Origin of the sequence: Xanthomonas sp. LMG 12461 (genome assembly GCF_009192935.1) — a bacterium.
Taxonomy (GTDB): Bacteria; Pseudomonadota; Gammaproteobacteria; order Xanthomonadales; family Xanthomonadaceae; genus Xanthomonas_A; species Xanthomonas_A sontii.
This window is the reverse complement of sequence record NZ_NQYT01000015.1, coordinates 56,722-112,777: the sequence shown is the minus strand read 5'-3', so window position 1 is coordinate 112,777 and position 56,056 is coordinate 56,722. Positions and strand designations below refer to the sequence as shown.

The 56,056-nt window shown below is 70.3% G+C and carries 52 protein-coding genes and 2 tRNA genes (2 of these 54 running past the window's edge); 22 read left to right on the top strand and 32 right to left on the bottom strand.

All coding sequences use genetic code 11. The features are described 5' to 3' along the window. A protein-coding gene (locus CEK68_RS04305; protein ID WP_017914776.1) for an HD domain-containing phosphohydrolase crosses the window boundary here: on the top strand, positions 1–786 show its 3' portion. The gene continues 258 nt to the left of window position 1, outside the view; the window shows 786 of its 1,044 coding nt (coding positions 259–1,044); its start codon lies off the left edge, out of view; its stop codon occupies positions 784–786. 227 nt (positions 787–1,013) lie between these two features. Here the strand turns inward: CEK68_RS04305 and rlmKL are convergent, their stop codons facing one another. The 5 genes from rlmKL to CEK68_RS04280 form a co-directional block, all read right to left on the bottom strand. Further along, positions 1,014–3,188, bottom strand: coding sequence for a bifunctional 23S rRNA (guanine(2069)-N(7))-methyltransferase RlmK/23S rRNA (guanine(2445)-N(2))-methyltransferase RlmL (gene rlmKL, locus CEK68_RS04300; RefSeq protein WP_152238625.1), 2,175 nt, complete (start codon positions 3,186–3,188; stop codon positions 1,014–1,016). Between the two features lie 412 nt (positions 3,189–3,600). Further along, a complete protein-coding gene (locus tag CEK68_RS04295; RefSeq protein WP_152238624.1) occupies positions 3,601–5,214 on the bottom strand; it encodes an ABC-F family ATP-binding cassette domain-containing protein in 1,614 nt (537 codons plus the stop codon). Between the two features lie 171 nt (positions 5,215–5,385). Next, positions 5,386–5,889: an N-acetyltransferase gene (locus CEK68_RS04290; protein ID WP_193314105.1), complete on the bottom strand. Its 504-nt coding sequence runs from the start codon at positions 5,887–5,889 to the stop codon at positions 5,386–5,388. 14 nt (positions 5,890–5,903) lie between these two features. Continuing rightward, positions 5,904–6,431, bottom strand: a complete 528-nt coding sequence (locus CEK68_RS04285; protein ID WP_017916756.1) for an alpha/beta fold hydrolase — start codon at positions 6,429–6,431, stop codon at positions 5,904–5,906. Beyond that, positions 6,428–6,919, bottom strand: coding sequence for an MOSC domain-containing protein (locus tag CEK68_RS04280; RefSeq protein ID WP_152181775.1), 492 nt, complete (start codon positions 6,917–6,919; stop codon positions 6,428–6,430). Before CEK68_RS04280 ends, CEK68_RS04285 begins: the two co-directional genes overlap by 4 nt. A gap of 22 nt (positions 6,920–6,941) precedes the next feature. Between CEK68_RS04280 and CEK68_RS04275 the strand changes: the two genes are divergently transcribed. Then, a complete protein-coding gene (locus tag CEK68_RS04275) occupies positions 6,942–7,517 on the top strand; it encodes an N-acetylmuramoyl-L-alanine amidase (RefSeq protein WP_152238622.1) in 576 nt (191 codons plus the stop codon). A 166-nt stretch (positions 7,518–7,683) separates the two neighbouring features. On the opposite strand, the gene CEK68_RS04270 is transcribed toward CEK68_RS04275, so the two are convergent. The 4 genes from CEK68_RS04270 to CEK68_RS04255 form a co-directional block, all read right to left on the bottom strand. Next, positions 7,684–8,619, bottom strand: coding sequence for a DUF1684 domain-containing protein (locus CEK68_RS04270; RefSeq protein ID WP_193314104.1), 936 nt, complete (start codon positions 8,617–8,619; stop codon positions 7,684–7,686). A 57-nt stretch (positions 8,620–8,676) separates the two neighbouring features. Beyond that, a complete protein-coding gene (locus CEK68_RS04265) occupies positions 8,677–9,558 on the bottom strand; it encodes a sulfurtransferase (RefSeq protein ID WP_152238621.1) in 882 nt (293 codons plus the stop codon). Further along, entirely contained in the window at positions 9,555–10,355 is an 801-nt protein-coding gene (locus CEK68_RS04260) for a DUF1289 domain-containing protein (protein ID WP_152238620.1), read from the bottom strand. Before CEK68_RS04260 ends, CEK68_RS04265 begins: the two co-directional genes overlap by 4 nt. Before the next feature lie 113 nt (positions 10,356–10,468). Continuing rightward, positions 10,469–11,170 (bottom strand): FKBP-type peptidyl-prolyl cis-trans isomerase, encoded by a 702-nt coding sequence (locus tag CEK68_RS04255; RefSeq protein ID WP_017908716.1) that lies wholly within the window; start codon positions 11,168–11,170, stop codon positions 10,469–10,471. A gap of 160 nt (positions 11,171–11,330) precedes the next feature. Here CEK68_RS04255 and CEK68_RS04250 point away from each other — a divergent pair, with 160 nt between their 5' ends. The 3 genes from CEK68_RS04250 to nth are packed head-to-tail and all read left to right on the top strand — an operon-like array spanning position 11,331 to position 13,203. Then, on the top strand, positions 11,331–12,113 hold the full coding sequence (locus CEK68_RS04250) for an enoyl-CoA hydratase-related protein (RefSeq protein ID WP_026144327.1): 783 nt from the start codon (positions 11,331–11,333) through the stop codon (positions 12,111–12,113). 11 nt (positions 12,114–12,124) lie between these two features. Beyond that, positions 12,125–12,517 carry a hypothetical protein gene (locus tag CEK68_RS04245; protein ID WP_152238619.1) on the top strand — a complete coding sequence of 131 codons (393 nt, stop codon included), beginning with the start codon at positions 12,125–12,127 and terminating at the stop codon, positions 12,515–12,517. Further along, a complete protein-coding gene (nth, locus tag CEK68_RS04240; protein ID WP_152238618.1) occupies positions 12,514–13,203 on the top strand; it encodes an endonuclease III in 690 nt (229 codons plus the stop codon). The genes CEK68_RS04245 and nth overlap by 4 nt, the downstream gene beginning before the upstream one ends. A gap of 287 nt (positions 13,204–13,490) precedes the next feature. Here nth and CEK68_RS04235 read toward each other — a convergent pair whose 3' ends face one another. After that, entirely contained in the window at positions 13,491–14,741 is a 1,251-nt protein-coding gene (locus tag CEK68_RS04235) for a porin (RefSeq protein ID WP_017910158.1), read from the bottom strand. Positions 14,742–14,999: 258 nt separating this feature from the next. On the opposite strand from CEK68_RS04235, the gene pstS (CEK68_RS04230) reads away from it, so the two are divergent. The 12 genes from pstS (CEK68_RS04230) to CEK68_RS04175 all read left to right on the top strand — a co-directional run bounded on the left by pstS (CEK68_RS04230) (position 15,000) and on the right by CEK68_RS04175 (position 24,879). Continuing rightward, on the top strand, positions 15,000–16,013 hold the full coding sequence (gene pstS, locus CEK68_RS04230) for a phosphate ABC transporter substrate-binding protein PstS (RefSeq protein WP_017910159.1): 1,014 nt from the start codon (positions 15,000–15,002) through the stop codon (positions 16,011–16,013). Positions 16,014–16,297: 284 nt separating this feature from the next. Beyond that, on the top strand, positions 16,298–17,395 hold the full coding sequence (gene pstS / locus CEK68_RS04225; RefSeq protein ID WP_148828066.1) for a phosphate ABC transporter substrate-binding protein PstS: 1,098 nt from the start codon (positions 16,298–16,300) through the stop codon (positions 17,393–17,395). A gap of 213 nt (positions 17,396–17,608) precedes the next feature. After that, a complete protein-coding gene (pstC, locus tag CEK68_RS04220; protein ID WP_026143658.1) occupies positions 17,609–18,583 on the top strand; it encodes a phosphate ABC transporter permease subunit PstC in 975 nt (324 codons plus the stop codon). A 1-nt stretch (position 18,584) separates the two neighbouring features. After that, a complete protein-coding gene (gene pstA, locus CEK68_RS04215) occupies positions 18,585–19,451 on the top strand; it encodes a phosphate ABC transporter permease PstA (protein WP_017910162.1) in 867 nt (288 codons plus the stop codon). Between the two features lie 19 nt (positions 19,452–19,470). Then, positions 19,471–20,298, top strand: coding sequence for a phosphate ABC transporter ATP-binding protein PstB (pstB, locus tag CEK68_RS04210; RefSeq protein ID WP_010343978.1), 828 nt, complete (start codon positions 19,471–19,473; stop codon positions 20,296–20,298). 130 nt (positions 20,299–20,428) lie between these two features. Then, a complete protein-coding gene (gene phoU, locus CEK68_RS04205; protein ID WP_017914020.1) occupies positions 20,429–21,139 on the top strand; it encodes a phosphate signaling complex protein PhoU in 711 nt (236 codons plus the stop codon). A gap of 180 nt (positions 21,140–21,319) precedes the next feature. Further along, on the top strand, positions 21,320–21,721 hold the full coding sequence (locus CEK68_RS04200; RefSeq protein ID WP_148828065.1) for a hypothetical protein: 402 nt from the start codon (positions 21,320–21,322) through the stop codon (positions 21,719–21,721). After that, positions 21,708–22,574 carry a DUF692 domain-containing protein gene (locus CEK68_RS04195; RefSeq protein ID WP_148828064.1) on the top strand — a complete coding sequence of 289 codons (867 nt, stop codon included), beginning with the start codon at positions 21,708–21,710 and terminating at the stop codon, positions 22,572–22,574. The genes CEK68_RS04200 and CEK68_RS04195 overlap by 14 nt, the downstream gene beginning before the upstream one ends. After that, on the top strand, positions 22,571–23,317 hold the full coding sequence (locus CEK68_RS04190; RefSeq protein WP_152236397.1) for a putative DNA-binding domain-containing protein: 747 nt from the start codon (positions 22,571–22,573) through the stop codon (positions 23,315–23,317). The genes CEK68_RS04195 and CEK68_RS04190 overlap by 4 nt, the downstream gene beginning before the upstream one ends. A 41-nt stretch (positions 23,318–23,358) precedes the next feature. Next, a complete protein-coding gene (gene rnt / locus CEK68_RS04185) occupies positions 23,359–24,012 on the top strand; it encodes a ribonuclease T (RefSeq protein WP_017911007.1) in 654 nt (217 codons plus the stop codon). Positions 24,013–24,057: 45 nt separating this feature from the next. Continuing rightward, complete coding sequence (locus tag CEK68_RS04180; RefSeq protein WP_152236396.1) at positions 24,058–24,390, top strand: low molecular weight protein tyrosine phosphatase family protein; 333 nt, start codon at positions 24,058–24,060, stop codon at positions 24,388–24,390. A 60-nt stretch (positions 24,391–24,450) separates the two neighbouring features. Continuing rightward, the gene (locus CEK68_RS04175; protein ID WP_152238617.1) at positions 24,451–24,879 is read left to right on the top strand and encodes a hypothetical protein; all 429 of its coding nucleotides are present in this window, start codon (positions 24,451–24,453) and stop codon (positions 24,877–24,879) included. A 66-nt stretch (positions 24,880–24,945) separates the two neighbouring features. Here the strand turns inward: CEK68_RS04175 and CEK68_RS04170 are convergent, their stop codons facing one another. The 5 genes from CEK68_RS04170 to CEK68_RS04150 all read right to left on the bottom strand — a co-directional run bounded on the left by CEK68_RS04170 (position 24,946) and on the right by CEK68_RS04150 (position 33,511). Then, complete coding sequence (locus CEK68_RS04170; protein WP_226977750.1) at positions 24,946–27,858, bottom strand: ligand-binding sensor domain-containing diguanylate cyclase; 2,913 nt, start codon at positions 27,856–27,858, stop codon at positions 24,946–24,948. 1,345 nt (positions 27,859–29,203) lie between these two features. After that, entirely contained in the window at positions 29,204–29,950 is a 747-nt protein-coding gene (gene rlmB / locus CEK68_RS04165) for a 23S rRNA (guanosine(2251)-2'-O)-methyltransferase RlmB (protein ID WP_017913459.1), read from the bottom strand. A 340-nt stretch (positions 29,951–30,290) separates the two neighbouring features. Then, complete coding sequence (locus tag CEK68_RS04160) at positions 30,291–30,758, bottom strand: GFA family protein (protein ID WP_152182462.1); 468 nt, start codon at positions 30,756–30,758, stop codon at positions 30,291–30,293. Positions 30,759–30,860: 102 nt separating this feature from the next. After that, on the bottom strand, positions 30,861–33,287 hold the full coding sequence (rnr, locus tag CEK68_RS04155) for a ribonuclease R (protein ID WP_152238615.1): 2,427 nt from the start codon (positions 33,285–33,287) through the stop codon (positions 30,861–30,863). Positions 33,288–33,426: 139 nt separating this feature from the next. Next, a tRNA-Leu gene (locus tag CEK68_RS04150) sits at positions 33,427–33,511 on the bottom strand. Positions 33,512–33,864: 353 nt separating this feature from the next. Between CEK68_RS04150 and CEK68_RS04145 the strand changes: the two genes are divergently transcribed. After that, on the top strand, positions 33,865–34,314 hold the full coding sequence (locus CEK68_RS04145) for a VirK family protein (protein ID WP_043092440.1): 450 nt from the start codon (positions 33,865–33,867) through the stop codon (positions 34,312–34,314). 96 nt (positions 34,315–34,410) lie between these two features. Further along, a tRNA-Leu gene (locus CEK68_RS04140) sits at positions 34,411–34,495 on the top strand. 74 nt (positions 34,496–34,569) lie between these two features. On the opposite strand, the gene CEK68_RS04135 is transcribed toward CEK68_RS04140, so the two are convergent. Further along, positions 34,570–34,767, bottom strand: coding sequence for a hypothetical protein (locus CEK68_RS04135; RefSeq protein ID WP_010343993.1), 198 nt, complete (start codon positions 34,765–34,767; stop codon positions 34,570–34,572). A gap of 251 nt (positions 34,768–35,018) precedes the next feature. Between CEK68_RS04135 and CEK68_RS04130 the strand changes: the two genes are divergently transcribed. Continuing rightward, on the top strand, positions 35,019–35,366 hold the full coding sequence (locus CEK68_RS04130; RefSeq protein WP_017910998.1) for a helix-turn-helix transcriptional regulator: 348 nt from the start codon (positions 35,019–35,021) through the stop codon (positions 35,364–35,366). Positions 35,367–35,545: 179 nt separating this feature from the next. On the opposite strand, the gene CEK68_RS04125 is transcribed toward CEK68_RS04130, so the two are convergent. From CEK68_RS04125 to CEK68_RS04105, 5 genes are all read right to left on the bottom strand, one after another. Then, a complete protein-coding gene (locus CEK68_RS04125; RefSeq protein ID WP_043092442.1) occupies positions 35,546–37,078 on the bottom strand; it encodes a GDSL-type esterase/lipase family protein in 1,533 nt (510 codons plus the stop codon). Between the two features lie 234 nt (positions 37,079–37,312). Further along, positions 37,313–38,890 carry a DHA2 family efflux MFS transporter permease subunit gene (locus CEK68_RS04120; protein WP_026144761.1) on the bottom strand — a complete coding sequence of 526 codons (1,578 nt, stop codon included), beginning with the start codon at positions 38,888–38,890 and terminating at the stop codon, positions 37,313–37,315. A gap of 8 nt (positions 38,891–38,898) precedes the next feature. Continuing rightward, complete coding sequence (locus CEK68_RS04115; RefSeq protein ID WP_017913465.1) at positions 38,899–40,080, bottom strand: efflux RND transporter periplasmic adaptor subunit; 1,182 nt, start codon at positions 40,078–40,080, stop codon at positions 38,899–38,901. 10 nt (positions 40,081–40,090) lie between these two features. Further along, positions 40,091–41,578: an efflux transporter outer membrane subunit gene (locus CEK68_RS04110; protein WP_043092444.1), complete on the bottom strand. Its 1,488-nt coding sequence runs from the start codon at positions 41,576–41,578 to the stop codon at positions 40,091–40,093. 10 nt (positions 41,579–41,588) lie between these two features. After that, positions 41,589–42,038 (bottom strand): MarR family transcriptional regulator, encoded by a 450-nt coding sequence (locus CEK68_RS04105; RefSeq protein ID WP_026144760.1) that lies wholly within the window; start codon positions 42,036–42,038, stop codon positions 41,589–41,591. Between the two features lie 222 nt (positions 42,039–42,260). On the opposite strand from CEK68_RS04105, the gene CEK68_RS04100 reads away from it, so the two are divergent. Then, complete coding sequence (locus tag CEK68_RS04100; protein ID WP_191091457.1) at positions 42,261–43,064, top strand: helix-turn-helix transcriptional regulator; 804 nt, start codon at positions 42,261–42,263, stop codon at positions 43,062–43,064. Between the two features lie 57 nt (positions 43,065–43,121). Next, entirely contained in the window at positions 43,122–45,365 is a 2,244-nt protein-coding gene (gene parC, locus CEK68_RS04095; protein WP_152238614.1) for a DNA topoisomerase IV subunit A, read from the top strand. Between the two features lie 331 nt (positions 45,366–45,696). Here parC and CEK68_RS04090 read toward each other — a convergent pair whose 3' ends face one another. The 11 genes from CEK68_RS04090 to bfr all read right to left on the bottom strand — a co-directional run. Further along, the gene (locus CEK68_RS04090; RefSeq protein ID WP_152237643.1) at positions 45,697–46,368 is read right to left on the bottom strand and encodes a TetR/AcrR family transcriptional regulator; all 672 of its coding nucleotides are present in this window, start codon (positions 46,366–46,368) and stop codon (positions 45,697–45,699) included. Positions 46,369–46,533: 165 nt separating this feature from the next. Then, on the bottom strand, positions 46,534–47,976 hold the full coding sequence (locus CEK68_RS04085) for an aldehyde dehydrogenase family protein (RefSeq protein WP_193314101.1): 1,443 nt from the start codon (positions 47,974–47,976) through the stop codon (positions 46,534–46,536). 125 nt (positions 47,977–48,101) lie between these two features. Next, complete coding sequence (locus tag CEK68_RS04080; protein ID WP_152238613.1) at positions 48,102–49,253, bottom strand: MFS transporter; 1,152 nt, start codon at positions 49,251–49,253, stop codon at positions 48,102–48,104. Positions 49,254–49,337: 84 nt separating this feature from the next. Then, positions 49,338–49,976: a hypothetical protein gene (locus CEK68_RS04075; RefSeq protein WP_152238612.1), complete on the bottom strand. Its 639-nt coding sequence runs from the start codon at positions 49,974–49,976 to the stop codon at positions 49,338–49,340. Positions 49,977–49,979: 3 nt separating this feature from the next. Beyond that, positions 49,980–51,428, bottom strand: coding sequence for an aminotransferase class III-fold pyridoxal phosphate-dependent enzyme (locus CEK68_RS04070; RefSeq protein ID WP_043092458.1), 1,449 nt, complete (start codon positions 51,426–51,428; stop codon positions 49,980–49,982). Between the two features lie 49 nt (positions 51,429–51,477). After that, positions 51,478–52,119: a class II aldolase/adducin family protein gene (locus tag CEK68_RS04065; RefSeq protein ID WP_152238611.1), complete on the bottom strand. Its 642-nt coding sequence runs from the start codon at positions 52,117–52,119 to the stop codon at positions 51,478–51,480. Continuing rightward, complete coding sequence (locus CEK68_RS04060; protein ID WP_152238610.1) at positions 52,106–53,749, bottom strand: FGGY-family carbohydrate kinase; 1,644 nt, start codon at positions 53,747–53,749, stop codon at positions 52,106–52,108. The genes CEK68_RS04065 and CEK68_RS04060 overlap by 14 nt, the downstream gene beginning before the upstream one ends. A gap of 3 nt (positions 53,750–53,752) precedes the next feature. Then, on the bottom strand, positions 53,753–54,646 hold the full coding sequence (locus CEK68_RS04055) for a TorF family putative porin (protein ID WP_152238644.1): 894 nt from the start codon (positions 54,644–54,646) through the stop codon (positions 53,753–53,755). A gap of 117 nt (positions 54,647–54,763) precedes the next feature. Beyond that, positions 54,764–55,207 carry a DUF2147 domain-containing protein gene (locus tag CEK68_RS04050; RefSeq protein WP_193314100.1) on the bottom strand — a complete coding sequence of 148 codons (444 nt, stop codon included), beginning with the start codon at positions 55,205–55,207 and terminating at the stop codon, positions 54,764–54,766. 56 nt (positions 55,208–55,263) lie between these two features. Next, complete coding sequence (locus tag CEK68_RS04045; RefSeq protein ID WP_152238609.1) at positions 55,264–55,608, bottom strand: hypothetical protein; 345 nt, start codon at positions 55,606–55,608, stop codon at positions 55,264–55,266. 164 nt (positions 55,609–55,772) lie between these two features. Then, positions 55,773–56,056 carry the 3' portion of a bacterioferritin gene (gene bfr / locus CEK68_RS04040; protein ID WP_026143459.1) on the bottom strand. Its footprint extends 208 nt past the window's final position, so 284 of the gene's 492 nt are visible here — the last part of the coding sequence; the start codon falls outside the window, past its right edge; it ends in the stop codon at positions 55,773–55,775.

Here is a 56,056-nt window from a genome sequence, read left to right as displayed (position 1 = left end):
AAGGACACCGACGAGAGCATCGGGTTCGACGCCGGCGGCGTGGACTACATCACCAAGCCCTACTCGCCGAGCATCCTGCGCGCGCGGGTGCGCACCCACCTGTCGCTGGTCAGCGCCACCAGCCTGGCCGACAGCCATCGCGACGCGATCCAGATGCTGGGCATGGCCGGCCACTACAGCGACTCGGACACCGGCACGCATATCTGGCGCATGGCCGCCTACGCCCGCGCGCTCGCGCTGGCCGCCGGCTGGTCGTGCGAGGACGCCGATCTGCTGGAACAGGCCGCGCCGATGCACGACACCGGCAAGATCGGCATCCCCGATGCGGTGCTGAAGAAGCCCGGGCCGCTGGACGCCGACGAGTGGCAGGTCATGAAGCGGCACCCGCGGATCGGCTACGACATCCTCAGCCGCAGCAGCGCACCGCTGTTCCGACTCGCCGCCGAGGTCTCCCTGTACCACCACGAGCACTGGGACGGCGGCGGTTACCCGGCCGGCGTTTCAGGCACGCAGATTCCCGAATCGGCACGGATCGTGGCGCTGGCCGACGTGTTCGATGCGCTCACCTCACCGCGCCCGTACAAGGACGCATGGCCGCTGGAACAGGCGATGGCGCTGTTCCGCGACAAGGCCGGCAGCCAGTTCGAGCCACGTCTGGTCGAGTTGTTCGAGGCGATCCTGCCGCAGATCCTGCAGATCCAGGCGTACTGGAACGAGCGCGAGACCGAGGATGACCCGCCGCCACGCGGCAAGGCGCAGGCCGCGCTGGGGCATCACGGCAGTTGATACAAGCCCCTCTCCCCCCGGGAGAGAGGGTTGGGGTGAGGGGACGGCGCGAAGCGACGCGCAGAGATCGAGGACACGCGGCGTCGCCCGTCCCCTCACCCGCGCCTTCGGTGCCCCTTCTCCCGGATGGAGAAGCAACAGCGCACTACGCTCCGCGACGGGCGTGACCGGTCACGCCCATCGCGGCTGAAGCCGCTCCTGCAGAAAGACACACGAGGCACCGCTTCTCAGCGCCGCTGCAGACGCCAGGCGCGGTGGATGCGCGGGTTGCGCTCGAAATCCACGTCGATGGTCTGCGCGCTGATCTCCTCGCACACCGCGAATTCGGCCAGCGCGTTCTCGTCCAGCTTGAAGCGGCGGAAGTTGTTGGAGAAGTACAGCACGCCCTCGGGCATCAGTCGCGCCACCGCCGCGCGCAACAGCCGCACGTGCTCGCGCTGGATGTCGAAATCCTCGGCGCGCGCGGAATTGGAGAAGGTCGGCGGGTCGCAGAAGATCACGTCGTAGCGGTTCTTCTCCGCCTCCAGCCAGCTCAGCGCGTCGGCCTGCACCAGCCGGTGCTGGGCGCCGCCCTTGCCGTTGAACGCGAGGTTGTCGGCGCACCACTGCAGATAGGTGCCGGACAGGTCCACGCTGGTGGTGGAATCGGCGCCGGCCACCGCCGCCTGCACGCTGGCCACGCCGGTATAGCAGAACAGGTTGAGGAAACGCTTGCCGCGCGCCTGCTGCGCCATCACCCCGCGCAGCGGGCGGTGGTCGAGAAACAGCCCGGTATCCAGGTAGTCGAACAGATTCACCCGCAGCAGCGCGTCGTGCTCGCGCACCACCAGGAACTCGCCGCGCTGCTCGAAGCGACCGTACTTGCTGCCGCCCTTGCCGCGTTCGCGGGTCTTCAGCGCCACCTGCTCGGCCGGCACCGCGAACACCTCGCGCGCGGCCGCCAGCAGTTCGTTGCGGCGGCGGCGCACGTCCACGTCGGGAATGCTGTCCGGCGCCGCGTATTCCTGCACGTGCAGGAACGTGCGCGCCTGGCCGCCGTCCTCCTGGTACACGTCGATCGCCGCCGCGTACTCGGGCAGGTCGGCGTCGTAGGCGCGATAGCAGCCGATCCGCTCGCGCGCGCGCCAGGTCTTGAACTTGCGCAGGTTCTTGCGCAGGCGGTTGGCGACCATCTGCGCACCGTCGCTGAGCGCGCGCGGCTCCTCGCTGGCGCCGGCGCGCGGCGCGACCGCGATCGGGTCGCAGACGATCAACGGGCACTCCAGCGCGCCGTTGAACATCTGGTACTTCTTGGCCGCGCGCAGGCCGGTGGCGTAGGCCAGTTCGTCGCTGCCGCACAGCAGGCTGGCGCGCCACTGCGGCACCGCGCGCTTGAGCGCATCGCCCAGGCGCCGGTACAGCGCCGCGTCGGCGGCCAGGCGCTCGTCGTAGGGGGGATTGCACACCACCGTGCCCAACGCCTGCGCCGGCGCGGGCAACGCCGCGACGTCGTGCGCGGCGAAGGCGATCGCCTCGACCACGCCGGCCGCCAGCGCGTTCTCGCGCGCTGCGCGCAGCGCATGCGGGTCGATGTCGCTGCCGTACAGCACCGGCCGCAACGCGGCGCGACCGACCTGGGCGCGCTGCCGCGCCTCGGCCAGCAGCGAACGCCAGGACGCCACGTCGAACCCCAGCCAGCGACTCGGCGCGGCATCGGCATCGGTGTCGCCGCGCTGCTGCGCCGCCAGTTCGCCGCGCAGCAGGCCCGGCGCGACATCGGCGGCCATCAGCGCGCCTTCGATCAGCAGTGTGCCGCTGCCGCACATCGGATCCAGCAGCCCGCCACCCTGCGCATACAAGGCCGGCCACTGCCCGCGCAGCAGCACCGCCGCAGCCAGGTTCTCCTTCAGCGGCGCCTCGTTCTGCGCCTGGCGCCAGCCGCGCCGGTGCAGCGAGCCGCCGCCCAGGTCCACCGACAGCGTCGCGCGCCCCTTGCGCAGCGACAGGTTCAGGCGCAGGTCCGGGTGCTCCACGTCCACCGACGGTCGCTCCAGGCCCTCGCCGCGCAGCGTGTCCACCACCGCATCCTTGACCCGCTGGGCGGCGAAGCGCGCATGGGTGATGCCGGTGCCGGACACATGCGCGTCCACCGCCAGGGTGTGCTGCGGCGCCAGATGGCTGCGCCACGGCAGCGCGGCCACGCCGGCGTACAGTGCCGCCTCGTCGGGGCAGTCGAAGGACTGCAACGGCCACAGCACCCGGCTGGCCAGGCGCGACCACAGCACCGCGCGCTGCGCGTCCTGCAGGCTGCCTTCGGCATTGACCCCGGCGACGGTGGCGGTGGCCTGCGCCACGCCGAGCGCGAGCAGTTCATCGACGAGCAGGTATTCCAGGCCCTTGGCGCAGGAGACGAAGAATTTCACGGAAGGCGGACCAGGACGGACGGGAGGGAGGCACGGCGGACGCCGCGCGCGTGGCGCATCGCAGCGCCGGATCCGGCGTTACCGCGGCCGCGGCCGCGGATCGAGGGATGGGCACGCGCACGCACCGCACCGGAACGGCGCGCAGAATACCACAGGGTCCGTGCGCCCCTGCCTGCTGCGCGGTGCCCTGGCGCAGGGTGCGCCGCGGCCGCCACTGGCCTCGTGTGACGGGCACAGCGACGTCGCCCGCCGGCGTTCGCTTCGCGACCCCCCCGCGCCGTGGCAGATGAAGCTGGCGCTGCAGACGCGCCCTCCTGCCGCCTTGGTGCGCGACGCATCGCGCAATGCGAGGCCACGAATCCGGCGCCGGGCATGCCCGGCGGCAGACCCCGTCGACGGCAGCGTACGCCGCTCACCACGGCGTCAGCCGCCACGCTTCGGGATCGGCCTGCAAGCGCTGCTGCAGGCGCAGTGTGTCCAGGAACTCCGCATCGTGCGAGACCACCAGCAGCGCGCCGGGGTACTGCAGCAGCACCGCGCGCAAGGCGTCGCGGGCTTCGCGGTCCAGGTGGTTGTCCGGCTCGTCCAGCAACAGCAGTTCGGCCGGCGGCGTGCGGTAGAAGGCGCAGGCCAGCGCAGTCTTCAGCCGCTCGCCGCCGCTGAGCTGGCCGCAGGGCACGCCGATGCGCTGCGCGTCCAGGCCGAGCAAGGCCAGCCGCGTGCGCAGGTCGGCGAGTGCGATGCCGGGCGCGGCGGCCTGCACCTGCGCCAGCGCGGTGGCGTCCGGGTCCAGCGCCGCCAACGACTGGTCCAGGTAGGCGCTGGCGGCGCGTACCCGGCAGCTGCCGGACAGCGCCGCCACCTGCCCGGCCAGCAGCCGCAGCAGGGTGGATTTGCCGCTGCCGTTGGCCCCGACCACGCCGATGCGTGCACCACCCTGCACCACCAGATCCAGCGGCTGCCGCGTCGCCGGCGCGAACGGCAGCCGCAGCGCCTGTAGTTCAACCAGGCGCCGGCTGACCGCATCGGCCGGCGGCGGCGCGAACAGCGCCACCGGTGCGTCGGGCTGTACCTGACGCGCAGCCTCGGCGATGCGCTCCAGGCTGCGTGCCTGCGTGGCCTGATGATCGCGCACCCGCTTGCCGGCACTGTCCTGGCTGCGCTGCTTCTGCCGGCCGAGCAGGATCGGCGCCTGGTTGGCCGTGCCGGCCTGCTGCCGCCCGCGCGCACTGCGCCGCTGCTGTCGATCGTGCTGCGCCTGCCAGGCAGCGTTGTCGCGCGCGTGCTGCAGCTTGTGCTGCGCCAGTTCGGCCTGCGCGGCCTCGCGCTCGCGCGCCCGGCACTGCAGGTAGAACGCGTAGTCGCCGCCGTAGTCGCGCAGCCCGCCTGGCGACAGTTCCAGCGTGCGCTGCATGTCCTGCAGCAGCAGCGCATCGTGGCTGATCACCAGCAGGCCGCCCGGCCAGCGCTGCAGCGCCTCGCGCAGGCGCTGCCGCTGCGCCGCGTCCAGGTGCAGGGTCGGCTCGTCCAGGATCAGCGCATCGGCCTCGGCCAGCCAGGCGCCGACCAACGCCACCCGCATCGCCTCGCCGCCGCTGAGCGTGGCCGCCAGGCGGTGCGGCTCCAGCGCGCCCAGGTCGTGCGCGTGCAGTTGCGCCTGCAGGCGCTGGGCGATGTCCCAGCGTTCGCCCAGCGCGTCGAAATCCGCCACGTCGGCACTGCCGGCCTCGATCCGTGCCAGCGCCCGCAACGCCGTGCCCACGCCGGCCAGGTCGGCGACGGTAGCGTGCGGCGCCGGCGCGATCTGCTGCGGCACGTAATGCAGGCGGCCGTGGCGCACGCAGCGTCCGGCGCTGGGCGTCAGTTCGCCGGCAAGCAGGCGCGCGAACACGCTCTTGCCGACGCCGTTGCGGCCGACCAGGCCGGTGCGGCGCGCATCGAGCGCGAAGTGCAGATCGGAGAACAGGATCCTGCCGTCGGGCAGGACATGGGTCGCGCTGTCCAGCGCAAGCAGCGGATGCGTCATGGGAACCTCCATGGATGCCGGTCGTGCCCGCCGATGGCTCGGCAGGTGGGACGAAGGCCGTCGCGAAGACGGCGGCATCAATGGCGCATCGGCGTGGATCCTCGATCGGAGTGGACGCGGGACGATGCTAACGCAACGCGGCCGCGACGGGCCACGGCGCGGCGCGCTGGCTCAGGCCGCGGACAGGAACGCCGGGTGGTAGGCCACCTCGCCCATCGGCGGCAGGCGCTCGCCGAAGGCCAACGCCTGGAAGGCCTCCACCGGCGCACCCGGCAGCGTCAGCCCGGGTTCCGGATGGAAGCCGAAGCGCGCGTAGTAGACCGGGTCGCCCAGCACCACGCAGCCGGCCGCACCCAGCGCCCGCAACTGCGCCAGCGCCTCGCGCACCAGGCGCGTGCCCAGGCCCTGGCGCTGGTGGCCCGGCCCCACCGACAGCGGTCCCAGCCCGTACCAGCCGCGGCTGCCGTCGGACAGGCTCACTGGCGACACCGCGACGTGGCCGACGATGTAGCCCTCGTGCTCGATCACCAGCGACAGGGTCAGCGCGCCGTCCGCGCGCAGCCGTTCGATGATGTCCTGCTCGTCGTGGCGGCTGTGCGCGACGCGGAAGAAGGCGACCAGGGTCAGCGCCTCGATCGCCGCCGCGTCGGCCGGCCGCTCGGCGCGCAACAGCATGTCGTCGGCTGCGCTCACAGGCGCTCCAGCAGCTCGGCGAAGGCCTGCGCCGAGGTCGCCACGTGCTCGCCCAGGCGGTGCGTGTCGTCGACCAGCAGCAGCCGCGCGGCACGCGCCTGCGCCCAGGCGATCACTTCACTGGCGGGAATCAGTTCGTCGCGCCAGGCATGCACCACCGAGGTCGGCACCGGTGCCGCATCCAGCGCCGGCATGTGCCCCATCCGCGTCGGCGGCACCATCAGGAACAGGCCGCGCACCGGCACGTGCAGCGACACCTGCGCGGCGATGTAGGCGCCGAGGCTGGAACCGGCCAGCACCAGCGGCCCGCGCTGCGCCGCCGCCTGCGCCAGCTCCAGCAGGCGCTGCAGGCGCGTCGGCACGTCGCCCAGCGGGCTGATGTCGCGGCGCGCATCCAGGTCGGTGTAGTCCGGGCGCGAATGGCTCCAGCCCAGGCGTTCTGCCACCTCGGCCAGTGCGGTCACCTTGATCGCGTCCGGCCCGCTCTCGAAGCCGTGCGAGAGGATGCAGTGGCCGCGGCTCACAGCGCCACCACCGCATCGCCCAGCCGCAGCGTGCCGCCGTGCACGATGCGTGCGCACAGGCCACCGTGGCCACGCATGGCGTTGTAGCCGCCGGGCCCCAGCGCCTGCTCCATGCGCGAGCACGGGTCGCACGGCGCGATGCCTTCCAGCTCGACCTCGCCGATCCGGAAACGGCGCCCCTTCAGCGCGATCAGCGGAATGCCCGACACCACCACGTTGCGCCGCAGGGTCGCCGGCGCCACCGCCGCATGGCCGGCCAGCGCGGCGATCGCCGGCAGGTGTTCGGCCTGGATCAGGGTCACGCCGCGCTTGCCGTTGCGGCCGGCGTAGCGGTCGCCGTGCAGGCCGCCCTCGGTCTGCGCCTCAGCGGCGTCGACCTCGTGCATCGGCACGTCGCGCGCCGGGCGCAGGCCGATCCATTCCACGCGTCCGGCGCGCGGCAGTGTGGCCAGCAGGGTCGCCAGCGGGCTTTCGGAATTCAGGGTCATCGGCGAATGCTAGCATCCGCGCATGTCGCCCACCTCGCCGTTGCCGATCCACGATGCGCCCCTGCCCTACGTCGGCCTGCTGCAGGAGCGCGCGCCGGACAGCATCACGCTGGCGGTGATCCACTGCACCGAGTTGCCGGACCTGGCCAGCGCGCGCCTGTACGGCGAACGCGTGCTGTATCCGTCGGGCACCGGCAACAGCGGCCATTTCTACATCGACCGCGACGGCAGCGTGCATCGCTATGTGCCGCTGCAGCGCGTTGCGCACCACGTGCGCGGCTACAACCAGCAATCGCTGGGCATCGAACTGGTCAACCGCGGGCGCTATCCGCTGTGGCTGGATTCGCGCCACCAGGCGATGCGCGAGGACTACCCCCCGGCGCAGATCCAGGCGCTGATCCGCTTGCTGCAGCAGTTGCGCGCGGAGTTGCCGCAGCTGCGCCACATCGCCGGACACGACGCGCTGGACCGCAGCCTGGAACCGGCCAGCGACGATCCGACGCGGCAGGTGCAGCGCAAGCTGGATCCGGGCCCGCGCTTTCCCTGGCCGCAGGTGCTGGAGGCGGTGGCGCTGGCGCCGTATGCGCCGCCTGTGTGACCGCCTTGGAGGCGATGGATTGGAACGGCTGATTCGGGCCGCGATGGAGTACCAGACAGGGTCGTATTCGCACGCTCCCGCAGGAGCGGCTTCAGCCGCGACCCGGCTTCACCGGGAACGGCCCGGTCGCGGCCGAAGCCGCTCCTGCGCGATTTTCCACGCGCGCTCAGTGCGCGCCGACGTAGTTCTTCTCGCCGGCGGTCACCGCCACGTCCAGGCGATTGCCGACCGGCGCCAGCGGGCACACCACGTGCGGGGTGAACGCGCATGGCGGGTTCTGCGCCAGGTTGAAATCCAGCACGATGCGGTCGCCCTGCGGCGCCGGCACGAACAGATAACGGGCGCCGCCATAGCTCTCGCGGCCGCTGGTGCGGTCGGAGAACGGCAGGAACAGGCGCTGGCTGGCACCGTCGCGCAGGATCTGCAGCTTGTAGCGCCGCCCCCGCAGCACGAACTCGGCGCTGCCGACCAGGGCCAGCGGCTGCGGCGTGCCGATCGAGGTGAGCAGCACCATCGCCTGCGGCGCCGGCACCGGATACCAGTCGGCCACCACCCGCCACTGCGGATCGATCGGGAAGTAGTCGATGCCGCGGAAGCGCGCGCGCGCCGGCGCCTGCGGATCGCGGAAGCGCCAGCCGAACAGGTTGCCGGTGCGCACCACGTAGAACTCCTGCGCCCCCAGCGCAAGGCGGGTCTGGGTGTCGTGCGCCGCGTCGGTCTCCAGGCGGCCACCGGCGAACGGCTGGCCGTTCACCTGCACCGCCGCGTCCGCCGCGGGCTGGAACTGCACGCCCTCCTGCGGATCCACCTGCAGCATGCCCAGATGCGCCGGGCCGGCCGGCAACTGCACGTCGTTGTCGGGTGCGCTGCCGACCCGGTGCAGGCCACTGTGCAGACGCCCGGAGCCGGTGAAACTCAACCAGCCCGACGGCGCGCGCAATGTCGCCAGGCGCTGCGCACGATTGCGCTCCACCGCCTCGCGATAATGCGTGGCAGATTGCGCGCGTGGCGAGGCGTCGGCGCCATCGGCCGACGCGCGGCGGTCGCCGCAGGCGGCCAGGCCCAGCAGCATCGCCAGCCCGCAGGCCTCACGCCAGCGCATGGTGCCGCCCCTGTCGCGTGCCATCGTGCATGCGTTCCGTGTGGACCGGCGCCGGCCCTAGCCGATGGCGCGCGGCCGTGCCGGATCGGCGATCCAGCCGCTCCAGGAGCCGGCGTACACGCGCGCACCGTGCAGGCCGGCATGCTCCAGCGCCAGCAGCAGATGGCAGGCGGTGACGCCCGATCCGCACATCAACACCACCTCGCGCGGATCGCGTCCCTGCAGCAGCGGCTGCAGTTCCGCGCGCAGTTCCTGCGCCGGGCGCAGGCGGCCGTCGCGCAGGTTCTGCGCCAGCGGCCGGTTGAGCGCGCCGGGCACATGCCCGGGCAGCGGGTCGATCGGCTCCACCTCGCCACGGAAGCGTTCGCCGGGGCGCGCATCCAGCAACCAGCCCGGCGCCTCGTGCAGGCGTGCGGCGACCTCCTCAGCGGAGACGATGCGCGTCGCATCGAACGCCTGCGGATACGGCGGCAGCGGCGACGGCGCGGAGGCCGCGTCGGTTTCCGGCAGGCCGAGCCGGCGCCATTCGGCCAGGCCGCCGTCGAGCACGGCGACACGGCGATGGCCGAGCAGGCCCAGCATCCACCACAGGCGGGCAGCGGCCATGCTGCCGTCGCCGGCGTCGTACACCACCACCTGGTGCTGCGGGCCGATGCCCCACTGCCCCAGAGTGCGCGCGAACGCCGCGTCGTCCGGCAACGGATGCCGGCCCAGGCCGGGACGGCCGAGATCGGACAGATCCGCGTTCAGATCGGCGTAGACCGCGCCGGGCAGGTGCGATTGCGCATAGGCCGCGCGCGCGGCCGCCGCCGCGGCGGGATCGAGCAGCGCCGCCGGCACGAACCGCGCATCGACCAGGCGCAGCGCGGGATCGTCGAGCGCGGCGGCCAGCGTCGGCGCCTCGACCAGGGTGTGCCATGCGGGGGACGTTGCGGTCATGCGGCTTGCTCCAGTCGGCGGCGCAGGTTGAGCAGGATCGCCGCGGTCGCGCCCCAGATCCGCTGGCCGGGCCAGCCGTACTCCAGCACGACGCGCGGGCGTCCACGGTAATCGGTCTCGATGCTGCGCAGGTTGTCCGGCGCCATCAGGTAGGCCAAGGGCACTTCGAACACCTCCGCCACCTCGCCCGGATGCGGCTGCGGCACGAAGCGCGGATCGATCGCCGCGACCACCGGCATCACCCGGAAGCCGCTGATGGTGACGAACGGATCCAGGTAGCCCAATGGCTCGGCCTGCGACGCCGCCAGTGCGATCTCCTCCTCGCTCTCGCGCAGCGCAGCGGCCACCGCATCGGCGTCGCTGGCCTCGATGCGGCCACCGGGAAAACTGACCTGGCCGCCGTGGTGACGCAGGCTGTCGGTGCGCCGGGTCAACAGCACATGGGTGCCGTCGGCGCGCGGCACCAGGCCGGCCAGCACCGCCGCTTCCACCGGCGCGCCGTCCGGCAGCAGATCCTGCAGTTCGTGGTGGTTCCAGCCCGGCCCCGCCGGCGGCTGCTGCAGCGGGTGCAGTGCGCGCAGCAGGTGCGCGCGTTCGGCCAGGCGCTGCCCCGGAGACGGCGACCAGCCGCGGCCCGGCAGCACCTCGTCCATGTAGCGGCGGCGTTCGGCGTCGCTCATGACGCGCCAGCGTGCGATCTCGTCGCCGCTGCGCAGGCAGCCGGCGCAATAGCCCTGCGCATCGAGACGGCAGAGACCGATGCAGGGCGTGAGCAGGGCATGCGGAACGGGATCCATCGGATTCGACACCTTGCCAGCCTAGCGCGATTCGTCGGCGCCGTCGTTGCCTGCCCAAAAAAATTGCGCCGGCATCGCTGCCGGCGCAATCGTCGTGCACTGAACCAGCGTGCTTACTTGACGCTGACCAGCTTGATCTCGAACTGCACCGCCACGTTCGGCGGGAACGGCGTACGCGGGTCGGCACCGTAGGCCTTGTCCGGCGGCAGGGTCACTTCCCACTTGGAGCCGGCCGGCATCTGCAGCAGCGTGTCGCGCATGGCCTGCATCTCGACTTCGCTGACCTTGATCGCCGGGATCTGCTGCGCCGGACGCGCCTGCGCCGGACGCTGGCCGAACGGGTACGGACCGGCCACTTCCAGCTGCACGGTGCTGGCCTGGGTCGGCTTGGCACCCTTGCCGGCCTCGATCACGCGGTACTGCACGCCGCTGGGCAGCACCTGCACGCCAGGCTTGGCCTTGTTCTGGGCCATGAACTGGTCGCTCTTGGTCTTGTTCTCGGCAGCGGCCTTCTCGTAGTCGGCCTTGGCCTGCTGGGCGCGGGCCTGCTCGCGCTTCTGGAACGCTTCCACCGCCGGCTTCAGCTGGTCGGCGCTGACCGCCGGCTGCTTCTTGGCGTAGGCGTCCTGCAAGCCTTTCACCACCGCATTGATATCGAGCTGCTCGCCGCGGCCGGTGAGTTCGGCAAGGTTGTTGCCGTAGTCGTAGCCGAAGTAATAGCTCAGCTTGCCCTTCTCGGACGAGGTGTCCTGGGCGAACGCATTGCCGCTCAGGGCGAGGGCCGCGACAGCGACCGCAATAGAACGCAACTTCATCAAACAATTCTCCAGGGTGGTGGCACAGGGCGGCCCGTGCCGCCTGAGATGACGCGTTAGGATAGCCGCCGCGGCGCGTAACCGCTACCGACGACGCTGCTCTGACTGGTGCGGCCCGTACAGAGTTCCCATTACCTTTTTTTAACAACCAGGAATGCACATGTCCGGCACGCCGGTCCTCGCCGATACCCAGGGTGCGATCCGCATCCTCACCGTGAATCGAGCCGACAAGCTCAACGCCTTGAATCGCCAGGTTTTGCAGGCGCTGGATGCGGCCTTCGCCGCGGCCGCGGACGACCCGCAGATCCGCGTGGTGGTGCTGACCGGCGCCGGCGAGAAAGCCTTCGTGGCCGGCGCCGACATCGCCGAGATGAACGAACTGACACCGGTGCAGGGCCGCGATTTCTCGCAACTGGGCCAGCGCCTGATGCGCCGGATCGAGCGCATGCCCAAGCCGGTGCTGGCGATGGTCAACGGTTTCGCCCTCGGCGGCGGGCTGGAACTGGCGATGGCCTGCCACCTGCGCGTGGCCGCCGAAGGCGCGCGCCTGGGCCAGCCGGAGATCAATCTCGGGCTGATTCCCGGCTTCGGCGGCACCCAGCGCCTGCTGCGGCTGGTCGGCCGCGCCGCGGCGCTGGAACTGTGCCTGCTCGGCGCGCCGATCGACGCGGCGCGCGCACTGCAATTGGGCCTGGTCAATCGCGTGGTCGCCGCCGGCGAACTGCAGGCGACCACGCTGCAGTTGGCGCAGCAACTGGCCGATGCCGCGCCACTGGCGCTGCGCGGCATCCTCGACGCGATCCAGATCGGCGGTGAAAGCGCGATCGAACAGGGGCTGGAATACGAGACCGCGCAGTTCGGCCTGCTGTTCTCCAGCGAGGACATGCGCGAAGGCACCCGCGCCTTCCTGGAGCGGCGCCCGCCGCAGTTCCGCAACCGCTGAGCCCGCACACGATGTCGCACGCCCCCGCTCCCGCCACGCCGCTGCAGTTGCTGCGCTGGATCCTGGACGACGATCTGGATGCCGCGATCGACGGCGGCCTGATGGACTACCGCGGCACCGATCCGGAGGACGATCGCCTGGATCCGGCGCATCCGCAGTTGCGCGCGCAGGTGCTGGCCGCGCAGCAGCGCCTGCGCGATGCGTGGGACGCACGTGCGCGCTACCGGGCGCGCAGCGCGCGACTGGAGCGACGTGTCCATGCGCGCCAGGCGCGACGTGCGGCAGCGACACCGATCGCCTCGACGTCGACCACGGCCACACCGAGCGCGCCGGCCCTGCCGGCGGCCGCCGCGGCGATCCTGGCCCGCGCCAAGGCCAAGGCCGCGCAGCGAGGCGGCCAATGAGCGCGACCACGAGCACGGGCGCAAGCACGCCTGCACGGCGCGGACGCCTGCTGAGCAAGGACGAGATCCACGAGCTGTTCTCGCGCCTGTCCGAACTCAACCCCAGCCCGACCACCGAGCTGGAATACGACAGCCCGTTCGAACTGCTGATCGCGGTGATCCTCTCGGCGCAGGCCACCGACGTCGGCGTCAACAAGGCCACGCGGCGCCTGTATCCGGTGGCGAACACGCCGGCCGCGATCCTGGCGCTGGGCGAGGACGGCCTGAAGCGCTACATCTCCACCATCGGCCTGTTCAACGCCAAGGCCAAGAACGTCATCGCCACCTGCCGCATCCTGGTCGAGCAGCACGGCGGCGAGGTGCCGCGCTCGCGCGCTGCGCTGGAAGCGCTGCCCGGGGTCGGCCGCAAGACCGCCAACGTGGTGCTCAACACCGCCTTCGGCGAACCGACCATGGCGGTGGACACGCACATCTTCCGCGTCGCCAACCGCACCGGGCTGGCCCCGGGCAAGGACGTGCGCGCAGTCGAAGATTCGCTGCTCAAGCGCGTGCCGCCGCAGTTCCTGCACGACGCGCACCACTGGCTGATCCTGCACGGCCGCTACGTGTGCAAGGCGCGCAAGCCCGACTGTCCGCAGTGCGCGATCCGCGACCTGTGCCGGTACAGGGACAAGACGCCGGGTTGAGCGGCGTGCCGCGGCGCTGGCCGGTACAGCGCCGGGGATGTCGGCTTGGGCAACTTGCGCGGCGCATGTCGTCCGCCGCTGCGCCCGTCGCGGTTGAAACCGCTTCTACAGTTCTCCACGAGAGGCCACCTGGCCGCTGTAGCAGCGACTATCGTCCACGGTCGTCGACGCGAACCGTGAAAGGCGCCCCGGCCCGCGCCCCATCGCGCGCCTCGGCGATCGCGCCGCAAAAAAGAAAGGCGGCGCAATGCGCCGCCTTTCGTCCCACGTGCGGGAATCTCCGCGAATCAGAACGACAGGTCGCCCCAGACGCCGAATTCCTTGGTTTCCACGTCGGTCTTCTTGCTGGCGTTGTCCTGGTGCGTGTACTTGTACACGGTGGCCAGCTTCAGGTTCTTCAGCACCGGGAACTCGACGCCGACGTTCCAGTACTTGTCGGCCAGGGTCGGGTCGATGGTCTTGCTCAGGTCGGTCTTGTCGTAGCGGGCGAAGGCGTTGATGCCGCCGTCGGTCAGCGCCACGCTGCCCCACACCGACCAGCCACTGGACTTGTCGGTGGCCGGGGTCAGCACGTTGTTGAGGTTCTTGGCCTGGAAGTACTCGCCGCCCAGACGGAAGTTGGAATCGGCGTAGGCGACCATCGCGTCGGCGCGGGTGTAGTCGTGCTGCGCGTCGAGGATGTCGGTTTCCTTGCCCAGCTTGCCCGAGTAGGCGCCGACGGCGATGGCCAGGTTCTGCATCGGCATGTAGGCGACGCGGCCTTCCACGTCCATGCCCTTGCCGCGGGTCGGGTTCTTGTAGCCGGCGCCGTTGACCACCGACATCGCGTAGTTGACCTGCGAGCCCAGGTCGCCGAAGGCGTGCAGGCCCCAGTCGGAGGAGTTGGCGTACTTCAGGCGGTCGGTCAGGGTGTTCTCGACGTAGCGGTAGCCGTAGAACTTCTCGACGAACGGCACCCACGGCATGTCGGCGGCACCGATGCGCAGGGCGAAGGCGTCGTCGAACTTGCCCTGCACGTAGGCCTTCTTCACGAACAGCTGGGTGTTGGACAGCGCCGAGCTGTACTGGAAGTCGGTGGTCAGGTTGGCCGACCAGATCTCGTTGAAGCTGTGGTCGACGGTCAGGTAGAAGCGCTTGACGTCCAGACCGGTGCCGCTGGCGGCGGTCTTGGCGCCGCCGCTGGTGCGGTCGATGTTGGTCAGGTCGAAGAACATGCGGCCGCCGATCTTGTTGTCGTTGACCAGCTTGGCGAGCTTGTCGACCTTGGCGGCGCTGGCCTGCGCCGTTTCGGTCGCCTGGGCCTGCACGACATTCACTTCCGACTGCGCGTCGGACTGCGCCTGCAGGGCTTCCGACTGCGCCTGCAGCTGCTGGACCTGGGTCTGCAGCGCTTCGATCTGGGCCTGCAGCTGCTGCAGCTGGGCAGCGCTGACGGCGGGCGGGTTGCTGCTGGCCTTGGCCTTCGCCGCGAACGCCTGCGGCGCCGACGCGAGGCCGAGGCTGGCGAGGATCGCCGTGGCGAGAAGATGGGAACGCATTAGAATCTCTCCGATGGGTGGTGGCAGGGTGGTATGGGTGCGGTGCGGCCCCAGTGCGATGGCCCGACCATTTGTAAAGATTCCGTCAAAGACATGACGGTTTTGAGTCAGCTTCGTTTCGAAACGAAGGCAGCCCCGTCCGGAAAGGCTGTCACCGGACTGACATCTGATTTTCTTCAGACGTTCATGAAAAAGTCTTGGAATGCAGCCGATGCCGGCCGGGGTGCCGGCATTCCACCTATTTCAGGAGTTCTCCCGATGCGTTCCCTCAAGCTCCGACTGCTGGCAGCCGCCGCGGTCGCTACGTTTTCGCTCGCGGCGCAAGCCACCGATGTCACTGGCGCAGGCTCCAGCTTCGTCTACCCGGTGCTGTCGAAGTGGTCGGCTGCCTATGCTGAGAAAAGCGGCAACCGCGTCAACTACCAGTCGATCGGTTCCGGCGGCGGCATCGCGCAGATCCAGGCGGCCACGGTCGATTTCGGCGCCTCCGACAAGCCGCTGAGCGGCGCGGATCTGGAAAAGTTCGGCCTGGGCCAGTTCCCGGTCGTGATCGGCGGCATCGTGCCGGTGTTCAACGTGGCGGGCGTGGCCCCGGGTGCGATGAAGCTCGACGGCACCGTGCTGGCCAACATCTTCCTCGGCAAGATCACCAAGTGGAACGACCCGGCGATCGCCGCGCTGAACCCGGGTCTGACCCTGCCCGACCTGAAGATCACCATCGTGCACCGCTCCGACGGTTCGGGCACCAGCTTCAACTTCACCAACTACCTGTCCAAGGTCAGCCCGGAGTGGAAGAGCAAGGTCGGTGAAGGCACCGCCGTGCAGTGGCCGGCCGGCATCGGCGGCAAGGGCAACGAGGGCGTGGCCGCCTACGTCAAGCAGATCCGCGGCGGCATCGGCTATGTCGAGTACGCCTACGCGCTGCAGAACAAGCTCAGCTACGCCGGCATGAAGAACGCCGCCGGCCGTTTCGTGATGCCGGACGACAAGACCTTCTCCGCTGCCGCCGCCACCGCGGACTGGAAGTCGGCCAAGGACTTCAACCTGATCATGACCAACGCGCCGGGCCAGGACGCGTGGCCGATCACCGCCACCACCTGGGCCATCATGTACAAGAAGGCCAAGAAGCCGGCGTCGTCGAAGGCCGCGCTGGACTTCTTCAAGTGGTCGTTCGAGCAGGGCCAGCCGCAGGCCAAGGCGCTGGACTACGTGCCGCTGCCGGAGCCGCTGGTCAAGCAGATCGAAGCCTACTGGGCGCAGAACATGAAGTAAGCCGGCGTCTCGCCCGTCCGGCGCTCGCGCGCCGGCACGGCGATGTCCCGAAGGCGCGGACCGCAGGGTCCGCGTCTTTTTTTGTCCCCGCTGGCGGAGCCGTGCGCAGGCCCAGCGGGGGCACGCCGCCCTGCCCTGCCACGGTTCCGGAAGGCGGCGCGAGCGCCGCATCCGGTGATGGCGTCCGCCAACCAGTCCGCAAGTCATCTCGCTGTAACAAAAATATCATTTCATAGCGAGCATCCGCCGGATGTCCCGGCGCTCTTCGCTACGGAGTGACCCCCATGAAACTGCAGCCGGCGCGCATTGCCGTCCTGTCCCTCGCCCTGGCCTTCGCCGTCACCGCCTGCCAGCCCGGCAACGGCGACAAGCAGGGCGCCGCCGATGCGGCAGGTGGGACGCCCGCTGCCGCGCCGGCCGCCGGCGCCAAGACCGCGGCGGAGATTTCCGGCGCCGGTGCCTCCTTCATCTACCCGCTGATCTCCAAGTGGTCGGCCGACTACAACGCGGCCACCGGCAACAAGATCAACTACCAGTCGATCGGTTCCGGCGGCGGCATCGCCCAGATCAAGGCCGGCACGGTCGATTTCGGCTCTTCCGACAAGCCGCTGGACAGCGCCGAGCTGGCCGCGGCCGGTCTCGGCCAGTTCCCCTCGGCGATTGGGGGGGTGGTGCCGGTGGTCAACCTGGACGGCATGGACGCGGGCAAGCTGCGGCTGACCGGCCCGGTGCTGGCGGACATCTTCCTGGGCAAGATCAGCAAGTGGAACGACCCGGCGCTGACCGCGCTGAACCCGGGCGTGACCCTGCCCGACACCAAGATCAACCTGGTGCACCGCTCCGACGGCTCGGGCACCAGCTTCAACTTCACCAACTACCTGTCCAAGGTCAGCCCGGAGTGGAAGGGCAAGGTCGGCGAAGGCACCTCGGTGCAGTGGCCGGGCGGCGTCGGCGGCAAGGGCAACGAAGGCGTGGCCTCGTACGTGCAGCAGATCAAGGGCTCGATCGGCTACGTCGAACTGGCCTACGCGCTGCAGAACAAGATGCCGTACGCGTCGATGCAGAACGCCGCCGGCAACTGGGTGCAGCCCAATGCCGAGAGCTTCGCCGCGGCCGCCGCGTCGGCCGACTGGGCCAACGCCAAGGACTTCAACCTGGTCATCACCAACGCCTCGGGCGCGCAGGCGTGGCCGATCACCGCCACCAACTTCATGCTGATGCACAAGCAGGCCAAGGACCCGGCGCGCAGCAAGGCGACCCTGGACTTCTTCAAGTGGGCCTTCGAGAAGGGCCAGCCGCAGGCCGACGCCCTGCACTACGTGCCGCTGCCGCCGGAACTGGTGCAGCAGATCGAGTCCTACTGGAGCAAGGAATTCAAGTAAGCGCCACCGCGGTGCGCACTGCGCGCAGCGCGGCGGCAACCGGCGACCGGCGGTGCAGTCCAGGCGCCGCCGGTCGCCGTCTCGGCAACTTGTGATCCGGACTTTCGGGTTCCCGCCTGTGCGGGAGCGATGCAACCACCCACCGCGCGCGGTCATCCCCGCCGCGGCCACGATCGGAGCGCGCAGGCGCGTGCTCCGGCGACGACCGAGCCCATGAACAGCACTGTCCTTCCCGAAGCGATGTCGGCGCCACGCGGACGCGACCTGCGTGACGCCCGCGCCGACCGATTGTTCCGCTGGATCCTCACCGCCACCGTCGTTTTGGTACTCGTCGCCCTGGGCAGCGCTGCGCTGTCGATGCTGTGGGGCGGCCGTCATGCCCTGCAGCTGCAGGGCATGAGCTTCTTCTACTCCAGCGAGTGGAACCCGGTCGAGAACAAGTACGGCGCACTGGCGCCGATCTACGGCACCCTGGTGACTGCGTTGATCGCGATGCTGATCGCGGTGCCGGTGAGCTTCGGCATCGCCTTCTTCCTGACCGAAGTGGCGCCACGCTGGCTACGCGGCCCGGTCGGGACCGCGATCGAACTGCTGGCCGGCATCCCGTCGATCATCTACGGCATGTGGGGCCTGTTCGTGCTGATCCCGATCATGTCCGAGTACGTCACACCCTGGCTCAACGACCACCTCGGCACGTTGCCGGTGATCGGCCCGATCTTCCAGGGCCCCCCGATCGGCATCGGCCTGCTCACCGCCGGCTTCGTGCTGGCGATCATGGTGATTCCCTTCATCTCTTCGGTGATGCGCGAAGTGTTCCTGACCGTGCCGACCCGTCTCAAGGAGTCGGCCTACGCGCTCGGCTCCACGCGCTGGGAGGTGAGCTGGGACATCGTGCTGCCCTACACCCGCTCGGCGGTGATCGGCGGCATCTTCCTGGGCCTGGGCCGCGCGCTCGGCGAGACCATGGCGGTGGCCTTCGTGGTCGGCAACACGGTGCGCCTGTCGCCCTCGCTGCTGGAGCCGGGCACCACCATCGCCGCGCTGATCGCCAACGACTTCGGCGAAGCCACCGGCGATTACCGCTCGGCACTGCTGCTGCTGGGCTTCGTCCTGTTCCTGGTGACCTTCGTCGTGCTGGCGATCGCCCGCCTGATGCTGGCGCAACTGTCGCGCAAGGAGGGCAACTGAGATGGCCGCCGACATCGCACACCGCCTGTACAACCGCCGCCGCGTGGTCAACTTCGTGGCGCTCACCCTGTCCTGCCTGACCGCGCTGTTCGGGCTGGTGTTCCTGGCCTGGATCCTGTGGACCCTGCTGGCCAAGGGCATCTCCGGCATCAACCTGGACCTGTTCACGCGCATGACCCCGCCGCCCGGCGAGGACGGCGGCCTGGCCAACGCGTTCTTCGGCAGCGCGGTGATGTGCGGCCTGGCGCTGCTGATCGGCACGCCGCTGGGCGTGGCCGCCGGCACCTGGCTGGCCGAGTACGGCAACGCGCGCAAGACCGGTCAGGTGGTGCGCTTCGTCAACGACATCCTGCTGTCGGCGCCGTCGATCGTGCTCGGCCTGTTCGTCTACACCCTGTACGTGATGCAGACCGGCGGCAATTTCTCGGCGCTGGCCGGCGCGCTGTCGCTGGCCTTCATCGTGCTGCCGGTGGTGGTCCGCACCACCGACGAGATGCTGCGGCTGGTGCCGGCGCAGATGCGCGAGGCCGCGCTGTCGCTGGGCATCCCGCAATGGAAGGTGACCATCCAGGTGCTGTACCGCAGCGCCTCGGCCGGCATCGTCACCGGCGTGATGCTGGCGCTGGCGCGCATCAGCGGCGAGACCGCACCGCTGCTGTTCACCTCCTTCGGCAACCTGTACTGGAACAACAACATCCTCAAGCCGATGGCCAGCGTGCCGGTGGTGATGAACAACTTCGCCGGCAGCCCCTACCCGACCTGGCAGCAACTGGCCTGGTCCGGCGCGCTGGTGCTCACCGTCTTCGTCCTGCTGGTCAGCCTCGGCGCGCGCGCCCTGCTGGTGCGCAACAAGATCTCCAACGATTGATTCCCCTATGGACCCGGCCATGAACGATCACCACAACGCCGCCCCGATGCACCGCATCGCCATGCCCAACGGGCACACCGCGCTGGCGCCGTCGCCGGTCAAGATCGCCGCGCGCGGCTTGGACTTCTACTACGACAAGTACCACGCGCTGAAGGGCATCAACCTGGAAGTGCCGGAGAAGCGCGTCACCGCACTGATCGGCCCCTCCGGCTGCGGCAAGTCCACCCTGCTGCGCATCTTCAACCGGATCTATGCGCTGTACCCGAAGCTGGAAGCGCGCGGCGAGGTGCTGCTGGACGGCGAGAACATCCTCTCGCCGAAGTACCCGATGAACCGGCTGCGCAGCAAGGTCGGCATGGTGTTCCAGAAGCCGGTGCCGTTCCCGATGACCATCTTCGAGAACGTCGCCTACGGCATCCGCCACCACGAGAAGCTGTCCAAGGCCGACATGGCCGACCGCGTCGAGCAGGCGCTGCGCCAGGGCGCGCTGTGGGACGAGGTCAAGGACAAGCTCGGGCAGAGCGCGCTGGGCCTGTCCGGCGGCCAGCAGCAGCGCCTGTGCATCGCCCGCGCGGTGGCGCTGCGTCCGGACGTGCTGCTGCTCGACGAGCCGACCTCGGCGCTGGACCCGATCTCGACCAGCCGCATCGAGCAGCTGGTGGAAGAGCTGAAGAACGACTACACCATCGTCATCGTCACCCACAACATGCAACAGGCCGCGCGCGTGTCCGACTACACCGCCTTCATGTACCTGGGCGACCTGATCGAGCACGACCGCACCGAAATCATCTTCTCGCAGCCGAACAAGCAGCAGACCGAAGACTACATCACCGGCCGTTTCGGCTGAGCCGCTGCAGCCGCCGCTGCCTCGTCGGAGCGGCCGCGCCCGCCGCCCCACGGGCGGGCGCCCGGCGACGCCAGCACCGCACCGCCAGGCATGGCCGCGGCGACACCAACGCACCTATTGGACCTACGACATGAACACTCAGCCCAACGAGCACATCGTGAAGAGCTACGACGAAGAACAGCATCGCCTCGCCGCCGAGATCGTGCGCATGGGCGAAACCGCGGTGGCGCAGTTGGAAGCGGCGCTGGACGTGGTCGAACGCCGCGACGACAACGCCGCGCTGCGCATCGTCGTCAACGACGAAGCGATCGACGCGCTCGAGCACTCCATCAGCCACGACGTCATGCGCCTGGCGCTGCGCGGACCGATGGCGCGCGACCTGCGCGAGATCCTGGCCGGCCTGCGCATTCCCGCCGACGTCGAACGCATCGGCGACTACGCCGCCAACGTCGCCAAGCGCTCGATCGCGCTGAACATGTCCCCGCCGATGCCGCAGACCCTGGGCCTGCGCCAGCTCGGCAAGCTCGCCGCCGAACAGGTGCGCGCGGCGCTGGCCGCCTACCAGAACAACGACGCCGACGCCGCGCTGCTGGTGCGCCAGGGCGACGCGCAGCTCGATGCGCAGTACACCGCGCTGTTCCGCGAGCTGCTGACCTACATGATGGAAGACCCGCGCAACATCACCCCGTGCACGCATCTGCTGTTCATGGCCAAGAACCTGGAGCGGATCGGCGACCACGCCACCAACATCGCCGAGAACGTGTGGTTCCTGGTGCACGGCGACGAGCCGCTGCCGCCGCGCGACAAGCGCGACGAGACCAGCTCCACCAGCGGCATCTGATCCCCGGCGTGCGGACCGGCCATGCGCCGTTCCGCCGCCGCTGGCGTCCCCGGGCTCCGTGCGCAACGGAGCCTTTTTTGTCGCCACGCACCGCCGCATGCAACGCGGTGCGGCAGCGGGTAGGCTTGGCGCACTGCCGGACATCCCGACCGGCACCCGTCCATCGCCAGGAGCCTGCGCATGTCCACGTCGTCCCGTCCGTCCTCTGCCCTCGCCGGTGCGGTCCTGCTTGGCGGGATCGGCCTGTCCGCCTCCGCGCTGGCCATGACCGACCTCGCCCAGGGCTATGCGCTGGGCGCGCAGGCTGCCGTCACCCCGCCGCAAAACACCGAGGCGACCACGCCTGCAACGCCGACGCCCGCGCCGCCGGCGCAGGCCAAGCAGGCCGCCGATCCGGCCAAGGCCAGCGAAGGCGGCTGCGGTGCCAAGGCCGGCGACGGCAGCTGCGGTGCGCACGCCCCGGCGGCGCCACCGGCCAAGCCCGCGGCGGCCGGGAGCGCCGCCACGCCCCAGGCCAAGCACGACGACAAGGCCATGGCCGAAGGCAAGTGCGGCGAGGGCAAATGCGGTGGCAGCCTCTGAACCACCCCGGTACGACGCCCGGCCGCTGGCCGCGGCCAGCGCCGGTCTCGGGCTGCGCCGCGGCCTGCTGCAGGACCTGCTGCAGGCGCCGGCGGATGCGTTCGACTTCCTCGAATGCGCACCGGACAACTGGATCGGCGTCGGCGGCCGCCCCGGGGAACTGCTGCAGACGCTGAGCGCGCGGCATCCGCTCAGCTGCCACGGCCTGTCGCTGTCGCTGGGCGGTGTGGCGGCGCTGGACACCACCCTGCTGCAGCAGACCCGGCAGTTCCTCGACCGGCACCGGGTCGCGCTGTACAGCGAACACCTCAGCTACAGCGCCGACGACGGCCACCTCTACGAACTGCTGCCGCTGCCGTTCACCGACGAGGCGGTGCGCCACGTCGGCGCGCGCATCGCCCAGGTGCAGGACGCGCTGGGCCGGCGCATCGCAGTGGAAAACGTCTCCTACTACGCCGCACCTAGCCAGACGATGAGCGAAGCCGCCTTCGTGACCGCAGTGCTGGCCGAGGCCGACTGCGACCTGCTGCTGGACGTCAACAACGTGCACGTCAACGCCAGCAACCACGGCGACGACGCGCTGGCCTTCCTCGCCGCTCTGCCCAGCGCACGCATCGCCTCGTACCACGTCGCCGGCCACCGCGACGACCAAGCCAGCGGGCTGAAGATCGACACCCACGCCGCGCCGGTGGCCGACCCGGTGTGGACCCTGCTCGCCGCCGCCTACCGCCTGCACGGCGTGCGTCCCACCGTGCTTGAGCGCGACGGCCAGTTCCCGCCGCTGGGCGAGCTGCTCGACGAAGTGCAGTGCATTCGCGCCGCGCAGGCGCATGCGCAGTCGCCCGACGCATGAGCGATACCCTGCGCGCGCAGCAATTCGCGCTGACCCGGCACCTGCGCGATCCGCAGCGCTACCCGGCGCCGGCCGATATCCCGCCGCAGCGCCTGGCGGTGTACCGCGCCCTGTTCTTCGACAATCTGGCGCAGCTGCTGAGCGGCCAGTTCCCGGTGCTGCGCGCCACCCTCGGCGATGCCGACTGGACGGCGCTGCTGCGCGCGTTCTGCGCCGAACACCGCGCTCGCACGCCACTGTTCCCGCGCCTGGGCGAGGAACTGGTGGCGTTCCTGGCGCAGCGCGCGCCCGATCCGCAACGCCCCTGGATGGCCGAACTGGCTCACTACGAAACCGTGGAACTGCAGGTGCAGATCGACGATGCGGCGCTGCCGCCGCACGATCCGCGCGGCGACCTGCTCGACGGCATCCCGCTGCTGTCGCCGTGGCTACGCCTGTTGCGCTACCGCTGGCCGGTGCAGCGCATCGGCCCGGCCTGGCAGCCGGACACGGCGCCGGCGCAGCCGACCTGTCTGCTGGCGCGGCGCGAGGCCGACGGCCAGGTGCGCTTCGCCGAACTGGCGCCGCTGGCCTATGCCGTGCTGGCGGCGCTGCAGTCCGGCACGCGCAGCGGACGCGCACTGCTGCTGGATCTGGCCGCCGCGCACGGCCTTGCGCCTGCTGCCCTGCTGGACGAGGGCGCGGCCCTGCTGGAACGGCTGCGCGCGCAGGGCAGCGTGCTCGGCACACGTTTGCCCGAGTGACGCCGCGGCGGCCGGCGGCCGCGCTCTGCTAACCTTGGCGGATGAACGATTCGGTCGACAGTCCCTCGCAACCCCTGGTCATCACCCCGATGTCGCGGCGTTTCCGCGGCTATCTGCCCGTGGTGGTGGACGTGGAAACCGGCGGTTTCGACTGGAACAAGCATGCGCTGCTGGAGATCGCGGTGGTGCCGATCGAGATGGACGATTTCGGTCAGTTGTATCCCGGCGTCACCGCCAGCGCGCACGTGGTGCCGGCGCCCGGCACCCTGATCGATCCGAAGTCGCTGGAGGTCACCGGCATCGTCCTGGACCATCCGTTCCGCTTCGCCAAGCCCGAACGCGAGGCGCTGGACCATGTGTTCGCGCCGGTGCGCGCGGCGGTGAAGAAGTACGGGTGCCAGCGCGCCATCCTGGTCGGCCACAACGCCCATTTCGATCTCAACTTCCTCAACGCCACGGTCGCCCGCTGCGGCCACAAGCGCAATCCGTTCCATCCCTTCAGCGTGTTCGACACCGTCACCCTCGCCGGCATCGCCTACGGCCAGACCGTGCTGGCGCGCGCGGTGCAGGCCGCCGGCTTCGACTGGAACGCCGCCGACGCGCACAGCGCGGTCTACGACACCGAGCAGACCGCGCGCCTGTTCTGCAAGATTGCCAACGCCTGGCCGGCCCCACCGGTCGGCGCAGCGCCATAGCCGCGGCATGGATTGCAAGGCACGCGCGCGCCGCCAGCCGCTCGCATGACCCGCCACCTGCTGTTCGTCTGCAGCCGCAACCGGCTGCGCAGCCCCACCGCCGAACAGGTGTTCGCCACCTGGCCCGGCGTGGACACCGCCTCGGCCGGCGTCGACCACGACGCGGACACCCCAATCACCCCGGAACTGCTGGAGTGGGCGGACATCGTCTTCGTCATGGAACCGGCGCATCGCAACAAGCTGTCGCGGCGGTTCAAGCGCCATCTCGGCCGCGCACGCATCGTCTGCCTCGACATCCCCGACGACTACGACTACATGGATCCGGCGCTGGTGCAGCTGCTGACCGCGAAGGTGTCGCGGCACCTGCCTGCGCGCTGATCCTGTGCTCGCCCGCCGCACCCAGCGCGCAGACGCCCCCCACGAACGATCACCCTTCCAGTGAACAAGACCGACGCCCTGACCTTCCTGCGCGCGCAGCAACCGCTGCCCGACGACGACCAGCTCAGCCAGGACCTGATCGACGCCTATGACGCGGCGCGACGCCTATTCCTCGCCGCTCCGGACCACGCCGCGCTGCCGCTGTTCCTGCGCTCCTTCGGCAAGGGCGACGGCTGGGGCGTCTATCCGCTGGTCGAAGACCTGTTCCATGCCTGCAGCCGCGGCGAGGCCATCGTCGCAATCCGGGAGGCGCTGGAAGATCCCGTGCTGTCCGACGGCAGCCGCTACTGGGTCACCCAGCTGGCCGCCGCCTTCGCGGATCCGACCATGCGCACCGGGCTGGCCCTGTCGTTGCGCTCGGAATCTGCGGATACCCGCGAGGCGGCGCAGGTGGCACTGGAGAGAGTGGACGACCAGGACGCGCACTGAAACGCTCGCGTCAACGCTACACGCCGCCGCCAAGGGCAGCGCCCAACGACAGGCCGCCCGTTTTTCTCAGCCCACGCACACCCGATCGCGCCCCATGCCCTTGGCACGGTACAGCGCGCCATCGGCGCGCTCCAGCCACTGGCTCGGCGTGTCGTCCGGGCGCAGCGCGACCAGGCCGGCGCTGAAGGTGACGCGCAGCGCCGGCGCCTCGGGCGCCCACTGCAGGCGTGCATGGAACAGGTCGCGCAGGCGCGTGGCCAGGCGCTCGGCGTCGGCCAGCGGCGTGTCGCCGAGCAGTACCGCGAACTCTTCGCCACCCAGGCGCGCCGGCAGGTCGGAGGCGCGGCAGGCGCTCAGCAGCAGTTGCCCGACTTCGCGCAGCACCGCATCGCCGGTGGCATGCGAGTAGCCGTCGTTGATCTGCTTGAAGCGGTCGATGTCCATCACCAACAGGCACAGCGGCGCGCCACTGCGCTGCGCGCGTTGCATGCTGTGCACCAGCACCTCGTCGAAGTGGCGCCGGTTGGGCAACGCGGTCAGCGCATCCTCGTGCGCCAGGCGCTCGAACGCGGTAGCCTGGCGCTGCAGTTCCGCCAGCAACTGGCTCTTCTCGGCATCGGCCTGCAGCAGGCGTTCGGTCTGCAGCCGCAGCGCGCTGGTGCGCCGCGCCACCAGCCGCTCCAGGCGCAGGGCGCGACGCTTGTAGCGCGCGATCAGGTAGCGGTACAGCAGCACCAGCGCCAGCAGCAGCGCCACCGCGGCCGCCGCATGGACGCTGTGCCGCTGCCACCACAGCGGCGCCACGCTGAAGCGCCACACGGCTTCGCGGGTGCTCCAGGCGCCGTCCGGATGCGCCGCGGCCACGTGCAGGGTGTAGTCGCCCGGCGGCAGCCCGATGAACTCCACGCTGCGCTGGTTGCCGCGATCGATCCAACCGGTGTCCAGGCCGTCGAGCCGGGTGCGGTAGCGGATGCGCTCGGGCAGCAGGTAGCTGAGGCCGACATAGGACACGGTGATGCGCTTGGCGCCGGGCAGTTGCGACGTGTTCTGCCACGGGAAGGGCTGGCCATCCAGCAACACGCTCTCGATCGCCGCCGGCGGCGGCAGGCGATCGCGGAAGCGCGCCAGGCGCCGCGGATCGACCATGCTGACGCCACCGGCGGTGACCAGCCACACCGTGCCGTCGTGGCGCAGGATCATCGACGGCCCGGAGCTGCCATTGCCCTGGGCGTTGGACATGCCGTCGATCTCGTCGTAACGGCTCACCTGCAACCGCGCCTGGCGGCCGTCGGCGACCGCGTCCAGCGCCGCCGCGGTGGTCCGCAGCACGCCGCGGTTGCTGCTGATCCAGACGTTGCCGAGGCGATCGCGGACCAGTTGGAACACCGTGTCCACCGGCATGCCCTGCTCCAGCCCCACCCGCGCCAGCTGGCCGTCGCGGTCGCGGTGCAGGCCGCGGTCGGTGGAAATCCACACATCGCGGCCCAACGCCTGGAATCCGAACACGGTGCGCGCGCCGCCCAGCGGTTCCAGCGCCAGCTTCCGCACCCGGCCGTCACGCAGTACCGCCGCGCCTTCGACCGAGCCGATCCAAAGCGCGCCGTCGACGCTGGCCAGGGCGGTGATCAGGCCGCGCGGCAAGCCGGGCACGTCCGGCACCGACAGCCGGTCGCCGTCGATGCGCATCACCCCGCTGCGCGTGCCGATCCAGACCGTGCCGGCGGCATCGACGCTGAGCGCACGCACCTGCCCGCTGGGCAAGCCCTCGTTGGTTCCGTAGTGGCGCACGATGCGGCCGTCGCGCAGGCGGAACACGCCGTCGGCGTAGGTACCCATCCACAGGTCGCCGTCGCGGCCGCGCGCCAGGCTCAGGACCGATGGCGCGTCGCGCAGCGCAACCGGGGCGATGCGGCCATCCGGCGCCATCCGGTCCAGCCCGGCGGCGCTGCCGATCCACAGCGCGCCGTCCGGCGTCTCCAGCAGCGCGCGCACGTAGTCGCCACTGAGTCCGTCGCGGCGGGTGTAGCCGGCGAACAGCGTCTCGCGCAGCCGGAACAGGCCGCCATTGGCGCCGATCCAGATGCTGCCCTCGGCGTCCTGCAACAGGCTGACGATGCGCCCGTTGGGCAGCACGTCGCCCGGCAGCATGCGCTCGATGCCGTGCACACTGATCCGCAGCAGTCCCTGGTTCTCGGTGCCCAGCCAGATCGCGCCATCGCGGTCGCGCAGCATCGAGGTGAAATGGCCGTAGCCCGGCAGGTGCTGCACGAGCACCGCGTGCTCGCCCTGCAGTCGGTACAGGTTCTCGCCGGCCACCAGCCACAGCGAGCCGTCCGGTGCCCGATACGGCCAGGCCAGCCCCGGCGGCAGACCGAACGCGGCCGGCGCGCGCCGCAGCACGCCCTGCGGGTCGCGATACAGCAGGCCATCGAGACTGCCGATCCAGATCCGCCCCTGGTCGTCGGCGGCCATGTGCGGGAAGCTCGCCGCCAACGGCAGGTCGCGCGGCGCCGGCTGGTAATCGAAGCGACCGTCCGGCCACAGGCAGCCCAGGCCGTTGCCTTCGAACAGCAGCCACATGCGGCCGTCGCGGTCCTGGGTCATGGCGTGGATCAGCGCATGCGGCCAGCCCGGCGGCTGCCGCCAGAAGCGCCAGTTGCCGGCCGCATCGTGGCGGCCGAGATTGCCGCGCGAATCGCTCAGCCACAGCGCGCCGGCGCGGTCCACGTACAGCGAGCCCACGCCGTTGTCGGGCAGGCCCGGGCGGGTGCTGCGGTCGATGACGGCGAAGTCCAGGCCGTTGTAGCGCACCAACCCTTCCCAGGTGGCGAACCACAGGCGGCCGTCCGGGGTCTGCGCCAGATCGCGCAGGGAGTTGTGCGGCAGGCCGTTGCGCGAGGTCCAGGAATCGATCGCGTAGTCGCGTAGCGGCGGCACCCCGTCTGCGCCACCATCGGCGGCCACGGCGCGCCACGCCACGCCCAATGCCAGCAGCAAGAACAGCAGCACCGGCCACGCGCGCCCGCGGTCGCGTGCTGTCTCCCCCCTCCCCCTGGCGACGCTCACTGTCCCGACCCGATCCGACGCAGGCGGGGCGCGACAGGACCCTGGCGCGGGGGTCCAGCGTCAAGGGGACGGGGGCGACACAGACTCATTACCGGAGCGGAACACGGGACGAGCGCCCATGGTAGGCAAAAAAGCGTCGCTGCGGGTGGAGGCCGTAGCAGGCTGCGGGAAAAGGACGTGTGAAGATTGCGCGGCGGTTAAGCCGGAGCGGCCTTCGCAGAGCGCAGCAGCAACAACATCCCATCGCAGCACGCTCCCTTCTCCCCCGGGAGAAGGTGCCCCGCAGGGGCGGATAAGGGGACGGGCGAAGCCTGGGAAGACATCGATCGCAGCGGCGACAAGCGCGCGGGCGCAGCCTGGTGTCGTTCTGATGCGCGACGGCTTCGCCCCGTACCCTCACCCCAACCCCTCTCCCGGCGGGAGAGGGGCTTCAGGCGCAGCGCGCTCCCTTCTCCCGCCGGGAGAAGGTGCCCCGCAGGGGCGGATGAGGGTACGGGCGAAGCCTGGAAAAACATCGATCGCAGCGGCGGACAAGCGCTCGGGCGAAGCCTGGTGTCGTCCTGATGCGCGAAGGCTTCGCCCCGTACCCTCACCCCAACCCCTCTCCCGAGGGGAGAGAGGCTCCAGGCGCCACGCGCTCCCCTTCTCCCACCGGGAGAAGGTGCCCCGCAGGGGCAGATGAGGGGACGGGCGCAGCCTGGGAAGACATCGATCGCAGCGGCGACAAGGGGCGAGAGAAGCCTGGTGTCGTCCTGATGCGCGAAGGCTCCGCCCCGCACCCTCACCCCTCTCCCGAGGGGAGAGGGGCTCCAGGCGCCACGCGCTCCCCTTCTCCCGCCGGGAGAAGGTGCCCCGAAGGGGCGGATGAGGGGACGGGCGAAGCCTGGGAAGACATCGATCGCAGCGGCGACAAGGGGGCGAGCGAAGCCTGGTGTCGTTCTGATGCGCGATGGCTCCGCCCCGCACCCTCACCCCAACCCCTCTCCCGAGGGGAGAGGGGCTTCAGGCGCCACGCGCTCCCCTTCTCCCATCGGGAGAAGGTGCCCCGAAGGGACGGATGAGGGTACGGGCGAAGCCTGGGGAGACATCGATCGCGGCGGCGACAAGCGTGCGGGCGAAGCCTGGTGTCGTTCTGATGCGCGAAGGCTTCGCCCCGCACCCTCACCCCAACCCCTCTCCCGGGGGGAGAGGGGCTTACGTTGCTCCCGACGATGACGGAGCAGTGCCGACGTCGCCGGATGGGGGCGGCACCGCGCGCTCAGCCCAGGCGCTGTCGCACCGCCTCGAACAGGGTCACGCCGGCGGCAACCGAGACGTTGAGGCTCTCGATCTCGCCCGGCATCGGGATCCGCACCAGGCCGTCGCAATGCTCGCGGGTCAGCCGGCGCAGGCCGTCGGACTCGCCGCCCAGCACCAGCGCCACGTTGCCGCGCAGGTCCTGCGCGTACAGCGAGGTCTCGGCCTCGCCGGCCAGGCCGTAGATCCACACGCCCTGCTTCTGCAGCTCGCGCAGGCAGCGCGCCAGGTTGGTCACCGCCACGATCGGCAGGCGGTCGGCGGCGCCGGCCGAGGTCTTGCGCACGGTGGCGTTGACCGGCGCCGATTTGTCCTTGGGAATCACCACCGCGGTCACCCCGGCCGCGGCGGCACTGCGCAGGCAGGCGCCGAGGTTGTGCGGATCCTGCACGCCGTCGAGCACCAGCAGCAGCGCGCGGCCTTCGGCGGCGCTGACCAGGCCTTCCAGCTCGCTCTCGGCCCAGGTCCGCGCCGCGGCATAACGCGCGGCCACGCCCTGGTGCCGCACCGAGCCGCCGACGCCGTCCAGCGCCTGCGTGTTCACCCGCCGCACGTCGATGCCCTTGCGCCGCGCGTTCTCCTCGATCTCCTGCAGACGCGGATTCTTGCTGCCCGCTTCCACCAGCACCTCGCGCACGTTGTCCGCGTCGTTCTCGATCGACGAGGCCACGGCATTGACGCCGACGATCCACTGGTTCTGCTTGCTCATGAGGCGGGACTACGCGTAAGGAAAGCGGGCATGGTAGGGGTTGTGGCCGCTGGCGTCATGCCTGGGGGCCGGGATTGGGGATTCGGGATTGGAGATTGGTAGAAGCGGCTTGGCCGTGACGTCGCACTTTCCTGCGACGCCCGGGGCCTGCGTGTCGCGACAGCAAGACCAACGACGCAGCGCCATCCAGACAAGGCGCGGCGCAGCCTTGTGGGAGGGACTTCAGTCCCGACGCGATGACGTCGGGAACACCGGCCAGCTGCCTGGCGCGACCGATTCCCGAGGTCGCCAGCGATCTCCCGACAACGCGCCGCGCGAGGTCGGCACTGTCAGTCACGGCTCAAGCCGGCCAGCGCTCGGTGTCGTGGTCCGGATGCTGGCGCGAGACGATATCGGCCAGAAAGGGCGCGGCGACCAGATCGCCCTCGGTGCGGACCGCCGACAGGCGATGCAGGGCGTCGACGAATGGCAGCTTCGCCTCGACGCCATACTGGATGGTCGGCGGCAAGGCCTCCGGATGGTCGAAAGCGCCGGCCGCGATGGCGACACCATCCGGGGCCTCGTAGGTCAGAGGCGTGCCGCAGTCGGCGCAGAAGCCGCGCTGCACCAGGTTGGACGAGGCGAAGCGCCTGGGCGCGCCGCGGGTCCAGGTCAGGTCCGCACCGCGGGTGGAGACCAGCGGCGCGTAGTAGGCGCCGAACGCCTTCTGGCACATCCGGCAATGGCAGATCGAGGCGTCGTGCAGCCGCCCGCGCACGCGGAAACGCACCGCACCGCACTGGCAACCGCCGCTGTACTCCTGCTCCATATCCGCTCTCCGCTGCGAACCGCATCGCGCGGGTGGCTCCCGCACGACGCACGGGAAGCGCGATCGCGGCGGCCGCCGTTCGGTCGCCGCGACGCTGCGCCGTCAGTACTTCTTTTTCTTGCGCTTGGCCGGCTGCCCACGCGGCGGCGGCGGCGGCACCTCGTCGTGTGCCGATTCGCCTTCTTCGACCAGGCGGAAGTCGATCTTGCGCTCTTCCATGCTCGCCTTCAGCACCAGGATGCGTACGCGGTCGCCAAGGCGGAACTCGCGCCCGCGGCGCTCGCCGGTCAGGGTCTTGCGGGTGGCGTCGAAGTGGTAATAGTCCTGCGGCAACTGGGTCACGTGGATCAGGCCGTTGACCTTGGACTGGTCCAGCTCGACGAACAGGCCGAAGCTGGTGACGCCGCTGACCACGCCGTCGAACTGCCCGCCGACGTGCTTCTCCATCCATGCGGCGCGGTAGCGCTCGTCGACCTCGCGCTCGGCCTCGTCGGCGCGGCGCTCGCGCTCGGAGCACTGCAGCGCCAGCGCCGCCATCGCGCGCGGCGCGTACAGGTACTTGTCCGGCGCGCCGCGGGTCAGCGCGTACTTGATCGCGCGGTGCACCAGCAGGTCCGGATAGCGGCGGATCGGCGAGGTGAAGTGCGCGTACGCCTCCAGCGCCAGGCCGAAGTGGCCGGCGTTGTCGGGCGAGTACACCGCCATGCTCTGGCTGCGCAGCAGCACCGATTCCAGCAGCGCCGCGTCCGGGCGCTCGCGCACCTTCTTCAGCAGCTTGGTGTAGTCGCCCGGCACCACCTTGCTCCACGCCGGCAGGCTCAGCTTGAATTCCTTGAGGAACTCCAGCAGGTCGGCGTACTTGGATTCCGGCGGGCGCTCGTGCACGCGGAACGGCGCCGGAATGTGCGTTTCCAGCAGGTAGCGCGCCGCGGCCACGTTGGCGGCGATCATGCATTCCTCGATCAGCTTGTGCGCGTCGTTGCGCACCAGCATGCCGGCCTGGGTCACCTCGCCGGTGTTGTCGAGCACGAAGCGCACTTCCGCGGTCTCGAACTCGATCGCGCCGCGGCGCGCGCGCGCCTTGGCCAGGATCTGGTACAGCTGATGCAGCCGCTCCAGCTGCGGCAGCACCGCCGCCACATCCTTGCGCACCTGCTCGTCTTTTTCGCCGACCGCCTGCCACACCTGTTCGTAGGTGAGCCGCGCGTGCGAGTTCATCACCGCCTCGTAGAAGCGCGCACCGGCCACCTCGCCCTGGCGGTCGATCTGCATGTCGCAGACGAAGCACATGCGGTCGACCTTGGGGTTGAGCGAGCAGATGCCGTTGGACAGCGTCTCCGGCAGCATCGGCACCACGAAACCGGGGAAATACACCGAGGTCGCGCGCTTGACCGCCTCGGTGTCCAGCGGCGTGCCCGGACGCACGTAGTGCGAGACGTCGGCGATCGCCACCACCAAGCGGAACCCGTCGGCGTTGGACTCGCAGAACACCGCGTCGTCGAAGTCCTTGGCGTCGGCGCCGTCGATGGTCACCAGCGGCGTCTGCCGCAGGTCCACGCGGCCCTTGATCGCCGCCGGCTCCACCGTCAGCGGCACCGCCGCGGCTTCGTCCAGCACCTCTTGCGGGAACTCGTAGGGCAGCTCGTGGCCGTGGATCGCCGCTTCCACCAGCAGCGACGGGGTCAGCTTGTCGCCCAGCACGGCGATGATCTTGCCGATCGGCGGGCGCCGCGCGTCCGGCGCGGAGGTGAGTTCGCACACCACCAGTTGCCCGTCGCGGGCCTCGCCGACGGCATCGGCGGGGATCTGCACGTTGCGCTGGATGCGCTTGTCGTCGGGCACCACGAAGGCGATGCCGGCTTCCAGGCTGAAGCGGCCGATCAGGCGGGTCAGGCCGCGCTCGAGCACGCGCGCGATGCTGCCTTCGCGACGACCGCGGCGGTCGATGCCGGTGACGTTGGCCAGGGCGCGGTCGCCGTGCAGCACCTTGCGCATTTCGTACGGTGGCAGGAACAGGTCGTCGCCGCCCTCGTCCGGGCGCAGGAAGCCGAATCCGTCCGGATTGGCGATCACCACACCGGGGATCAGGTTGGTCTGCTGCAGCGGCGCGTAGCCGCCGCGGCGGTTCTGCACGACCTGGGCTTCGCGCAGCATCGCACCCAGGCGCTTGCTCAGCGCTTCCTTGCGCGTCGGCTCGGTCAGACCGAGCTGTTCGGCCAGTTCGTCCAGGGTCTGCGGACCGTCGCAGCGTTCGAGCAGTTGCAGGATCGCCTCGCGGCTGGCGATCGGCTGCGCGTAGCGCTCGGCCTCGCGTGCGGCATAGGGGTCGTGGATCGGCGCGGCAGTGTCGGGCGCGGCCGCCGGCGGCGGCGACGGAGGGTGCAGCGGTTGCAGCGGCGGCTTGGGGCCACGGCGCAGGAAGCTGGGCATCCAGGCGGGCAGACGCGATTTCTTCGGCGTATCGGAGGTGGGCGCGTCGCCGGACGCGGATTTGCCGGGCTTGCCGGACTTGCTTTTGCGAGTTGTCATCCGCGCATGGTACTCCCATGCAGGTGGCCGTCACCCGAACCGGGCGGCGCGCCGCGGCGAACGTGCGCCCCAGAAACGACGAAGCCCGCGTCAGCGGGCCGGTCGGTGCGAGAGTTCAGCGCTCTCGCGATCTTGCATGTGGTGCCCAGGAGAGGACTCGAACCTCCACGGTTTTACCCGCTAGTACCTGAAACTAGTGCGTCTACCAATTCCGCCACCTGGGCGCTGAAGGCCGCGAATTCTGCGGTGCCGCCGCGACCTTGTCAACGCCTATTTTTGCGCCGCTCTCGATTGCCGGCATCGATGACGCGATCCGACCGCGGCACGCAGCGGTGCCGCGCACATCCCAACCGCCGCGCGGCTGTGCACGCGCGCACGCTTCGGCGGTGCGCGGATTCGGCGGAAAACCGCATGCGCGATGCCGATTCCGACACAGCGCCGTCACAAGCGGACCCGCTTCGAAGATCCGGCGTGACGGCAGCGGAAGTTCGCGATTTTGTCGGTTGACCCGGATCGGCGCCCCGCTAGCTTGCATCCGGCAATCCGTCGCCCTCCCCCACGCTCCGGAGCCTCCCCCATGCACAGCCTGTCCGCTTCCCTGCTCGCCGCCGCCCTGTTCGCCAGCGCCACCAGCGCCTCCGCCGCAGGCGCCGACGACGCCACGCTCAATTCCCTCACCGAGATCCAGCGCGCCCTGGACAGCGGCGCCTCGGTCGCCGTGGCGATCGACCTGAGCCAGTGCACGCCCACCTCCGGCGGCGCCACGCCCAGCCAGACCCGTGGCGGCCTGCGCATCGGCGCCTACCGCGTCACCGCCGACGGCACCCTGTCCTTCGCCGACGAGCACGTGACCGTCGGCCGCGACGGCAAGCCGATCCAGCAGTTCCTGCGCTACCAGGTGCATCCGGACAACAGCATCGACTTCACCATGTTCGTGTTCGCCTTGCCCAGCTACCAGCAGACCGGCAGCACCCTCGGCTACCGCTGCGCGATCAACCAGGGCCTGCGCTTCAACGTCGGCTACTGAGGTCGCCACCGACGCGTCCGCGACGGCGCTGCACTGCCGCCGTCGCGAAACGCTTGACAGCGCCCGCCGCCGCACGCAAAATTCTCGTTCTGAGTTGCCCAGGTGGCGGAATTGGTAGACGCACTAGTTTCAGGTACTAGCGGGTAAAACCGTGGAGGTTCGAGTCCTCTCCTGGGCACCACGACCGACAGGTCGAGCAAGATCTCAAAACCCGCTTCGGCGGGTTTTTTGTTGGCTGCGCGCAGGCCGCGGCGCTCAGCGCTGCGGCGGACGCAACGGACCGATGTCCACGCGCACGCCCTTCACCCACACCGCCACCTTGTAGGCACGGTAGCCCGGGTTGTGGCGTTCGGCCGCACGCGCGGCCAGGTAGGCATTGGCGGCATGCACCAGCACCTGCAAGGACGGCTCCAGTTGCGCGACGCGCCGGAGTCTCACTTCGTAGGTGGCCATGCGCCCTCCCCCACGTACCGGCAGGCGCCGCGTCGTGCCGCGATCGGCCAATGCATGGCGGCGGCGCACCGCGGCGCCGACACCCTCGTGTCCACAACATCCATGTCCTGCATGCGCATCCTCGCGCGTCCGTGCATTCCGCACCGCACGAGTATTGAATCTCCGAACAATTGGAGTCAAGCGTGACTGTACGACAAGCCGGCGGATGCTCCATATCTTGGTAGGCCCGCCGTCCCCCAAGGCCCACCGCGATGAATAGCTTCGGCGAGCGTTTGCGCGAAGCCAGAAAAGCCGCCGGGCTCACCCAGGAGCAGTTGGGCTTCGCGCTGGACGTCACCAAGTCCTCGGTGTCGGCCTGGGAGAACGACCGCGAAACGCCGAGCTTCCGCCTGTTGCCGACGCTGCGCAGCGTGCTGAACCGCTCGCTCGACGAACTGGTGTGCGGCGTCGGTCCCGGCAAGCGTGTGCAGGACCTGCCCGCCGACTATCCGTTGCTGGCACAGGACGCGCAGGAGCGCGCCCTGCTCGCGCGCTATCGCAACGCCTCGGTGCGGCGCCGCGAAGCCGTGCTGGAATTGCTCAAGCCGGACAACGGCTGAGTCACACTGGCGGCGCGTGTGGCGTTCGGGCATCGCCAGTAACGACGGAATGCCATTCGCAGCAGCGGCTTCAGCCGCGACCAAACCCTACCGGCATGCCCGTCGCGGCTGAAGCCGGTCTTACGAGGACGACCACGCTTCCCGCTGAGTCGCGGCACGCGTGATGTTCGAGACGCTCTTCAGCCGCCGACGCCGAGCGTGCGCAGCGCCTCGCCCCAGATCGCGTAGCCCGCTTCGCTGGGATGGGTGCCATCGGGCATCAGCGCCGCCGGCAGCGTGCCGTCCGGCTGCAGGAAGCGCGCGCCGATGTCGAGCCAGCGCACCTGCGGGTCGTGGGCGAAGCGCGCGGCCAGCAGGCGGTTGGTCTCCAGGATCGGCGCACGCTGCGGCGCATCGGCGGCGAAGCCGCGCGGGAAGATTCCCATCAGCACGATCCGGCTGCGCGGCAGGCGCCGCCGGATCTCGGCGACCACCGCCGCCACGCCGTCGGCGGTCTCCTGCGGCGTGTTGGTGCGCGCATGCTCGGTGCCGGCGAGGTTGTTGGTGCCGAGGTTGATCACCACCCAGCGCGGCGCCAGACCGTCGACCTCGCCCTGGCGCAGCCGCCACAGCACGTTCTGGGTGCGGTCCCAGCCGAAGCCCAGGTTCAGCACCCGCGCGTCGCCGAAGGTGCGCTGCCAGGCCTGCGCGCCATTCACCCGGATCGCCTGTGGCGCGCCCGCCCAGAAATGGGTGATCGAGTCGCCGAGCATCACCACCTGCGGCTGCAACTGCCGCGCGGCGTCCAGCGCGGCATGGTGGCGGCCGTACCAGTCGTAGGAATCCTGCTCCAGCCAGGGCACCGCGATGCGCGCGGTGTCGACGTCGGTCATTGCGTCCAGCGCCACCCGCGGCGCCTCGTCGAGCAGCCGCGCCAGGGTCGGCTCGATGGCCTCGGCCATGCGCCGCTGCCCACGCGTGTCCGGATGCAGCGCGCCACTGCCGGGACGCTGCCGCGGATCGTAGAACAGGCTCGGGTCCAGCGTGCCGTCGACGCGCTGGAACACGGTGCCGATGTCCAGGTAGGCCACACGCGGATTGTCGCCGTAGCGCACCGCCAGTGCGCGATTGACCTCGGCATCGCGTGCGCTCTTCTGCGCCGAAAGCGCACTGGGCAGCAGGCCCAGCAACAGGATGCGCGTGTGCGGCAGGCGCTGCTCCAGCGTGGCGACCACCGCGTCGATGCCGCGCACCGTGTCCGCCGCGCCCTGCCCCTCGTGGCCGGTGTTGTTGGTGCCGATCAGCAGGACCGCGACCTTGGGCCGCAGGCCGTCGACCTCGCCGTGCTGCAGGCGCCACAGCACGTGTTCGGTGGCGTCGCCGCTGAAGCCGAGGTTGAGCGCGCCGCGGCTGCCGTAGAAGGTCTGCCAGGTCGACTGGAAGTCTTCGTCCGGTGCCTGCGCCTTCTCGTAATTCTGGGTGATCGAATCGCCGATCAGCAGCAGCGGCGCATCCGGGTGCGCACGCACCTGCGCCAGCACCTGCTGGTGGCGCTCGGCCCACCAGGCCTCATGCAGGCGGTCGGCCGGGGTCACCGGCACCGGCGAGGCCGCCGGCGGCGGCGCGGCCTGCGCATGGTCCGGGTGCGCACCAAGACATAGCAGTACGAGGACGGCCGCGCGCGGAAGCGATGCGGCGAAGCGGGCGCCGAAGGCGCGAAGAAAGCGCTGCATGTGCGGGGCTGCCGAAGCCTGCGAAGAGCCGCATTCTGGTGCGCAAGCCGCGGCAGCGGCAAGTGTCCCCGCGCCCGAGCGCGACGCCGGGCATGCATGTCACTTGGCATGCCCTGGTGTGGCGCGCCGGACGGCACGCCATCAGGCAATGGCGTGCAAGCGCCGCTATCGCACCACCATTGCAGCGGCATGGAACGGCACGGGTCGTGGTGCCGTCCGTGCCGCCGTCGAGGCTCAGTGGCCGCCAGCCGCCGCCGCGCCACCACCACCGCCGAACGGCGGCTTGGCCAGCCACAGGAAGAAGATGATCCCGAGGAAGGTCCAGCCCAGCAGGTAGAAGATGTCGTTGAAGCCCATCTGCGAGGCCTGGTGGTTGATGGTGTTGTTGAGCAGCGCCGCGCCGTTCTGCAGGCTGCCGTTGCCCATCATCTGCACCTGTTCCTGCATGCCCGGCGTGTAGGTGGAGATGTGTTCGGTCAGGTGCGCATGGTGCAGCTGCGTGCGCTTGGCCCACAGGTAGGTGGTCAGCGAGGCGGCGAAGCTGCCGCCCAGCGTGCGCAGGAACGTGGCCAGGCCGGAACCGGCGGCGATCTCGCGCCCGTCCAGGTCCGACAGCAGGATCTGCAGCACCGGCATGAAGAACAGCGCCACGCCCACGCCCATCAGCAACTGCACCCCGGCCACGTGCGGGAAATCCACCTGCAGGTTGAAGTCCGAGCGCATGAAGCTGGTGGTGGCCATGAAGATGAAGGCGATGCTGGCCAGCAGCCGCAGGTCGAAGCGCGAGGCGTACTTGCCGACGAACGGGGTCATGATCACCGGCAGGATGCCGATCGGCGCGGTGGCCAGGCCGGCCCAGATCGCGGTGTAGCCCATGTCGCGCTGCAGCCACTGCGGGATCAGCAGCGACACGCTGAAGAACGCCGCATAGGCGACGATCAGCGCCATGGTGCCGGCGCGGAAGTTGCGGTGGCGGAACAGCCGCAGGTCGACGATCGGATCCTTGTCGGTCAGCTCCCAGATCAGGAACACCGCCAGCGCCACCGCCGAGATCGCGGCCAGCACGACGATCTTGGTCGAACTGAACCAGTCCTCGTCGTTGCCCAGGTCCAGCACCACCTGCAGGCAGCCGACGCCGATGATCAGGGTGATCAGGCCGACGTAGTCCATGCGCGGGCGCTCGATCGGCTCGGGACGGTCGCGCAGCTGCGAGCCGACCACGGTCGCGGCGATGATGCCCAGCGGCACGTTGATCAGGAAGATCCATTCCCAGCTGTAGTTGTCGGTGATCCAGCCGCCGAGGATCGGCCCGGCGATGGGCGCGACCACGGTGATCATCGCCAGCAAGGCCAGCGCCTGGCCGCGTTTCTCGCGCGGGTAGATCGACACCAGCAGGCTCTGGGTGATCGGGTACATCGGGCCGCAGACGAAACCCTGCAGCGCGCGCGATACCACCAGCATGCCCATGCTCTGGGCCAGGCCGCACAGCAGCGAGGCCGCGGTGAAGGCCAGCGTGGCCCACACGAACAGCTTGGTCTCGCCGAAACGGCGGCTGAGGAAGCCGGTCAGCGGCAGCGCGATGGCGTTGCTGACCGCGAACGAGGTGATGACCCAGGTCGCCTGCTGCGAACTGGCGCCGAGGTTGCCGGCGATGGTGGGCAGCGAGACGTTGGCGATGGTGGTGTCGAGCACCTGCATGAACGAGGCCATCGCCAGGCCCACCGTGCACAACGCCACACTGGCCGGGCGGAACCCGGCGGCCGGTGCGCCCGGAACCCCGGGCGCGGCGGGAGCGGCAGCTTGGTTGGACATGACCGGGCTCAGTTCGCCTTGGCGGCGTCGGGCAGGTTGGCGTGGATGATCTGCTTCACGGCCGCATCGGCCTGCTGCAGCTGCTGCGCATACACATCGGTATCCAGCAGCGTGCCGCTGGCCGGCTTGGTCGGCAGCACCGCGCCGTTCTGGTCATGCAGGTTGACGTCGGCCTTCATCGACAGGCCGATGCGCAGCGGATGCTGCTCCAGCTGCTTGGCGTCGATGGCGATGCGCACCGGCACGCGCTGCACGATCTTGATCCAGTTGCCGCTGGCGTTCTGCGCCGGCAGCAGCGAGAACGCACTGCCGGTGCCGATGCCCAGGCTCTGCACGGTGCCGTGGTAGGTCACCGCGCTGCCGTACACGTCCGACTCCAGTTCCACCGGCTGGCCCAGGCGCATGTGCTTGAGCTGGGTTTCCTTGAAGTTGGCGTCCACCCACACCTGGTTCAGCGGCACCACCGCCATCAGCGCGGTGCCGGGCTGCACGCGCTGACCGACCTGCACCGAGCGCCGCGCCACGTAACCGGCCACCGGCGCGACGATGGCGCTGCGGGCGTTGTTGAGGAAGGCCTGGCGCACCTGCGCGGCGGCGCCCTGCACGTCTGGCTGGTCGGCCACGCCGTTCTCGTCGATCAACGCGCGGTTGCGCGCCAGGGTCTCGCGCGAGCCGCTGACCGCGGCCTCGGCGGCGGCCAGCTGATCGCGGGCATGCGCCAGCTCTTCGGCAGAGATCGCACCGGTGGCGACCAGGCTGGCGCGGCGGGCGACGTCGGCGCGGGCGCGCTGCAGGGTCACCTGCTGCGCGGACAGTTCGGCCTGGGCGCCCTCGACCGAGCGGTACAGACCGCGCACCTGGCGCACGGTCCGCGCCAGGTTGGCCTCGGCCTGCTGCAGGGCGACCTCGGTGTCGGCCGGATCGAGCTTGACCAGCGGCTGGCCGCGCTCCACGCGCATGCCGTCGTCGGCGTCGATGCGCACCACGGTGCCGGCCACCATCGGGGTGATCTGCACCAGGTTGCCCTGCACGTAGGCGTCGTCGGTGTCCTCGTGCCAGCGGCCGACCAGGAAATACCAGATCGCCAGCGCGATCAGCACCAGCACCACTACCACGGCCAGGCCGCGCAGCAGCTTGCCGCGCCGGCTGGGGGCGGGAGCGGAGGAAGCGGGGGTCGTTGTCTGATTCATTGCAGCGATCTCAGGAATGCGAAGGTGCGGAAGAAGAAGAGCTCGGCGCATCGGCGGCGAAGGTGGCGTCGTAGCCGCCGCCCAGCGCCTGATTCAGGCGCACCGAGACCAGGATCTGATTGGATTGCAGCGACGCCAGGCGCTGCTGCGCGTCCAGCAACTGCTGTTGCGCGCTGAGCACGTCCAGGTAGTTGCCGATGCCGGCGCGGTAGCGCTGCTGCGACAGGTCGAAGGCGGCCTGCGCCGTCTCCAGCGCCTGCGCCTGCTGCTGCGCCTGCTCGGCCAGCGAACGCGCGGCGTTGACCTGGTCGGCCACCTCGCGCAGCGCCGCCACCAGGGTCTGGTTGTAGTTGGCCACCGCCAGGTCGTACTGCGCATCGCGCTCGGCCAACTGGCTGCGCAGCCGCCCGCTGTCGAACAGCGGCAGGCTCACGCCGGGGCTGAGCAGGCCCAGCACCGACGAACTCTTGAACAGGTCGCCCGGATTGGTGGCGGCGACGCCGCCCAGCAGGGTCAGATTGATGCTGGGATAGAACTGCGCCTTGGCCGCATGGATGCCCTGCGAGGCGGCTTCCACGCGCCAGCGCGCGGCGACCACGTCGGGCCGGCGGCCGAGCAGGTCGCTGGGCAGCACCGACGGCACCCGCGCGGCCTGCGGGTCGAGCAGGCGCGGGCGCTCGATCTGCAGCCCGCGATCCGGGCCGCGGCCGAGCAAGGCCGCCAGGGCGGTGCGCGCTTCGTCGATCTGCTGCTGCGCCGCCGCCTGCTGCTGGCGCGCCGCCGGCACCCGCGCCTCGGCCTGGCGCAGTTGCAGGTTGTTGTCGATGCCGGCATCGCGGCGCTGCCGCACCAGCTTCAGGCTGTTCTCCGAGCGCGCCAGTTCGGCGCCGGCCAGGTCGTACAGATGCCAGGCGTAACCCAGTTGCGCATAGGCCCGGGCGACGCCGGCCGACAGGTCCAGGCGCGCGGCCTGCGCGTCGACCTCGGCCGCATGCGCCTGGTCCACTGCCGCCTCCCATGAGGCGCGCTTGCCGCCCCACAGGTCGAAGCCGTAGCTGAAGTTCAGCAGCGCCTGCTCGTTGTGGATGTACTTGCCGCCGATCTCGTCGCCGGCCAGGCCCTTGGGCAGTTGCAGGCCGGTGTAGCCGGCCGACAGCGACAGCTTGGCGCCGCGGTCGGCATCGGCCGCGCCGGCCTGCGCCTGCGCCAGGCGCAGGCGAGCATCGGCCGCGTCCAGACTGGGCGTGCCCTGCAGGGCCTCGGCGATCAGCGCGTCGAGCTGCGGATCGCCCAGCGCCTTCCACCAGTCCTGCTGCGGCCACGGCGCCGGCGCCAGCGCGTCGGCGGCCAGGGTCTTGCCGATGTGCAGCTGGCGGTCGGCATCGAGCCGGCGCCCCTGCGGTTCCAGGCCACGGCTGCTGGCGCAGGCCGCCAGTGCCAGGGTGAGGGCCGCGACCGCGAACGGGCGCAGGCGGGAGGGAGAAGAAGACAGAGTCATGTGGGCGGGTTCAGGGCGAATTGAGGGAATCGCGGACGCGGACCAACAGCGAAAACAAGTGCTCGCGCTCGTCGGCGGACAGATCGCGCAAGGCATCGGCGATGACGTCGTCGCCGCGCTGCTTGAGCTGCTGCCACAGCGCCTGGCCTTCGTCGGTCAGCACCAGGCGCAACGCGCGGCGGTCCTGCGCGTGCGCCTCGCGGCGCACCCAGCCCAGGTCTTCCAGCTTGTCCAGCAGGCGCGTCACCGCGCTGGGGTTCTGGTCGATGGCCTGGGCCAGTTCGTTGGCGGTGCACGGCGCCATGTGGGCCAGGGCCTTCATGCCGATGTAGTGGCTGAAGCCCAGGTCCGGCTCCAGCCCGGCCATGGCCCGGTCGAGGCGGCGCATCAGGCCGTCACGCACCTGGCGCAGCAACAGGCCGAACGAGGGCTGGCCAGGAAAGGAGGGAGCGCAGTTCATGGGCGCCTATTATTTTCATTTAGAAATATATGTCAAGAAAATATCCCCAAGGAAACTAGATGCTGCGTTGCAGCGGAGGAACGCTGACGGCGAGCGCACTGTAGCGGCGCGCGTCCATGGCTCGGTATTACAATCCGGACAATGGATATCGAAATCGCGCCAACCCAGCCGGCCGACGCTCCGGCCAGCATCGGCTCCGACAGCGCGCTGGACCCGCGCGCCATGGAGTGGTTCGAGCGCGCCGATGGCCCGCCCGCGCTGGCCTTCATCGCGCATTCGCCGGTGTCGCTACGGCGCGAGGTGGACTGGCACCGCCACGTGCGCGGGCAATTGATCTATGTGGAGGACGGCGTGCTGAGCACCCGCACCGCGCACGGCCAGTGGTCGCTGCCGCCGGGCTGTGCCGGCTGGATGCCGCCGCAGGAACTGCACACGGTGCAGGTGTCCGGGCGGGTGCGCAGCTACCTGGTGCTGATCCGCCCCGACGTCTGCGCCGACCTGCCGCCGCGGACCTGCGTGATCGGCATGAACGGCCTGTTCCGGGAGGTGCTGCGGCGGATGAGCCAGTGGGGGGTGCCGCCGGTGCTGGCGGCCGAGCAGCAGCGCCTGTGCGCGGTGCTGCTGGACGAGGTGCGCAACGCCCCGGTCGAGCATCTGCACCTGCCGATGCCGCGCGACCGCCGGCTGCTGCGCATCGCCACCCAGTTGCTGGAAACCCCCGCCGACGACCGCTCGCTAGCGCAATGGGCGCACTGGGCCGGGCTGTCGGCGCGCAGCCTGAGCCGCCACTTCCGCGACGAGACCGGCTTCGGCTTCGCCGGCTGGCGCCAGCAGGCGCGGCTGGCCGAGGCGCTGCGCCGGCTCAGCGACGGCGCCAGCGTCGCCGACACCGCCTTCCGGCTGGGCTACAGCAGCCCCAGCGCCTTCGTCACCGCCTTTCGCGGCCGCTTCGGCCATCCTCCGGCCCGTTACCTGGCCAGCGCCGGCGGCACGCGCGGCTTGGCATCGCCGGCAGCATCCGGATAATCGACCGGCTGACCTGCGGCGCCTGGCGCCGCGTTCCCCTATAGGTATTTCCTGCGCATGACCGATCTCGCCCGCCCCGCCTTCCATGGCTTCGAACAGCTGCCGCTGCGCGAATACGCCGAACGCGCCTACCTCGACTACTCCATGTACGTGGTGCTGGACCGCGCCCTGCCCTTCCTCGGCGACGGGCTCAAGCCGGTGCAGCGGCGCATCATCTATGCGATGAGCGAGCTGGGCCTGAACGCGACGGCCAAGCCGAAGAAGTCCGCGCGCACCGTCGGCGACGTGATCGGCAAATACCACCCGCACGGCGACAGCGCCTGCTACGAAGCGCTGGTGCTGATGGCGCAGCCGTTCTCCTACCGCTACCCGCTGATCGAAGGCCAGGGCAACTTCGGCTCCACCGACGACCCGAAGTCGTTCGCGGCGATGCGCTACACCGAGTCCAAGCTGACCCCGATCGCCGAAGTGCTGCTGGGCGAACTGGGCCAAGGCACGGTGGACTGGTCGCCGAACTTCGACGGCACCCTGGACGAGCCGACCTGGATGCCGGCGCGGCTGCCGCACCTGCTGCTCAACGGCACCACCGGCATCGCCGTGGGCATGGCCACCGACGTACCGCCGCACAACCTCAACGAGATCGTCAGTGCGCTGATCCGCCTGCTCGACGACCCCGACGCCAGCGTCGCCGACCTGTGCGAGCACGTGCGCGGCCCGGACTACCCGACCACCGCCGAGATCATCACCCCGGCCGCCGACCTGCGCACCATTTACGAGACCGGCCATGGCAGCGTGCGCGCCCGCGCCACCTACCAGAAGGAAAACGCCAACATCGTGGTCACGGCGCTGCCGTACCAGGTGTCGCCGTCCAAGGTGATCGAGCAGATCGCGCAGCAGATGCGCGCCAAGAAGCTGCCCTGGCTGGAAGACATCCGCGACGAGTCCGACCACGCCAATCCGGTGCGGGTGGTGCTGGTGCCGCGTTCCAACCGGGTCGACGCCGAGCAGTTGATGGGCCACCTGTTCGCCACCACCGACCTGGAGCGCAGCTACCGGGTCAACCTCAACGTGATCGGCCTGGACGGCCGCCCGCAGGTCAAGAACCTCAAGACCCTGCTGGAGGAATGGCTGCGCTTCCGCAGCGACACCGTGGTGCGCCGCCTCAACCATCGCTTGGAGAAGGTCGAGCGCCGCCTGCACCTGTTGGAAGGCCTGCTGACCGCGTTCCTCAACCTGGATGAGGTGATCCGCATCATCCGCACCGAGGACGAGCCGAAGCCGGCGCTGATCGCGCGCTTCGAGCTCAGCGAGGAACAGGCCGACTACATCCTGGAGACGCGCCTGCGCCAGCTGGCGCGGCTGGAGGAGATGAAGATCCGCGGCGAGCAGGACGCGCTGGCCAAGGAACGCGAGCAGCTGCAGGCGGTGCTGGCCAGCAAGACCAAGCTGAAGAAGCTGATCAAGGACGAACTGACGGCCGACGCCAAGAAGTTCGGCGATGCGCGGCGTTCGCCGCTGGTGCAGCGCGGCGCGGCCCAGGCCATCGACGAGACCGAGCTGGTGCCGAGCGAGCCGATGACCGTGGTGATGTCGGAGAAGGGCTGGATCCGCGCGGCCAAGGGCCACGACGTGGATCCGGCGGCGCTGTCCTACCGCGATGGCGACGGCCTGCTGGCGGCGGTACGCGGGCGCAGCACGCAGCAGGTGGCGTTCCTGGATTCGGAAGGCCGTGCCTATTCGACCCTGGTCCACACCCTGCCCTCGGCGCGCGGCAACGGCGAGCCGCTGACCGGACGCTTCTCGCCTGCGGCCGGTGCCTCGTTCCAGGCCATCGCCAGCGGCGAGAACGATAGCCGCCTGGTGCTGGCGTCCTCGCACGGCTACGGCTTCGTCACCCGCTTCGAGAACCTGACCAGCCGCAACAAGGCCGGCAAGGCCATGCTCAACCTGACCCCGAACGCCAAGGTGCTGCCGCCCGCGCCGGTGAGCGGCGCCGGCAGCGACCGCATCGTCGCGGTCACCAGCGCCGGCCACCTGCTGGCGTTCCCGGTCGCCGACCTGCCCGAGCTGGACAAGGGCAAGGGCAACAAGATCATCGACATCCCCAAGGCCAAGCTCAGCACCGAACGGGTGGTGGCGATCGCCGCGGTGGCGCCGGGCAACACGCTGCTGGTGAAGAGCGGCCAGCGCACCATGTCGCTGTCGTTCAAGGATCTGGACGCCTACCTCGGCGCCCGCGCCAGCCGCGGCGGACTGCTGCCGCGCGGGTGGCAGAAGGTCGACGATCTGGCGGTAGAGTAAGCGCTTGGCGCCAAGCGCGGGATTCGGGATTCGGGATTCGGGATTCGGGATGGGAGTTTCGCGCCGGTGCAGCCTTTGCATACGGCGCGGCATCCCGCTTCTCTTAGGAGCGGCTTCTGCCGCGATGCCTTACCGCTGAAGCGTCGCGGTTGAAGCGCAACAGCGACCACGGGCTGCACGCGCATCGCGTGCGAAGCCAAGCGTCCCCAATACCTGCACGTCACGAGGCTTTTGTGCGAGGGGCTTCAGCCCCGACGCGCATCACCTGCAGCGCGTCGGGGCTGAAGCCCCTCCCACAACGCGGCCACCCGAGCGACCAAATCCAAGTCGCCTAGCCCACTGTCGCCGCATCGCGCAACTGCTCGATATGGCTGGCGATCATCGCCGCCACCGTATCGGCCACCGCGCGCGCGCTCAGGCGGGTGTCGAACAGCAACTCCACGGTCGCATAGATCAGGTCGACCACGATGCGGCTGACCAGGCGCAACTGGCGCGGGTCGGCGTCGGGGAAGGCCTCGCTGAGGAAGCGCACCTGGCCCTTGGTCACCTGCGCATGCGACTCCAGGCGCACCTGCTGCAGCGCCGGCACCGCGCGCAACGCGCGCAGCACCCAGACGCCGCCCTCTGTCGCCTTGGTGACGCGGTAGGTATCCAGCACCAACCCGGCCAGCGCGCGCTGCAATTCCTCGCGCGTGCCGCTCATCGCCTGCAGGGTGATCCACTTCGGGACGAGCTGGTTCTGCCGCTCCATCAGCCGCCGGCCCAGTTCCGACAGCAGCGCGTACTTGTTGGGGAAATAGCGGTACAGCGCCGGCGGCGTCAGCCCGGCACGCGCGCACACCAGGTTGGTGGACAGCCGCTCCACGCCGACGTCGCCGAGCAGTTGCGCGGTGACCGAGAGGATCTGTTCGTAGGTCTCGGTGGCGCGATGCTGGGCCGGCACCTTGTTCCCGGTCAGGCGCGGGCGGTGCGGTGCGGAGGGACGCGGCGTGTCGGCGGGCATGGGATCTCGATGGTGGTAAAGCAGCAGGCGCCGCGGTGGCGGCACGTCACCAGCCTGACGGCACGCATCGCCGCGGCAATGGGTGCGCGGGCTGCGCAGCGACGTCGCGGCACGCGCCGACATCGCATCTTACCGCGCCCGCCGCTGGCACACCGGCAACGTCGCTCAGCGCCTTGCCAGCCAACCGTTGAGGCCGGCCACCAAGCACCGCTGCAACGTGGTGTACGGAGGAAAGAACGCCTTGACGATCGGCAGTCGGCCGCCGCGCAGCAGCGCGCGTTCGTGCGAGAAGGTGCGGAAGCCGTGCACGCCGTGCGCGCTGCCGAACCCCGAGGCGCCCACCCCGCCGAACGGCAAACCGCTGTGCACGAACTGCTGCAGGCAGTGGTTGACCACCGCGCTGCCGGAACTGGTGCGCGCCAGCACCTGGGCGATGCCGGCACGATCGCGGCTCCACAGGTACAGCGCCAGCGGCTTGGGCGCGACGTCAAGCCGGTCGAGCACCTCGTCGAGGCGCGCGAACTCGATCAGCGGCAGTACCGGACCGAAGATCTCTTCCTGCGCGATCCGCGCCTGCGCCGGCACCTGCGCCAGCAGCGTCGGCGCCACGTAGCAGCGCTCCGCGTCGTGCTCGCCACCGGCCAGCAACTGCGCGCCGCCGGCGCGCGCTTCGTCGATCAGCGCGGCCACCCGCGCGGCATGCGCCGGGTGGATCATGCGCGCCAGGTGCGGGCTGGCGGCGACCGCCTGCGCGTCGGCACCGTAGCGCTGCGCCAGCAGGGCGCGGCAGTGTGCGAGCAGGCGCGCGCTGACGTCGCGATGCACGAACAAGGTATCCGGCGCGATGCAGGTCTGTCCGGCATTGACCAGCTTGGCCCAGACGATCACCTCGGCGGCAAGACGCAGGTCGGCGCTGCGGTCGACGATCACCGGCGACTTGCCGCCCAGCTCCAGCGTCACCGGCGTCAGCTGCCGCGCCGCCGCGGCCATTACCTCCCGGCCGACCGACGCCGAACCGGTGAAGAACACATGGTCGAACGGACAGGCCAGCAAGGCCTGCGCGGTCGCCGCGCCGCCCTGCACCAGGGCCACTTCTTCCGGTGCGAATGCCTCGTCCAGCACCGCCTGTAGCACCGCGTTGACCTGCGGGGTGAATTCGGAGGGCTTGATCAGCGCCGTGTTGCCGGCGGCCAGTGCCGACACCAACGGCCCCAGCACGGTGGCCACCGGGTAGTTCCAGGGCCCGATGATCAGGCAGCGGCCCTTGGGCTGGAACGCGATGCGCGCGCGCGTCCCCAGGGCCAGCAAGGTGGGCGAGACCTTGCGCGGACGCATCCAGCGCGGCAGCTGCGCGATGGCGGTGGCGATCTCGTCGACCACCGGCAGCAGCTCGGTCAATTCCACTTCCAGTGCAGGCTTGGCGAAATCGGCGGCGAAGGCGGCGATCAGCGCCTGCCGTCGCGCCAGCAAGGCATCGCGCAGCGCACGCAGATGCGCGCGCCGCGTGTTCGCCGAGGAGCCGCGCCAGGCCAGCGCAGTGGCCTGCTGCGCGGCGAACAGCGCCGCGACCGTCTCCGGTGGGGTGTCCAGCACGGGCTCAGGCGCCATCGCCGCTCTCCTGCTTGGCGGACGTCGGCCGATGCCCGGTGCCTGGCAGTCCCCTGCCCTGCGCCATGCGCGGCCGACGGAAGCGCGTCACCACAGCGGCCAGCGCGCTCGCACGGCCACCACCATCAGCTCGCATGCGAGCCCGCCTCCACGACGGCCGGACGGCGCTGCCGTCGGCCGATCCACAACGCCAGCAGCGCCGCAGCCAGCGCAAAGCCCAGGCCGACCAGCGGCACCGGCGCCGGATCGTCGGCGTGCAGCAGCAGCGACGCCAGCAACGGCCCGCAGGCCGACCCGATCAACTGCGCGGCCGGCACCAGCACCGCCACCCGCCCCTGCGCATCGGCGCGCAGCGCCAGGCCGACATGGAACGGCATCAGGAACATCCAGGCGAAGCCGAACGCCACGCACACCGCGGCAAAGCCCAGCGCCGCATTGCCGGGAACCCGGTACATCGCCGCGGCCACCACACACAGCGCCACGCTGCCCAGGGTCAGGGTCGCCGTCACCGACAGTCGCCGCACCCAGTAGATCGCCGCCAGGCCACCGACGATCTGCATGCCCAGCACCCACGAGGTCTGCAGTTGCGCCGCGTGCGCGTCCAGCCCCGCGCGCAACGCCAGCGGCTCCAGGTACGCCCACAGCGCGCCGATCCCCGACATCTGCAGGAACGCCACCAGCAATGGCGCCAGCGTCGCCGGCGACCAGCGCAGCCTGGCGGTGGCGGTCGCCGCGCACTGTGCATCGGCGGCGGGAGCCAGGCTTGCCGGCACCGACAGTGCCGCCGCCAGCGGCAGCACCAGCAGGCAGGTCGCGGCCATGGCGACGAAACCGCCCTGCCAGCCGGCCGCCGGCAACACCCACAGCGCCAGCGCCGCCGCCAGCGCGATCTGCGCCAGCGCCTGCAGCACCATGAACACCGCGGTGACCCGGTCCGGGGTGGCCGCGCGCACGATGCTGACCGTTGCCACCCAGACCAATAGGCCCTCGGCCAGGCCGGCGGCCGCACGCAGCGCGACGAACGCCGCATCGCCCTGCGCCTGCACCGTGGCCAGGTTCAGCGCCGCGGCCAGCAACGCCGCCACGACCGCCGTGGCACGCTGCCAGGACACCGGCAGCAGCGCATCGCCCAGTGCCACGCCGATCCCCAGCGCGATGATCTCGCCCATCGCCACCACGCCCACGCCGGGCAGCGTGATCAGGTGCTGCTCGACCAGTGCGCCGAGCACGATCGGCTGCACGCCGAGGATCAGCAGCGCGATGGCGCCGATCGACAAGGCCGCGGCGAGCGGACGTGTCGCTTGGACGCCGGTTGATGCGACGGAAGACGGGGATGGCGTGGCGGTCATCGCGATGGACCCTCAGTAGCCTTTGCTTTCGGCCGGCAGTTCGCCCGCGGCAAAGGCCGCGGCGGCACGCACCTGGTCCTTGCGCAGCCGCCCGTTGGCGATGCGCCGCACCCACCAGGGCAGCGCCCGCACCTGCCCGCCGGTGGCCGCGGCAAGCACATAGGCCTTGGCGCATTTCTCGAACAACTCCACGTTCAATGCCAGCCGCTGCGCGGTGATGCCAAGACACAGCGGGCGGGCGCCGAACAGCAGGACGCTGCCGCTGCCCGGCGCGGCCGTCGCCAACGCGTCGAGCGCAGGAAACGGCGCCGGCATCGGCCCGATGTGCCGCGCCTGTTCGTCGAACACCTGCGGCAACACGCCGCCGACATTGGCCAGAAGGTGGCCGAACGCACCGGCCGACCAAGCGCTGGCGCCGACATCCGGACGCCGCGCGTACACCTGCGCGTGCACCAGCGCCGCGGCCGGCAGCGCTGGGTCGCGCCAGTCCAGCCACTGCGGCCGCTCCGCCTCGAGCGCGCCACAGCACATCGCCGTGCTGCCCGGACAGCGCAGCGCCAGCGCTGCCGCGTCGTCGCCGAGCAGGCGCTTGGCCACGAGCCGCTCGCGGGTGTGCAGCCAGAGCGCTTCGATCTGCGGGACGGTGGGCATGCGCTACACCAGCTTGAACACGTCGTCGAAGCGGTTCAGCGCCTCGTCGACCACCGCATCGGTATCGGCGCGGCTGGTGTAGATGCGGCTGCCGGCCAGGGTGATCAGCCCGTGCGCCGAATACGCCGCGCCCATCTCCTCCATCATGTGCTTGCGCTCCTTGGCCTCGTTGCGCACGCGCCACAGCTTGTACAGGTTGCCGGTGTCCAGCAGCAGCACGCCGGAGGTCTGCAGGTGCACGATCGAGCCCATGTTGTAGACCACGTACGGCAGGCCGAGACGGCGGATGATCGCCTCCAGGCCCTGCCGCAGGCGATCGCCGGCGCGGCCGGCCTGGCCGGCGGCATCGCTGCGCTGCGCTTCCAGCAAGGCGTGGTAGCCGGCCACGCAGGACAGCGGATTGGCCGACAGCGTGCCGCCGACGAAGGCGCGCCGCGCCGTCGTGCCGATGCCGCCGACCAGGCTCATCATCACCTCGCGGCGGCCACCGATCGCGCCGGCCATCGGATAGCCGCCGGCCAGGCACTTGCCGAGCACGGTGATGTCCGGCAGGACCCCGAAGTAGCCCTGCGCACCGCCCGGCCCGAGCCGGAAGCCGGTGACCACTTCGTCGAAGATCAGCAGCGCGCCGAACTCGTCGCACAACTTGCGCACCTGCCGGTTGTAGTCGTGGTGCACCGGCCGCGTGCCGCTTTCCGGCCCCAGCGGTTCCAGCAGCACCGCCGCGGTGCCGCCGCGCAGGCGATTGAACTGCAGCTTGCGCCGCAATGCCTCCAGATCGTTGGGATGGCATTCCTGGGTGTAGGCGGTGGCGCCGCGCGGGATGCCGATCGCCTCCATGCGCCCGGTGCCCGGCAGGCGCATGCCGTACACCAACTGGTCGCTCCAGCCGTGGTAGGCGCCGCCGATCTTGATGATCCATTTCTTGCGGGTGTGGGTGCGGGCCAGGCGCACCGCGCCCATCACCGCCTCGGTGCCGGAGCCGAGCAGGCGCAGCATCTCCACCGCCGGCATGCTGGCGCAGACCAGTTCGGCCAGCTTGACCTCGTACGCGTGCAGCAGACCGGTCACCGGACCGCACTGATCCAGTACCGCCTGCACGTGCTCGCGCAGTTCCGGCGGATTGGATCCGAGCAGGGTCGGGCCACCGGCCTGCAGGAAGTCGATGTAGCGGTTGCCGTCCACGTCGGTCAGGTACGCGCCCTCGGCGCTGTGCATGGCCAGCGGGAACGGATGGTTGAACGCCAGGTTGTGCTGCACGCCGCCGGGGATCACCTGCTTGGCTGCCTCGCCCAGGCGCTTGGAGCCCTGGCAGCGCTCGTCGAAATAGCGCATCACCTTGGCCATGCCGGCGGCGCCGATCGGCCGCATCGGCTGGTTCACCAGTGCATGGAAGCGTGCGTACAACTGGTCCACATCGGGCCATTGCGAAATGGCGGGGGTCTGGCTCATCGTCGGTGCCGGGTTCGGGGGAGCGGAAACGGAAAGCGCGTGCATGGGGTCAGGCCTCCAGGGCGGTGAGGACGGCACGCAACGGCGCGGCCAGGCCGGCGTCGTGCAGCGCGCGGCGTTCGATGCGGCGCGCCAGGTGATCGCGCGCCAGCTGCTCCAGCGCATCGACCGCCGCCACCGCCTGTTCCAGGCTGCGGCCGCAGCACAGCACGCCGTGGTTGCGCATCAGGTAGGCGTTGCTCGACGGGCGCAGTTGCCGCGCCAGCAACCAGGCCAGCAGCCCGGTGCCGGACGGGAAGTAGCCGACCATCGGCACACGCGCACCGATCGTTGCCTGCAACGCCGGATCCTCGACCGGCAGCGCCGCCCCCAGCAGCGCGCAGGCGCTGGCCACCGGCTGGTGGGTGTGGATGCTGCAGGCCACGTCGGGCCGGCGGCGCAGCACCTGCGCATGCAGGCCGGTCTCCACCGACGGCGTGGCGGCGCCATCCAGTTGCCGCAGGTCGGCCAGGCGCACCACGCAGATGTCCTCGGCGCGCATCGCCAGGTAATCGATGGCCGACGGCGTCACCGCGAAACGTTCGGCATCCAGGCGCAGCGCGACGTTGCCGCCGGTGCCGGCCAGGTAGCCGCGCCGCGACAACTCCACGCACAGCGCGACCACGCGCGTGCGTTGTTCATGGGCAAACATGCTGGGGAACCTCCGGCACGCACTCGGGAACGGGATTCATGCGCCGGTAGATCGGCGCCAGGGTGCGCTGCAATTCGCGGAACATCGCATAGCGGTCGTCGTACAGCGCGCGGGTGCGTGGCGACGGCTCGTACACCCTGCGCGCGCGTTGCAGCGCCGGCAGGTCGGCGAAGCGCAGCCGGCCCAGGCCGACGCCGGCGATGAAGGTGGCGCCGATCGCATTGGCCTGGATCGGGTTGTGCAGTTGCCGGATCGGCTGGCCGCTGACGTCGGCGATGATCTGGCACCACAGGTCCGACTGCGCGCCGCCGCCGACCGCGGCGATCACGCCCGGATCGCGGCCGAGCAGACGCGCGAACGGCTCCATCATCCAGCGCGTGTTCAACGCCACGCCTTCCATGAAGGCGCGGATGATGTCCTCGCGGGTGTGCATCAGCGACAGGTTGACCAGCCCGGCGCGCAGGCTATGGTCCTCGACCGGGGTGCGCTCGCCGAACAGCCACGGCATGTAGACCAGGCCGTTGGCCCCGGCCGGCACCCGCGCGGCGATGACGTTGAGCACCTCGTACACGTCCGGGCGTTCTTCGTCGCGCAGCAGTTCGTCGGGATGGAACAGGATGCGGTCGCGCAGGAACGACAGGTTGGCCCCGGCGGTGGACTGCAGCGCCGTGGCCAGGTAGCGCCCGCTCACCGCGCACGGCACCGCGGCGATGTTGCTGAACACGTCGGTCTTCATCCGCGGCACGTGCGCGCCCAGCCACGACGAGGTGCCCAGATACAGATGCGCGGCGTAGTCCTCGACCGCCGCGGCCACCGCCACCGCCGAGTTGTCGATGGCGCCGGCGATCACCCGGGTCTGCGGCGACAGGCCCAGTTGCGCGGCCACGCCCGGCAGCAGCGGTCCCAGCACCTCGGTGGAGGCCACCAGCTCCGGCAGCTTGTCGCGTTCGATGCCGAGCAGCCGCAGCAAGCCGTCGTCGTAGCGGATGCGCATCGGGTCGCGGTTGTCGGTGACCCAGGTGGTGAGCACCGAATCGGCGGTGGCGCAGAAGCGCCCGGTCAGGCGCAGGTTGAGATAGTCCAGCGCGTTGAGGAACTTGTGCGTGCGCTGGTAACGCTGCGGTTCGTGGTCGCGCAGGTAGGCGATATGGCCGGCGCAATCCTTGCCGCTGCCGGCCGGCGCGCCGCCGCTCAGGCGCAGCCAGCGCAGCAGTTTCAGCGGCGCATAGCCGCGCACGTTGAGCCAGCGCCCGCGCAGGCGCCGCGCGATCGCCGCCTGCCCGCGCATGTCCAGCCACAGCATGGCGTTGCCCAGCGCGCGGCCGTCGGGGTCCACGCACACGGTGCACTCGCCCTGGGTCGAGCAGCAGACCGCGATCACCCGCCGGCGCAACGCCTCGCCGCCTTGCAGCACCGCCGTGGCGGTGACCAGCAGCGCGTTCCACCAGTCGCGCGGATCCTGCTCGGCGCAGACGCCATGCACGTGCAGGGGCACCGGTTCGAAGGCCCAGGCGATCACCTGGCCCTCCAGGGTGACCAGCGCGCACTTGCAGCCGGAGGTTCCCAGGTCCACCGCCAGCACCAGTGGCTGGTCGCCGCCCCGGTCGGCATCGAGCAGTTCGCTGCGCATCGGTCAGAACGTGTAGCCGATCGAGGCCACCAGGGTGTCGCCGTCGGTCTTGCGGATGCGCGCGCCGTCCTGCACCCAATACAGCTCGTGCGCGTTGACCCGGGTGCTGACCCAGTCCAGGTTCCAGTCCAGGCCCCAGCGCTTGTGGGTGACGCCGATCTGGTAGTCGGCGAAGCTGCCCTCGCTGAAGTTGCGCAGCTTCTGGTAGCCGGCGTGCAGGCGCAGCGTGGTCGACGGCAATATCGACGGCAGCAGCGGCGTCTGGTAGTTCAGATCGCCCAGCAGCGTGCCGCGCGAGTCGTGCTCGCCACGGGCGAAGCAGCGCAGCGCCGTCGTCGGGTCGGCGGCGAACTGCAGGATCTGTGCGCACACGCCGCCGGTATCGGCGCCGCGGTAGGTCTTGGAGAACACGTACAGCACGCGGCCCTCGACCGCGCCGTAGCCGAGTTCGAGCACGCCGAAATTGCTGTCGTAGTCGGTGCGGCGAATGTCCTCCGGCGTGCCGGTCTCCAGGTCGATCCGGTGCGGGGCCAGGAAGCTGGCGCCGGGGAAGCGCTCCGTCGCCAGACCGACGCCCGCATGCCAGGCATCGGGATTGCCGAAGCGGTAGCCGGCCGCGGCGGTAATGCCCAGGCCGTCGCCGTCGAGGAACTGTTTCTTGCTGACCTTGGCCACCTCCAGCAGTGCGACGAAACCACTGGCGTGCACGAACTGGGTGGTCCACTTCAGCGATGGGCGCATCAGCGAGTCGGACACGCCGCGCGTACGCTGCTCGCTCATCAGCTTGATCTGGTTCTGGAACTCGTAATTGACCATGCCATCGGCGTCGGCCTGCTGGGCCTGCGCCTGGGCACAGCACGCGCCGTGCAGGGCCAGTGCGCCCACGAGGGTCGCCATGAAGCGGACTGCGGTCATCTCAATCTCCCCTGTTCGCTGAGGAAGGTGGGACGCGCGGCGGCCGTCGCGGGCCCCGCACGTCGAGGGCGCCGGCGCGTTGCGCGCGCGGCAGGTGGACTACTTGGCGCAGACCGGCGTGCTGGGCAGCGCCTGCACGCGGGTGAAGCGCTCTGTCTCGCCGAGCACTTCCACACCGACGAAGGCGCGCAGGTCCAGCGATTTGCCGCTGGCGCGCAGCGTGGCCTTGTAGCGCTTGCCGCTGCGCGGATCGAAGGCCCAGCCGTCGCGCCAGGTATCGCCGTCCTCGCGCCCCAGACGTGCGATCTGCACGCCGCAGGTATCGGTGGCGGTGCCGGCGTCCTTGTCCCAGACGATGCGTCCGCACAAGGCCGCGGCCGCATCCGCGCAGGGCGCGAACTCCACCACCGCGTCCTTGGCCGCGGTCAGCCACAAGCCCTGCGCCGCGGCCGGTGCGGCGCCTGCCGCAGCCGGCGCCAGCAACCACCCCGCTACGACCACACCGACCACGCCGTACCGCTTGATTCCCGGACTCGCCTGCATCGAACGCCCCCTCGCCATCGCGCAATTAAGTAGTGAAAACTACCGTATAGCGATCACTACCGTTTTGCAAGCATTGCCCGCGCGGCGTTCGCCACGGACGTGGCGAGGCGCGCAAACGCCTGGATTTCAAGGGTTCGCGCATGCAGCGACATGCGTGCGACGGCCGATTTTTGCGGCGTTGCAACAGCCATCGGCGAGGACGGCGACAACAGATCGGCTCGCCCGATCGCCATGGCGTCGCACTGCGAACCGAGCGAATGCGCCAGCCACGCCGTCCAGCGACGCGGCCGCGCGCGGCCGAACCCGATCGGCGGCGTCAGGAAACGAGAAGGGCAGAAGGCGTGTCGGCAGTCGTTGCGGCCTTGCTGCAGCAGCAACCGCCGCGACATCGCGATGCGCACTATCGCCCGCGAAGGTCGGCAGCGCCGGTGCGGGCCAGCGAGAGTTGTGGCGACCGGCACGATCGGCGGGTCAGAAGCGGCCGGCGATGGCACGGCCGCGGTGGCGGGGATGGGTCCCGCTCAGTGCATCGGCGCCTCCCGCAAGCGGGAGGCGCACGGACGGATCAGGCGTCCTTGCCGGACACGTGACCGTCGATCTTCGACGTCTGGTACAGCGCCATGCCGATGCGCTTGATCAAGCCGAGCTGCTGTTCCAGCCACCAGGCATGGTCTTCCTCGGTGTCGCGCAGCTGCGCCAGCAGCACGTCGCGGCTGACGTAGTCGCCGTGCTGCTCGCACAGTTTCATGCCCGCGGCCAGATTGGCGCGCACTTCGTACTCGACCTTCAGGTCCTTCTCCAGCATCTCCTCGACCGTGCGCCCGGGTTCGAAGGCGTGCGGGCGCATGT

Excerpts from the sequence above, each read along its gene's own strand:
- CEK68_RS04295 (WP_152238624.1), bottom strand. The coding sequence starts at position 5,214 with ATGACGCATCCGCTGCTTGCGCTGGACAGCGCGACCCATGTCCTGCCC.
- CEK68_RS04290 (WP_193314105.1), bottom strand. The coding sequence starts at position 5,889 with ATGCTGTTGCGCGCCGAGCGGCCGGCCGACGCGGCGGCGATCGAGGCG.
- CEK68_RS04280 (WP_152181775.1), bottom strand. The coding sequence starts at position 6,919 with ATGACCCTGAATTCCGAAAGCCCGCTGGCGACCCTGCTGGCCACACTG.
- CEK68_RS04275 (WP_152238622.1), top strand. The coding sequence starts at position 6,942 with ATGTCGCCCACCTCGCCGTTGCCGATCCACGATGCGCCCCTGCCCTAC.
- CEK68_RS04270 (WP_193314104.1), bottom strand. The coding sequence starts at position 8,619 with ATGCGCTGGCGTGAGGCCTGCGGGCTGGCGATGCTGCTGGGCCTGGCC.
- CEK68_RS04265 (WP_152238621.1), bottom strand. The coding sequence starts at position 9,558 with ATGACCGCAACGTCCCCCGCATGGCACACCCTGGTCGAGGCGCCGACG.
- CEK68_RS04260 (WP_152238620.1), bottom strand. The coding sequence starts at position 10,355 with ATGGATCCCGTTCCGCATGCCCTGCTCACGCCCTGCATCGGTCTCTGC.
- CEK68_RS04255 (WP_017908716.1), bottom strand. The coding sequence starts at position 11,170 with ATGAAGTTGCGTTCTATTGCGGTCGCTGTCGCGGCCCTCGCCCTGAGC.
- CEK68_RS04250 (WP_026144327.1), top strand. The coding sequence starts at position 11,331 with ATGTCCGGCACGCCGGTCCTCGCCGATACCCAGGGTGCGATCCGCATC.
- CEK68_RS04245 (WP_152238619.1), top strand. The coding sequence starts at position 12,125 with ATGTCGCACGCCCCCGCTCCCGCCACGCCGCTGCAGTTGCTGCGCTGG.
- nth (WP_152238618.1), top strand. The coding sequence starts at position 12,514 with ATGAGCGCGACCACGAGCACGGGCGCAAGCACGCCTGCACGGCGCGGA.
- CEK68_RS04235 (WP_017910158.1), bottom strand. The coding sequence starts at position 14,741 with ATGCGTTCCCATCTTCTCGCCACGGCGATCCTCGCCAGCCTCGGCCTC.
- pstS (WP_017910159.1), top strand. The coding sequence starts at position 15,000 with ATGCGTTCCCTCAAGCTCCGACTGCTGGCAGCCGCCGCGGTCGCTACG.
- pstS (WP_148828066.1), top strand. The coding sequence starts at position 16,298 with ATGAAACTGCAGCCGGCGCGCATTGCCGTCCTGTCCCTCGCCCTGGCC.
- pstC (WP_026143658.1), top strand. The coding sequence starts at position 17,609 with ATGAACAGCACTGTCCTTCCCGAAGCGATGTCGGCGCCACGCGGACGC.
- pstA (WP_017910162.1), top strand. The coding sequence starts at position 18,585 with ATGGCCGCCGACATCGCACACCGCCTGTACAACCGCCGCCGCGTGGTC.
- pstB (WP_010343978.1), top strand. The coding sequence starts at position 19,471 with ATGAACGATCACCACAACGCCGCCCCGATGCACCGCATCGCCATGCCC.
- phoU (WP_017914020.1), top strand. The coding sequence starts at position 20,429 with ATGAACACTCAGCCCAACGAGCACATCGTGAAGAGCTACGACGAAGAA.
- CEK68_RS04200 (WP_148828065.1), top strand. The coding sequence starts at position 21,320 with ATGTCCACGTCGTCCCGTCCGTCCTCTGCCCTCGCCGGTGCGGTCCTG.
- CEK68_RS04190 (WP_152236397.1), top strand. The coding sequence starts at position 22,571 with ATGAGCGATACCCTGCGCGCGCAGCAATTCGCGCTGACCCGGCACCTG.
- rnt (WP_017911007.1), top strand. The coding sequence starts at position 23,359 with ATGAACGATTCGGTCGACAGTCCCTCGCAACCCCTGGTCATCACCCCG.
- CEK68_RS04180 (WP_152236396.1), top strand. The coding sequence starts at position 24,058 with ATGACCCGCCACCTGCTGTTCGTCTGCAGCCGCAACCGGCTGCGCAGC.
- rlmB (WP_017913459.1), bottom strand. The coding sequence starts at position 29,950 with ATGAGCAAGCAGAACCAGTGGATCGTCGGCGTCAATGCCGTGGCCTCG.
- CEK68_RS04160 (WP_152182462.1), bottom strand. The coding sequence starts at position 30,758 with ATGGAGCAGGAGTACAGCGGCGGTTGCCAGTGCGGTGCGGTGCGTTTC.
- rnr (WP_152238615.1), bottom strand. The coding sequence starts at position 33,287 with ATGACAACTCGCAAAAGCAAGTCCGGCAAGCCCGGCAAATCCGCGTCC.
- CEK68_RS04145 (WP_043092440.1), top strand. The coding sequence starts at position 33,865 with ATGCACAGCCTGTCCGCTTCCCTGCTCGCCGCCGCCCTGTTCGCCAGC.
- CEK68_RS04135 (WP_010343993.1), bottom strand. The coding sequence starts at position 34,767 with ATGGCCACCTACGAAGTGAGACTCCGGCGCGTCGCGCAACTGGAGCCG.
- CEK68_RS04130 (WP_017910998.1), top strand. The coding sequence starts at position 35,019 with ATGAATAGCTTCGGCGAGCGTTTGCGCGAAGCCAGAAAAGCCGCCGGG.
- CEK68_RS04125 (WP_043092442.1), bottom strand. The coding sequence starts at position 37,078 with ATGCAGCGCTTTCTTCGCGCCTTCGGCGCCCGCTTCGCCGCATCGCTT.
- CEK68_RS04120 (WP_026144761.1), bottom strand. The coding sequence starts at position 38,890 with ATGTCCAACCAAGCTGCCGCTCCCGCCGCGCCCGGGGTTCCGGGCGCA.
- CEK68_RS04115 (WP_017913465.1), bottom strand. The coding sequence starts at position 40,080 with ATGAATCAGACAACGACCCCCGCTTCCTCCGCTCCCGCCCCCAGCCGG.
- CEK68_RS04110 (WP_043092444.1), bottom strand. The coding sequence starts at position 41,578 with ATGACTCTGTCTTCTTCTCCCTCCCGCCTGCGCCCGTTCGCGGTCGCG.
- CEK68_RS04105 (WP_026144760.1), bottom strand. The coding sequence starts at position 42,038 with ATGAACTGCGCTCCCTCCTTTCCTGGCCAGCCCTCGTTCGGCCTGTTG.
- CEK68_RS04100 (WP_191091457.1), top strand. The coding sequence starts at position 42,261 with ATGGAGTGGTTCGAGCGCGCCGATGGCCCGCCCGCGCTGGCCTTCATC.
- parC (WP_152238614.1), top strand. The coding sequence starts at position 43,122 with ATGACCGATCTCGCCCGCCCCGCCTTCCATGGCTTCGAACAGCTGCCG.
- CEK68_RS04090 (WP_152237643.1), bottom strand. The coding sequence starts at position 46,368 with ATGCCCGCCGACACGCCGCGTCCCTCCGCACCGCACCGCCCGCGCCTG.
- CEK68_RS04085 (WP_193314101.1), bottom strand. The coding sequence starts at position 47,976 with ATGGCGCCTGAGCCCGTGCTGGACACCCCACCGGAGACGGTCGCGGCG.
- CEK68_RS04075 (WP_152238612.1), bottom strand. The coding sequence starts at position 49,976 with ATGCCCACCGTCCCGCAGATCGAAGCGCTCTGGCTGCACACCCGCGAG.
- CEK68_RS04070 (WP_043092458.1), bottom strand. The coding sequence starts at position 51,428 with ATGAGCCAGACCCCCGCCATTTCGCAATGGCCCGATGTGGACCAGTTG.
- CEK68_RS04065 (WP_152238611.1), bottom strand. The coding sequence starts at position 52,119 with ATGTTTGCCCATGAACAACGCACGCGCGTGGTCGCGCTGTGCGTGGAG.
- CEK68_RS04060 (WP_152238610.1), bottom strand. The coding sequence starts at position 53,749 with ATGCGCAGCGAACTGCTCGATGCCGACCGGGGCGGCGACCAGCCACTG.
- CEK68_RS04055 (WP_152238644.1), bottom strand. The coding sequence starts at position 54,646 with ATGGCGACCCTCGTGGGCGCACTGGCCCTGCACGGCGCGTGCTGTGCC.
- CEK68_RS04050 (WP_193314100.1), bottom strand. The coding sequence starts at position 55,207 with ATGCAGGCGAGTCCGGGAATCAAGCGGTACGGCGTGGTCGGTGTGGTC.